This is a genomic window from Kitasatospora sp. NPDC088742 (genome assembly GCF_055584905.1).
In genome coordinates, this window is the sequence record NZ_JBVJLD010000023.1 from 1 (window position 1) to 54,618 (window position 54,618).

At 74.0% G+C, this 54,618-nt stretch carries 53 protein-coding genes; 24 read left to right on the forward strand and 29 right to left on the reverse strand.

Annotated features, from left to right (window positions below):
• Nucleotides 1-153 precede the first annotated feature (153 nt).
• The 3 genes from ACZ6ZR_RS19225 (at nt 154) to ACZ6ZR_RS19235 (ending at nt 3,368) form a co-directional block, all read left to right on the forward strand.
• Complete coding sequence (locus ACZ6ZR_RS19225) at nt 154-1,656, forward strand: SulP family inorganic anion transporter (RefSeq protein ID WP_465643813.1); 1,503 nt, start codon at nt 154-156, stop codon at nt 1,654-1,656.
• A gap of 200 nt (nt 1,657-1,856) precedes the next feature.
• On the forward strand, nt 1,857-2,495 hold the full coding sequence (locus tag ACZ6ZR_RS19230) for a hypothetical protein (protein WP_465643814.1): 639 nt from the start codon (nt 1,857-1,859) through the stop codon (nt 2,493-2,495).
• A gap of 195 nt (nt 2,496-2,690) precedes the next feature.
• The gene (locus tag ACZ6ZR_RS19235; protein ID WP_465643815.1) at nt 2,691-3,368 is read left to right on the forward strand and encodes a hypothetical protein; all 678 of its coding nucleotides are present in this window, start codon (nt 2,691-2,693) and stop codon (nt 3,366-3,368) included.
• A 37-nt stretch (nt 3,369-3,405) separates the two neighbouring features.
• Here the strand turns inward: ACZ6ZR_RS19235 and ACZ6ZR_RS19240 are convergent, their stop codons facing one another.
• Nucleotides 3,406-4,800 carry an erythromycin esterase family protein gene (locus ACZ6ZR_RS19240; RefSeq protein WP_465643817.1) on the reverse strand — a complete coding sequence of 465 codons (1,395 nt, stop codon included), beginning with the start codon at nt 4,798-4,800 and terminating at the stop codon, nt 3,406-3,408.
• Nucleotides 4,801-5,021: 221 nt separating this feature from the next.
• Between ACZ6ZR_RS19240 and ACZ6ZR_RS19245 the strand changes: the two genes are divergently transcribed.
• The 4 genes from ACZ6ZR_RS19245 (at nt 5,022) to ACZ6ZR_RS19260 (ending at nt 11,225) form a co-directional block, all read left to right on the forward strand.
• The gene (locus tag ACZ6ZR_RS19245) at nt 5,022-6,047 is read left to right on the forward strand and encodes an isoprenoid biosynthesis enzyme family protein (protein WP_465643818.1); all 1,026 of its coding nucleotides are present in this window, start codon (nt 5,022-5,024) and stop codon (nt 6,045-6,047) included.
• Nucleotides 6,048-6,269: 222 nt separating this feature from the next.
• Nucleotides 6,270-8,477 (forward strand): DUF7927 domain-containing protein, encoded by a 2,208-nt coding sequence (locus ACZ6ZR_RS19250; protein ID WP_465643820.1) that lies wholly within the window; start codon nt 6,270-6,272, stop codon nt 8,475-8,477.
• A 124-nt stretch (nt 8,478-8,601) separates the two neighbouring features.
• The gene (locus tag ACZ6ZR_RS19255; RefSeq protein ID WP_465643822.1) at nt 8,602-10,623 is read left to right on the forward strand and encodes a glycosyl hydrolase family 28-related protein; all 2,022 of its coding nucleotides are present in this window, start codon (nt 8,602-8,604) and stop codon (nt 10,621-10,623) included.
• An 86-nt stretch (nt 10,624-10,709) separates the two neighbouring features.
• A complete protein-coding gene (locus tag ACZ6ZR_RS19260) occupies nt 10,710-11,225 on the forward strand; it encodes a GNAT family N-acetyltransferase (protein ID WP_465643824.1) in 516 nt (171 codons plus the stop codon).
• Nucleotides 11,226-11,242: 17 nt separating this feature from the next.
• Here the strand turns inward: ACZ6ZR_RS19260 and ACZ6ZR_RS19265 are convergent, their stop codons facing one another.
• From ACZ6ZR_RS19265 to ACZ6ZR_RS19275, 3 genes are all read right to left on the reverse strand, one after another.
• Nucleotides 11,243-12,127 carry a Gfo/Idh/MocA family protein gene (locus ACZ6ZR_RS19265; RefSeq protein ID WP_465643984.1) on the reverse strand — a complete coding sequence of 295 codons (885 nt, stop codon included), beginning with the start codon at nt 12,125-12,127 and terminating at the stop codon, nt 11,243-11,245.
• A gap of 14 nt (nt 12,128-12,141) precedes the next feature.
• Nucleotides 12,142-12,810, reverse strand: coding sequence for an O-methyltransferase (locus ACZ6ZR_RS19270; RefSeq protein WP_465643826.1), 669 nt, complete (start codon nt 12,808-12,810; stop codon nt 12,142-12,144).
• A 122-nt stretch (nt 12,811-12,932) separates the two neighbouring features.
• On the reverse strand, nt 12,933-13,958 hold the full coding sequence (locus ACZ6ZR_RS19275; protein WP_465643827.1) for a saccharopine dehydrogenase family protein: 1,026 nt from the start codon (nt 13,956-13,958) through the stop codon (nt 12,933-12,935).
• 121 nt (nt 13,959-14,079) lie between these two features.
• On the opposite strand from ACZ6ZR_RS19275, the gene ACZ6ZR_RS19280 reads away from it, so the two are divergent.
• The gene (locus ACZ6ZR_RS19280; protein ID WP_465643829.1) at nt 14,080-15,036 is read left to right on the forward strand and encodes a helix-turn-helix domain-containing protein; all 957 of its coding nucleotides are present in this window, start codon (nt 14,080-14,082) and stop codon (nt 15,034-15,036) included.
• Here the strand turns inward: ACZ6ZR_RS19280 and ACZ6ZR_RS19285 are convergent.
• The 8 genes from ACZ6ZR_RS19285 to ACZ6ZR_RS19320 form a co-directional block, all read right to left on the reverse strand.
• Complete coding sequence (locus ACZ6ZR_RS19285; RefSeq protein WP_465643830.1) at nt 15,033-15,362, reverse strand: DHCW motif cupin fold protein; 330 nt, start codon at nt 15,360-15,362, stop codon at nt 15,033-15,035. The genes ACZ6ZR_RS19280 and ACZ6ZR_RS19285 overlap by 4 nt on opposite strands.
• Nucleotides 15,363-15,392: 30 nt before the next feature.
• Nucleotides 15,393-16,061 (reverse strand): DedA family protein, encoded by a 669-nt coding sequence (locus ACZ6ZR_RS19290; RefSeq protein ID WP_465643832.1) that lies wholly within the window; start codon nt 16,059-16,061, stop codon nt 15,393-15,395.
• A gap of 138 nt (nt 16,062-16,199) precedes the next feature.
• Nucleotides 16,200-16,985 carry a class I SAM-dependent methyltransferase gene (locus ACZ6ZR_RS19295; protein WP_465643833.1) on the reverse strand — a complete coding sequence of 262 codons (786 nt, stop codon included), beginning with the start codon at nt 16,983-16,985 and terminating at the stop codon, nt 16,200-16,202.
• Between the two features lie 63 nt (nt 16,986-17,048).
• Entirely contained in the window at nt 17,049-17,834 is a 786-nt protein-coding gene (locus ACZ6ZR_RS19300) for a spermidine synthase (protein WP_465643986.1), read from the reverse strand.
• A 68-nt stretch (nt 17,835-17,902) separates the two neighbouring features.
• A complete protein-coding gene (locus tag ACZ6ZR_RS19305) occupies nt 17,903-18,871 on the reverse strand; it encodes an alpha/beta hydrolase (RefSeq protein WP_465643835.1) in 969 nt (322 codons plus the stop codon).
• A gap of 30 nt (nt 18,872-18,901) precedes the next feature.
• Nucleotides 18,902-20,014: an AI-2E family transporter gene (locus ACZ6ZR_RS19310; RefSeq protein WP_465643837.1), complete on the reverse strand. Its 1,113-nt coding sequence runs from the start codon at nt 20,012-20,014 to the stop codon at nt 18,902-18,904.
• A gap of 79 nt (nt 20,015-20,093) precedes the next feature.
• A complete protein-coding gene (locus ACZ6ZR_RS19315; protein WP_465643839.1) occupies nt 20,094-20,789 on the reverse strand; it encodes a glycerophosphodiester phosphodiesterase in 696 nt (231 codons plus the stop codon).
• Nucleotides 20,789-21,199 carry a TOBE domain-containing protein gene (locus ACZ6ZR_RS19320; protein WP_465643841.1) on the reverse strand — a complete coding sequence of 137 codons (411 nt, stop codon included), beginning with the start codon at nt 21,197-21,199 and terminating at the stop codon, nt 20,789-20,791. Before ACZ6ZR_RS19320 ends, ACZ6ZR_RS19315 begins: the two co-directional genes overlap by 1 nt.
• A 155-nt stretch (nt 21,200-21,354) precedes the next feature.
• Between ACZ6ZR_RS19320 and ACZ6ZR_RS19325 the strand changes: the two genes are divergently transcribed.
• Nucleotides 21,355-21,549: a hypothetical protein gene (locus tag ACZ6ZR_RS19325; protein ID WP_345285418.1), complete on the forward strand. Its 195-nt coding sequence runs from the start codon at nt 21,355-21,357 to the stop codon at nt 21,547-21,549.
• 25 nt (nt 21,550-21,574) lie between these two features.
• Here ACZ6ZR_RS19325 and ACZ6ZR_RS19330 read toward each other — a convergent pair whose 3' ends face one another.
• Nucleotides 21,575-22,762, reverse strand: a complete 1,188-nt coding sequence (locus ACZ6ZR_RS19330; RefSeq protein WP_465643843.1) for an ROK family transcriptional regulator — start codon at nt 22,760-22,762, stop codon at nt 21,575-21,577.
• 106 nt (nt 22,763-22,868) lie between these two features.
• Between ACZ6ZR_RS19330 and ACZ6ZR_RS19335 the strand changes: the two genes are divergently transcribed.
• A complete protein-coding gene (locus tag ACZ6ZR_RS19335) occupies nt 22,869-24,071 on the forward strand; it encodes an MFS transporter (protein WP_465643845.1) in 1,203 nt (400 codons plus the stop codon).
• 152 nt (nt 24,072-24,223) lie between these two features.
• Here ACZ6ZR_RS19335 and ACZ6ZR_RS19340 read toward each other — a convergent pair whose 3' ends face one another.
• Nucleotides 24,224-24,418, reverse strand: coding sequence for a hypothetical protein (locus ACZ6ZR_RS19340; protein WP_465643847.1), 195 nt, complete (start codon nt 24,416-24,418; stop codon nt 24,224-24,226).
• Nucleotides 24,419-24,567: 149 nt separating this feature from the next.
• On the opposite strand from ACZ6ZR_RS19340, the gene ACZ6ZR_RS19345 reads away from it, so the two are divergent.
• The 4 genes from ACZ6ZR_RS19345 to ACZ6ZR_RS19360 all read left to right on the forward strand — a co-directional run bounded on the left by ACZ6ZR_RS19345 (nt 24,568) and on the right by ACZ6ZR_RS19360 (nt 27,309).
• Nucleotides 24,568-25,428 carry a helix-turn-helix domain-containing protein gene (locus ACZ6ZR_RS19345; RefSeq protein ID WP_465643848.1) on the forward strand — a complete coding sequence of 287 codons (861 nt, stop codon included), beginning with the start codon at nt 24,568-24,570 and terminating at the stop codon, nt 25,426-25,428.
• Entirely contained in the window at nt 25,397-25,612 is a 216-nt protein-coding gene (locus ACZ6ZR_RS19350) for a DUF397 domain-containing protein (protein ID WP_465643849.1), read from the forward strand. Before ACZ6ZR_RS19345 ends, ACZ6ZR_RS19350 begins: the two co-directional genes overlap by 32 nt.
• Nucleotides 25,613-25,696: 84 nt before the next feature.
• Complete coding sequence (locus tag ACZ6ZR_RS19355) at nt 25,697-26,683, forward strand: deoxyribonuclease IV (RefSeq protein WP_465643851.1); 987 nt, start codon at nt 25,697-25,699, stop codon at nt 26,681-26,683.
• A gap of 71 nt (nt 26,684-26,754) precedes the next feature.
• Nucleotides 26,755-27,309, forward strand: coding sequence for an EF-hand domain-containing protein (locus ACZ6ZR_RS19360; RefSeq protein WP_465643853.1), 555 nt, complete (start codon nt 26,755-26,757; stop codon nt 27,307-27,309).
• Between the two features lie 67 nt (nt 27,310-27,376).
• On the opposite strand, the gene ACZ6ZR_RS19365 is transcribed toward ACZ6ZR_RS19360, so the two are convergent.
• Nucleotides 27,377-28,288, reverse strand: a complete 912-nt coding sequence (locus ACZ6ZR_RS19365; protein ID WP_465643854.1) for a terpene synthase family protein — start codon at nt 28,286-28,288, stop codon at nt 27,377-27,379.
• Complete coding sequence (locus ACZ6ZR_RS19370; protein WP_465643855.1) at nt 28,285-29,700, reverse strand: cytochrome P450; 1,416 nt, start codon at nt 29,698-29,700, stop codon at nt 28,285-28,287. Before ACZ6ZR_RS19370 ends, ACZ6ZR_RS19365 begins: the two co-directional genes overlap by 4 nt.
• Nucleotides 29,701-30,059: 359 nt before the next feature.
• On the opposite strand from ACZ6ZR_RS19370, the gene ACZ6ZR_RS19375 reads away from it, so the two are divergent.
• The 3 genes from ACZ6ZR_RS19375 to ACZ6ZR_RS19385 are packed head-to-tail and all read left to right on the forward strand — an operon-like array spanning nt 30,060 to nt 32,343.
• A complete protein-coding gene (locus ACZ6ZR_RS19375; protein WP_465643857.1) occupies nt 30,060-31,244 on the forward strand; it encodes an aminotransferase class V-fold PLP-dependent enzyme in 1,185 nt (394 codons plus the stop codon).
• A 26-nt stretch (nt 31,245-31,270) separates the two neighbouring features.
• Entirely contained in the window at nt 31,271-31,939 is a 669-nt protein-coding gene (locus ACZ6ZR_RS19380) for a TVP38/TMEM64 family protein (protein WP_465643858.1), read from the forward strand.
• Nucleotides 31,936-32,343 carry a hypothetical protein gene (locus tag ACZ6ZR_RS19385; protein WP_465643859.1) on the forward strand — a complete coding sequence of 136 codons (408 nt, stop codon included), beginning with the start codon at nt 31,936-31,938 and terminating at the stop codon, nt 32,341-32,343. Before ACZ6ZR_RS19380 ends, ACZ6ZR_RS19385 begins: the two co-directional genes overlap by 4 nt.
• A 7-nt stretch (nt 32,344-32,350) precedes the next feature.
• Here the strand turns inward: ACZ6ZR_RS19385 and ACZ6ZR_RS19390 are convergent, their stop codons facing one another.
• Together ACZ6ZR_RS19390 and ACZ6ZR_RS19395 are read right to left on the reverse strand one after the other, a co-directional pair.
• On the reverse strand, nt 32,351-32,716 hold the full coding sequence (locus tag ACZ6ZR_RS19390) for a S24/S26 family peptidase (RefSeq protein WP_465643861.1): 366 nt from the start codon (nt 32,714-32,716) through the stop codon (nt 32,351-32,353).
• Nucleotides 32,717-32,831: 115 nt separating this feature from the next.
• Nucleotides 32,832-33,674, reverse strand: a complete 843-nt coding sequence (locus ACZ6ZR_RS19395) for a hypothetical protein (protein ID WP_465643862.1) — start codon at nt 33,672-33,674, stop codon at nt 32,832-32,834.
• A 54-nt stretch (nt 33,675-33,728) separates the two neighbouring features.
• On the opposite strand from ACZ6ZR_RS19395, the gene ACZ6ZR_RS19400 reads away from it, so the two are divergent.
• Nucleotides 33,729-34,562, forward strand: coding sequence for an endonuclease/exonuclease/phosphatase family protein (locus ACZ6ZR_RS19400; RefSeq protein ID WP_465643864.1), 834 nt, complete (start codon nt 33,729-33,731; stop codon nt 34,560-34,562).
• Nucleotides 34,563-34,571: 9 nt separating this feature from the next.
• Here ACZ6ZR_RS19400 and ACZ6ZR_RS19405 read toward each other — a convergent pair whose 3' ends face one another.
• The 5 genes from ACZ6ZR_RS19405 to ACZ6ZR_RS19425 all read right to left on the reverse strand — a co-directional run bounded on the left by ACZ6ZR_RS19405 (nt 34,572) and on the right by ACZ6ZR_RS19425 (nt 39,704).
• Nucleotides 34,572-35,600 (reverse strand): TolB-like translocation protein, encoded by a 1,029-nt coding sequence (locus ACZ6ZR_RS19405; protein ID WP_465643866.1) that lies wholly within the window; start codon nt 35,598-35,600, stop codon nt 34,572-34,574.
• Complete coding sequence (locus ACZ6ZR_RS19410) at nt 35,597-36,928, reverse strand: MFS transporter (protein WP_465643867.1); 1,332 nt, start codon at nt 36,926-36,928, stop codon at nt 35,597-35,599. Before ACZ6ZR_RS19410 ends, ACZ6ZR_RS19405 begins: the two co-directional genes overlap by 4 nt.
• A 1-nt stretch (nt 36,929) precedes the next feature.
• Nucleotides 36,930-37,808 (reverse strand): alkaline phosphatase family protein, encoded by an 879-nt coding sequence (locus ACZ6ZR_RS19415; RefSeq protein ID WP_465643869.1) that lies wholly within the window; start codon nt 37,806-37,808, stop codon nt 36,930-36,932.
• Between the two features lie 208 nt (nt 37,809-38,016).
• Nucleotides 38,017-38,991, reverse strand: a complete 975-nt coding sequence (locus ACZ6ZR_RS19420) for a helix-turn-helix domain-containing protein (RefSeq protein WP_465643870.1) — start codon at nt 38,989-38,991, stop codon at nt 38,017-38,019.
• A 185-nt stretch (nt 38,992-39,176) separates the two neighbouring features.
• Nucleotides 39,177-39,704: a DUF3291 domain-containing protein gene (locus ACZ6ZR_RS19425; RefSeq protein ID WP_465643872.1), complete on the reverse strand. Its 528-nt coding sequence runs from the start codon at nt 39,702-39,704 to the stop codon at nt 39,177-39,179.
• 225 nt (nt 39,705-39,929) lie between these two features.
• Here ACZ6ZR_RS19425 and ACZ6ZR_RS19430 point away from each other — a divergent pair, with 225 nt between their 5' ends.
• Together ACZ6ZR_RS19430 and ACZ6ZR_RS19435 are read left to right on the forward strand one after the other, a co-directional pair.
• Entirely contained in the window at nt 39,930-40,208 is a 279-nt protein-coding gene (locus ACZ6ZR_RS19430; protein ID WP_465643874.1) for a hypothetical protein, read from the forward strand.
• Nucleotides 40,209-40,238: 30 nt separating this feature from the next.
• Nucleotides 40,239-41,702, forward strand: coding sequence for an RNA 2'-phosphotransferase (locus ACZ6ZR_RS19435; RefSeq protein ID WP_465643876.1), 1,464 nt, complete (start codon nt 40,239-40,241; stop codon nt 41,700-41,702).
• Nucleotides 41,703-41,748: 46 nt separating this feature from the next.
• Here the strand turns inward: ACZ6ZR_RS19435 and ACZ6ZR_RS19440 are convergent, their stop codons facing one another.
• Nucleotides 41,749-42,468, reverse strand: a complete 720-nt coding sequence (locus ACZ6ZR_RS19440; RefSeq protein ID WP_465643878.1) for a flavodoxin family protein — start codon at nt 42,466-42,468, stop codon at nt 41,749-41,751.
• Between the two features lie 292 nt (nt 42,469-42,760).
• Here ACZ6ZR_RS19440 and ACZ6ZR_RS19445 point away from each other — a divergent pair, with 292 nt between their 5' ends.
• Together ACZ6ZR_RS19445 and ACZ6ZR_RS19450 are read left to right on the forward strand one after the other, a co-directional pair.
• Nucleotides 42,761-43,786 carry a Dyp-type peroxidase gene (locus ACZ6ZR_RS19445; protein ID WP_465643879.1) on the forward strand — a complete coding sequence of 342 codons (1,026 nt, stop codon included), beginning with the start codon at nt 42,761-42,763 and terminating at the stop codon, nt 43,784-43,786.
• A 29-nt stretch (nt 43,787-43,815) separates the two neighbouring features.
• Nucleotides 43,816-44,610, forward strand: coding sequence for a family 1 encapsulin nanocompartment shell protein (locus ACZ6ZR_RS19450; RefSeq protein WP_465643881.1), 795 nt, complete (start codon nt 43,816-43,818; stop codon nt 44,608-44,610).
• A gap of 25 nt (nt 44,611-44,635) precedes the next feature.
• Here ACZ6ZR_RS19450 and ACZ6ZR_RS19455 read toward each other — a convergent pair whose 3' ends face one another.
• From ACZ6ZR_RS19455 to ACZ6ZR_RS19465, 3 genes are all read right to left on the reverse strand, one after another.
• Nucleotides 44,636-46,096: an MFS transporter gene (locus tag ACZ6ZR_RS19455; RefSeq protein WP_465643883.1), complete on the reverse strand. Its 1,461-nt coding sequence runs from the start codon at nt 46,094-46,096 to the stop codon at nt 44,636-44,638.
• A gap of 32 nt (nt 46,097-46,128) precedes the next feature.
• Nucleotides 46,129-46,617: a DUF5709 domain-containing protein gene (locus ACZ6ZR_RS19460; protein ID WP_465643885.1), complete on the reverse strand. Its 489-nt coding sequence runs from the start codon at nt 46,615-46,617 to the stop codon at nt 46,129-46,131.
• A gap of 178 nt (nt 46,618-46,795) precedes the next feature.
• Nucleotides 46,796-47,842: a helix-turn-helix domain-containing protein gene (locus ACZ6ZR_RS19465; RefSeq protein ID WP_465643887.1), complete on the reverse strand. Its 1,047-nt coding sequence runs from the start codon at nt 47,840-47,842 to the stop codon at nt 46,796-46,798.
• Between the two features lie 508 nt (nt 47,843-48,350).
• On the opposite strand from ACZ6ZR_RS19465, the gene ACZ6ZR_RS19470 reads away from it, so the two are divergent.
• Both ACZ6ZR_RS19470 and ACZ6ZR_RS19475 read left to right on the forward strand, forming a co-directional pair.
• Nucleotides 48,351-50,036, forward strand: coding sequence for a glycosyltransferase family 2 protein (locus ACZ6ZR_RS19470; RefSeq protein WP_465643889.1), 1,686 nt, complete (start codon nt 48,351-48,353; stop codon nt 50,034-50,036).
• 15 nt (nt 50,037-50,051) lie between these two features.
• A complete protein-coding gene (locus ACZ6ZR_RS19475) occupies nt 50,052-53,042 on the forward strand; it encodes an acyltransferase family protein (RefSeq protein ID WP_465643891.1) in 2,991 nt (996 codons plus the stop codon).
• A gap of 55 nt (nt 53,043-53,097) precedes the next feature.
• Here ACZ6ZR_RS19475 and ACZ6ZR_RS19480 read toward each other — a convergent pair whose 3' ends face one another.
• Together ACZ6ZR_RS19480 and ACZ6ZR_RS19485 are read right to left on the reverse strand one after the other, a co-directional pair.
• Nucleotides 53,098-53,985, reverse strand: coding sequence for a hypothetical protein (locus tag ACZ6ZR_RS19480; RefSeq protein ID WP_465643892.1), 888 nt, complete (start codon nt 53,983-53,985; stop codon nt 53,098-53,100).
• A 52-nt stretch (nt 53,986-54,037) separates the two neighbouring features.
• The gene (locus tag ACZ6ZR_RS19485; protein WP_465643894.1) at nt 54,038-54,547 is read right to left on the reverse strand and encodes a SigE family RNA polymerase sigma factor; all 510 of its coding nucleotides are present in this window, start codon (nt 54,545-54,547) and stop codon (nt 54,038-54,040) included.
• Between the last annotated feature and the right edge of the window lie 71 nt (nt 54,548-54,618).

The following is a 54,618-nucleotide window of genomic DNA, read 5'->3' on the forward strand; positions in this document are numbered from 1 at the left end:
TTCCAGCACTGCCCACTGGGCGTCCGTCAGATCTCCCCGAGCCATGGATCAAGATCATCGCATGACCTTGATCCACTTCTGAAACAGGCCCTAGTGCCGTGCCCGGCACTAGCCCCCACCATTCCGTACGCACCACACCCTCACGAGGACCCGATGCCCCGTCATCCCGCCTCCGCGCCGACCGTGCGCACCTCCCGACTCTCCTCCCTCAAGGCCGACTTACCCGCCTCCCTGGTCGTCTTCCTGGTCGCGCTGCCGCTCTGCGTCGGCGTGGCCGTGGCCTCCGGTGTCCCCGCCGAACTCGGCCTGGTCACCGGCATCGTGGGCGGACTGCTCACCGGCCTGCTGCCCGGCAGCAGCCTCCAGGTCTCCGGCCCCGCCGCCGGCCTCACCGTGCTGGTCTACGGCGCGGTGCAGGAGCACGGCCTCGGCACCCTCGGGGTGATCACCGCCGCTGCCGGCCTGATCCAGCTCGCCATGGGCACCGCCCGGCTCGGCCGCCTCTTCCGCGCCATCTCGGTCTCGGTGGTCCAGGGCATGCTGGCCGGGATCGGCCTGGTCCTGATCGCCGGTCAGCTCTACGCGATGGCCGACCGCAAGGCCCCCTCCGACGGCCTGTCCAAACTGGCCGGCCTCCCGGGCCTGGTGACCGACACCCTCTCCTCCCACGCCTCGCTCACCGCCGCCGCGATCGGCGCCGGCACGGTGGCCGTCCTCGTCCTCTGGCCCAAGCTGCCCGGCCCCTTCCGCACCCTCCCGGCCCCGCTGGCCGCCGTCGCCGGAGCCACCGCCGTCACGGCGCTGCTCTCCCTCCCCGTCGCCAAGGTGGACGTCGCCGGGCTGGCCGGGGTGATCAGCCTCCCGGACTCCTCCGACTTCGCCGCCCTCGGCAGCGTCACCGTGCTCGGCACGGTGCTGGCCTTCGCGCTGATCGCCTCCGCCGAGAGCCTGTTCAGCGCCGCCGCCGTCGACCGCCTGCACGACGGCCCGCGCACCCAGTACGACAAGGAACTCCTCGCCCAGGGCGCCGGCAACACCGTCTGCGGCCTGCTCGGCGCCCTCCCGATGACCGCCGTCATCGTCCGCAGCGCCGCCAACGTCCAGGCCGGCGCCCGCACCAAGGCCTCCCGCGTCCTGCACGGCCTCTGGCTGCTGCTCTTCGCCGCCCTGCTCCCCGCCGCCCTCACCATCATCCCGCTGGCCGCCCTGGCCGGGGTCCTGGTGCACGCCGGAGCCAAGCTCATCCCCGTCAAGTCCCTTGTCCCGCTGTGGCGTTCACACCGTCACGAAGCCCTGATCCTGGTCGTCACCGCCGTCGCCATCGTGGCCACCAACCTCTTCGAGGGCGTCCTGCTCGGCCTGCTCCTCGCCGTCCTCAAGTCCGCCTGGGACACCTCCCACCTCCAGGTCGAGGTCACCGATCAGGGAGCCGACGGCCCGATACGCGTCACCCTCTCCGGCAACGCCACCTTCCTCCGCCTCCCCCGCCTGCTCGAAACCCTCGAACACCTCCCCACCGACCGCCCCGTCCACCTCGACCTCACCCCCCTCCGCCACCTCGACCACGCCTGCCGCACCGCCCTCGAAACCTGGGAGGACCGCCACAACCGCACCGACGGCGCAGCCACGGTCATCCGCATCCCGGCGGCCGTCTGACCCTCCCTCAGGGTGCCCGGGGCGCACCCCACCCCCGGGCACCTACCAGCGGCCTCGACGACGGCCGTCGTGTCACGGTCCGGTTCGGATGGGGTCCCGGATCGGCGAACGGCGCCCTGGGCGCGGTCCGTCGCCCGTAGCCTCTGCGCACCGGGTCAGCAGCCCGGACGCACCCACCACACCGGGGAGTTCACCGCACCGTGTACCGCCGAACCGCCCTCCTCGCCGCGACCGCCGTCCTCGGCCTGACCGCCTGCGTCCCCGCGGACGTCACCACCGGCGGCGCCACCACTCCCCCTCCGTCCGCCGCTCCTCCCGCCGCGTCGCAGAGCGCCTCCGCCCCGGCGGCCGCCAAGTCCTCACCCGGCGGGCGCCGTACGGTCGCCGAGGCCCGCACCGCCGGCGGACTGACCCTCGCGACCGGCGCGGGCACCCTGACCGACGTCCCGGTCGACCCCGGGGAGATGCAGGACGGCATGCAGTTCGTCCAGGCCGAGTACGACCGCCCGGGGAAGCCGTCCGCCCGCCGGGTGCTGGTCCTCGCGGTGGACAACGTCCCCGAGGACCCGAACAAGCGCCGCGAGTACCTGTGGCGCGGCCTGGTCGACTACGCGCTGCGGAAGGGTTCCAGCGGCGAGCCGGCCACCGCCGAGCCGTACGCCCCGGGCCCGCTCGGCGGTTCCCTCGAGTGCCTCGGCCTGCCCGCCCGGACCGGCCCCACCGACGTGCTCTGCGGCTGGGCCGACGCCTCCACCGCCGGGGTCGCCCTGCTGCCCGCCACCACCCCGCCCGAGGCGGCCCGCCTGTTCGCCGCGATCCGCGCCGACATCGAGCACTGACGCCCGTCCGGGCCCTGCGACCACCGGTCGTTGTGACGGGTGGTCAGCAGCCAGTAGGTTTCCGGGTCACGGGCGAATCGACGGGGAGGCGCGGTGTCCGGTTTCGTGTACGTCGATCAGGAGGCCCCTGACCATCTCCGGAGGGCGGCGGCCGGGTCGCGGGTGACGCTGCCGTCGTTGGAGCCTCCGTGGCTCGTGGTTGACCACTCGGTGGAACGGGTGCTGGTGGTCCGGTGGCCGGGGCGGCTGTTCCGGGCGGAGGTCGTTCCACCGGTGACGGACGAGCAACGGGCCGCCGTGGCGCGTGCGGCCGAGAACCTGCGGTCCGACGCCGGCTACACCCGCGCCATCGCCGTCGACCTGCTGGAGGAGCTCTCTCCGTCGGTGCTCTTCGGCCCGAACGGAGCTGCCGTGCGCCGCGTCCTCGACGCCGGATGCGCGCTGGACGAGGAGGGCGCTCGCCTGCTGGCGTCCGCCCGCCGTCCCGCAGCCGACGCCGCGTACGGCGCGGCATGGGACCGGTGGCTCGCCGAACAGCCCGGAGGCGCCTCGTACCGAGGCTCGGGGCACGCACGGGTGGTGGCGGTCCCCGGCTCGGGGCCGTCCCCGTCGCCGATCGGGCACGGGTTCTCCGTCCTGGCCGAAGCGGTCCGCAGGAGCGCCCGGCTCCGCGGCGGCGCGGCGGCGTACGCCACCGACGAGGACGGCGACGAGGTGCTGGCGGATCCGTGGCACACCGCCCTCGGCGCGCTCCTCGACGCGGCCATGGCCTTCGGGGCTCCGCAGCACGTCGACGGCCGGGCCCGTACGGTGCTCACCGCCGCCTGGAACGCGGCGTTCGAGTCCGTGGTGACCCCCCTCGACGGCCCCTAGGACTGCCGGCTGCCGGGGAGGGGCGCCTGACGGGGCCTCAGGCCGACCGCGCCGGGAGGCGGTCGGCCGCGCGGACGCGGTGGAGGTGGACCAGGAGGTCGTAGGCCCGGCCGAGGGCGAGGGTCGGGACCGGGTCGGGGCGGTACTCGGAGCCTGCCTCGTAGGTGGGGTGGGCGGTGTCCAGCCAGCGGCGGGCGGGGTCCTGAACGGTGCGCAGGTCGAGGTAGTAGTCGCGGTGGCGGACCCGGTCGAGGGGGTGCTCGGTGCTGCCCGGGGCGGCCGGCGGGACGGTGACGGTCTTCCAGTCCTGACTGCCGATGGACGAGTCCTTGGTGAGGAAGGAGCCGCCGGCGAAGGTGGTGCCGATCGCCAGGTAGTCCTGGCCCAGGGTGTCGCGGAGGAAGGCGCCCTGGGTCTTCGGGTAGATGCCGGGGTCGGTCGCCAGGTAGCCGGCGTGGCCGTTGTGCGCGGAGACCAGCACCTTGCCGCCGACCTGCCGCTGCCACCACGCGGTGTTGTCCGCCATCGTGCGGTCGCGCAGCAGCTCGGCGGCGGTGACGCTCGCCGGGTCGGCGAAGTCCAGGGTGAGGAACTCGAAGGTCCGCGCGATGACCCGGGCGTGCTGCCCGGCCCAGGCTGCGGCCTCACCGCCACCGCCCGTCCCACCCGCGAGGGCGGCCACCAGCTCGTACGCCTCCGCCGCCCGGGCCGCGTCCGCACGGCGCTCGGCGAGCGGCCGCCCGAGGTAGGCGAAGACGTCGTCCAGCGGGCGCAGCGGCGCGTACAGCGCCTCCACCCGCGCGGCCCGCGCCGGCGCGGACCCCCGGACGTGGTCGAGGACCCGTCGGAAGACGTCGTCACCGAGCCGCGGGGCGCCGATGTCGTCACCCGTGAACCGCAGCGGCCGGCCGGCCCGCCGGCGGTTGTACTCCCGCATCCAGCCGATCAGGCTCACGAACTCGGCCCGCTCCCACGGCGATCCGCCGAACTCCTCGCGGACCAGCCGCACCGCGTCGCCGCCCGTCTCGCCCCGCACGTAGGAGTCGATCCGCAGTCCGGAGGTCCAGCTCATCTCCAGGGCGAAGGTGGTGAAGCCCTTCTCCTCCACCAGGTGGCGGAAGAGCCGCTCCTTCAGGGCGAAGAACTCGTGCGAGCCGTGGGTCGCCTCCCCGAAGCCGACCACCTTCGCGCCGCCGATCATCGCCCCCAGCGCCCGCAGGTCGGCCGTCCGCCCACCCGGCTCGCTCGTGGCGAGCGGCTGCGCACCACGCTCCAGCGCCCGGACCAACCGCTCCTCGCTCCCGTCCACCGGGACGGCCGCCCACGCCCGGGGCGCCCCGACCGCCAGCGCGGCCGCCCCCGCCCCGGCCGCCAGCAGCAACTGCCGCCGCCCGAACCGCACCTCACGCCCCGTCATCCCACGCCCCGTCATCCCGTCCACCTGGCCACGTCCTCCGCCTACCGGCCCCGCCGCTCGGGGCCACTGGAACGATCTTGTCCCGGCCGCACGGCCCACCACCCTCCCGCTACCCGCCGTCTTGCTCCTGGGGTTACCCCCACCCCCAACTGCCCTCGCGGACATCCGGGCCGCTCCCCGTTTGTTCGATCACGTCTCACGGGTAGTCAGGGACCGACCCACAGGAGGCAGTCACCATGCACCCGACCACCCCCAGGCATCCGCACCCGCCCGGCCTGGACACTCTCCACCGCACCCCGCAGCGCGGCCTCGCCGCCGTCCCCGACCCGGGCCACCGCGCGATGATCGCGAGCGTGCTGGACTCGGGGCTGATCGAGCGGGAGATCGCCCGAACCGACGCCTTCGTCTTCGACCCGCCCCCGGACCTCGACCAAGCCGGCGCCGACGCCCGGACGCTGACCGCCGAACTCGAGGCCTTCGGGGTCGTGCTGCCCGCCGCCACCGTCGAGCAGATCACCCGGATGCGCGCCCTGATGGTGCCCCTGACCGACGACGCGCTCGCCCTCGCGGTGGACCGCGTCTGGGTCTTCACCACCAACGCCGACGACGTCTGCTGCCGCGACCGGGACCGCGCGGCGGCCCTGCTGCGGTCCGGGCTGCTGCCGGCCGAACCACCCGCCACCCCCGAGGCCCGCTACGTCCGCCACATGTTCGAGCAGCTCGCGCCGCACTGCGACCCGACCGTCCTCGCCGTCCTGAAGGGGTTCTTCCACAACGCGCTCACCGGCCTCCTGATGGAGGCGGAGTTCCGCCCGGACGCCACCGACGGGCTGGACAGCGACTTCGTCCGGGCCTACAACGGCTTCTCCCAGTTCTGGTTCACCATGCTGCAGTTCACCGACCCGTGCCTGGGCGCCGACCGCCACCGTGCCTTCTGGGCGGCCGCGCTGAGCTCCGGCGTGGCGTTCCTCAACGACGTCAACGACGTACTCTCCTGCTACAAGGAGGCGGTGGACGGAGCGGACTTCCTGGCCGGACGCCTCCACCGCCAGGCGCTGAGCGAGGGCGTCCCGTACCTCACCACCTACCGCCGCACCTTCGACAGCGGCTCGGCCGCCCACCACCGGATCCTGGACCTCGCCACCGAGGGCCAACGCCCGTACCTGGAGCGCTACTTGACCGGCTTCGCGTACTGGCACCTGCACTCACCCCGCTACCGCTGGCAGGACCTGTACCCCGGCCTGGCCCAGATGGGGCACTGACGGGGGCGGTCCACCCGGGCAGTGTTCACCAGAGCTGGATGCTCCCGGGTGCCGGCGGGCCCGGCCGGGACGGCCGAGGGTCCGTCAGACCACCGCGCCACGCCGGTGCGAGGTATGTCCGTTTAGCGAGAGATGCCTCACGTGTAATGGTTCTGCCCACCCGCGATCCCCCTGCCGGGAGCAGCGGCGGGCCTGACAGCCCCCCATACACGGAGGAACAACGTGCAGCGCCCACGTGCCCGCACCCGCATCCTGGCCGTCGCGGCCGCCGTGGCGGCCCTCGCCACCGTGGCCGCCGGCCCGTCCCCGCAACCGGGCCAGGCCCGGCCGCGCGGCGCCGGGACCGAGCGGCCGATCGGGCCGGACCCCGCGGTCACCCTGTTGGCGCACGGCAACCTGACAATGGCCTCGAACTCGGTGCTCGCCTGTGACGACAGCCAGGGCGACACCTGCAACGACGACAGTTACAACAACGGTCGGACCAAGTGGGTGAAGTCCGACCCCGCCGCACCCGGGAACACCGCCTCCGCCGCGACCCTGACGGTCCCTCCGGGCTCCAAGGTGCTCTCGGCCCGGCTGTACTGGCAGCTCAATCCGGACGGCACCAGCGTCACCTCGACCTCCGGCGACGCCACCAAGGCGAACCAGGTCGAGCTCAAGGTGCCGGGAGCGGCCGGCTACCAGCGGCTGACCGCCGACACCTACGACTGGTTCGACCAGCGGACCGGCGGCAACCCGCCCAAGCCGATCACCGCCCACGCCGGGGTCAAGGACGTCACCGACCTGGTGAGCGCGGCCGGTTCGGGCTCCTACACGGTGGCCGACGTCCAGGCCTGCCAGGGCCGGTCCTCCACCGCCGACTTCGGCGGCCAGAACGTCGGCTGCTGGGGCGGCTGGTCCCTGGTGGTGGCCTACGAGAACCCGGCCGAGCCGCTGCGCTACCTCCAGGTCTGGGACGGCTTCCAGCTGGTGCGCCCGCCCAACTCCGCCGCCACGCTGACCCTTTCGGGCATCCGCACCTCCCCCGGCAGGGCGCCCGCCGCCACCATGGGCGTGACGGTCGGCGACGGTGACACCCCGATCGCGGGCGACTCGCTGGAGGTCGGGCCGAGCACCGCCGCCCTCACCAAGCTGAAGATGCCGACCCCGAGCGGCCAGGTGGTGGAGGACAACGCCTTCACCGGCCGGATCGACCGGGTGGCCGCCGACGGCACCGGCACCAACCTCACCGACCGCACCCCGAACCCGGTGAACAACCTGGGCTACGACGCCCGGATCGTCGACATCACCGGCAAGCTCCCGGCCGGCAGCACGCAGGCGGTGCTGCGGATCAACGGCGACGGCGACGCGCTCCACCCACAGGCGGTCTGGCTGGCCCTGGAGGCGGTCGAGCCCGACCTCCAGCTCACCAAGGCCAACGACCCGGCCGGCACCACCGACGACAACCCGCCCGGCCTGGTCGAGGCCGGCGGCCAGGTGACGTACTCCTTCACCGTGGCCAACCAGCACCGCGACGGCACCAGCGCGGACCTGGACACCGCGACCGGCATCACGCTGACCGACGCGCTCCCGCCCGGCGCGAGCTTCGTCGCCGGGTCCAACCCGGCCTGCTCGGCCACCGGACGGACCGTCACCTGCCAGGTGGCCGACCTGGCGCCGGGCGCGAGCACCACGGTCTCCTTCAAGGCCGCCGTCGACCCGGGTACCGCCGCCGGGACGAAGCTGGACGACACCGGCTCGGTCTCCTTCACCGGCGCCCAGACCGGCCGCACCCAGCAGCGCGACAGCAACACGGTGCGCAACACCGTGACCGCCGCCCCGAAGTACGCCGTCACCAAGACCGCCGGCAAGGCCGACGCCGAGCCGGGCGACCAGGTCGCCTACACCGTGACGGTGGAGAACACCGGCACCGTGGCGATCGAGAAGCTCACCCTCACCGACGACCTGACCGAGGTGCTGGACGACGCCACGTACGACGGCGCCGCCACCGCCTCCACCGGCCAGGTCTCCTACCGGGCCCCGGTGCTGAGCTGGACCGGCGACCTCGCTCCCGCCGCCAAGGCCACCATCACCTACACCGTGACGGTGCGTCAGCCCGCCGCCGGCGACGACGCCCTGGTCAACACCGCCGTGACCGACCGCCCCGGTGGCAACTGCCTCGCCGGCTCCACCGACCCGGCCTGCACCGCCACCGTCCGGGTGACCCGCCCTTCACCCAGCCCTTCGCCGAGCCCCAGCCCCAGCCCCAGCCCGGACCCGAGCGCCGGCCCGACCACCGGCCCGACCCCGTCGCCCTCCGCGCCGGACCAGGGCGACGGCCCGCTCCCGCACACCGGCGCCGGCGTCACGCTCGCCGCACTGACGGCCGCCGCCACCCTGATCGCCGGGTTCGTGCTGTTCCGCCTCTCCCGCCGGGGCCGCCGCAGCTGACCCATCGCGCAAGATAGTGACATCAGCAACGCATAACTGAAACAATTCAGCGCAAGAATCTTGTGGGTACCCCTGCGGAGGCCCTACTGTCACGTGCCAATCCCCCTCCAGAGACAGGCACCTGATGGCACGGAACCTCCGCAGGGCGCTCATCCCGCTCCCCGCCTCCCTGCTCCTGCTCAGCCCGCAGCTCGGCGGCACCGCCGCCGCGGCCCAGAGCCCCGCCCCGGCCCCCGTGCTCACCCGCGCCGCCCTCGCCCCGGCCCTCACCGAGGGCCGCGGAGCGCGGGTCGCGTTCGCCGAGCAGGAGGCCGAGTCCGCCGTCACCACCGGCACCCGGATCGGCCCCGACCGCGCCGCCTACACGCTGCCCTCCGAGGCCAGCGGCCGGCAGGCGGTGCAGCTGACCCCGGGTCAGTACGTGGAGTTCACCCTCCCCGCCGCCGCCGACGCGATCACCGTCCGGTACAGCATCCCCGACGCCCCCCGGGGCGGCGGGATCACCAGCCCGCTGGACGTGACCGTCAACGGCCGCGACCGCCGCACCATGACGCTGACCTCCGAGTACTCCTGGCTCTACAACCAGTACCCGTTCTCCAACGACCCGCAGGCCGGGCTGCTCCACCCCGACTGGTGGATCACCGAGTGCGCCTGCGTACCGGCCGCCACCACCCCGGCCCCCGAGATCGGGAAGCCGTTCCGCCCCAGCCACTTCTACGACGAGCAGCGCCTCCTCCTCGGCAAGCGCTACAAGGCCGGCGACGTGGTCCGGCTCTCCGTGCCCCGGGGCGCCACTGCGGAGTGGACCGTCGTCGACCTGCTGGACTCCGAGCTGGTCGGCGCCCCGCACGTCGAGCCCTTCGCCGCCAACGTGCTGGCCTTCGGCGCCGACCCGACCGGCCGCCGCGACTCCGCCCCGGCGATCGAGCGCGCCATCGCCTTCGCCCAGCGCAGCCGCCTCAAGGTCTACCTGCCGCCGGGCACCTACCAGGTGAACCGGCACCTCACCGTGGACGACGTCATCATCGTCGGCGCGGGCAGCTGGTACACCGTGCTGAAGGGCCGTCAGACCACCCTGGCGCAGCCCGCCCCGGACGGTTCGGTGCACACCGGCGTCGGCCTGTACGGCAAGTCCGCCGCCGAGGGCGGCAGCCGCGACGTCCACCTCTCCGGCTTCGCGATCGAGGGCGACGTCCGCGAGCGGATCGACACCGACCAGGTCAACGCGATCGGCGGCGCGCTCAGCGACTCCACCGTCTCCGGCCTCTACCTGCACCACACCAAGGTCGGGCTCTGGCTGGACGGCCCCATGAGCCGGCTGAAGGTGACCGGGAACGTCATCGCCGACCAGATCGCCGACGGCCTCAACTTCCACACCGCCGTGACCGACTCCCTGGTCGCCGACAACTTCGTCCGCAACACCGGGGACGACGGGCTGGCGATGTGGTCCGAGAAGAGCGCCGACGCCCGGAACGTCTTCGACCACAACACCGTGCAGTCCCCCGTCCTCGCCAACGGCATCGCGGTCTACGGCGGCACCGACACCACCCTCTCCAACAACCTGGTGGCCGACCCGGTCCGCGAGGGCAGCGCCATCCACGCCGGCTCGCGCTTCGGGGCCGAGCCCTTCGCCGGGCAGCTGCAGATCACCGACAACACCACCGTGCGCGGCGGCACGTTCGAGCTGAACTGGAAGATCGGGCTGGGCGCGATCTGGTTCTACGCCCTGGACCGCTCGATCGACGCCGACGTCCGGGTGACCGGCGACCACCTGCTGGACTCCACCTACAACGCGCTGATGCTGGTCTCCGACTGGCCGGTCAAGGACCAAGTGGCGATCAACGGCCTGAAGTTCGAGGACCTGCGGATCGACGGCACCGGCACCTCCGTGCTCAGCGCCCGGGCGGCCGGCTCGGCCACCTTCGAGAACGTGGACGCCCGCAACGTCGGCGCCGTCGGCGTCAACAACTGCGGCACTTTCCACTTCACCCCGGCCGGCTCCGAGTTCGCCCTCACCGACCTCGGCGGCAACGACGGCGGCGGCACCACCGGCCCCTGGCTCGCCCCCTGGGAACTCCCCAACACGGTCACCTGCGACGACCGCCCGCCGGTGGTCGCCCCGCCCGCCCCCTCCCCCTGGGGCTAAGACCGACCCGCGCGCCGTGTCCGGGCCCTCACCCCGGGCGCGGCGCGCCGCCCCTTGCTGAGCACGGTCGGTTAGGTTCGGACACCATGAGCACCACCACCTGGACCACCCGCCCGGAGACCACCACCGACGCCTCCGCCGTCCGCGAGATCAACCTGGCCGCCTTCCCCACCCCGGGCGAGGCCGACCTCGTCGACGCCCTGCGGGCCGACCCCTCCGCCTGGATCGACGGCCTCTCCCTGGTCGCCGTCGACCCCGCGGACCGCCCGGTCGGGCTCGCCCTGCTGACCCGCTGTCACATCGACGAGACCCCGGCCCTCTGCCTGGCCCCCTGCGCGGTGCTCCCCTCCCACCAGCGCACCGGCGCGGGCGCCGCCGCGATCCGCGCCGCCCTCGACGCGGCGGCCGCCCTCGGCGAGCGCCACGTCGTGGTCCTCGGCCACCCCACCTACTACCCGCGCTTCGGCTTCGGCCGGGCCTCCGCCCACGGCATCAAGCTCTCCATCGAGGTCCCGGACGAGGCCCTGATGGCCCTCACCCTGGACCCGTCCCACCCCCTGCCCTCCGGCACCGTCCGCTACGCGGCGGCCTTCGGCATCTGAGACCTCCGGCCGCCGGGTCAGCGCATCAACCGCTCGGCCTCCGCCAGGAGTTCGACGACCCTGAGGCCGAAGGCGGCGTCGCAGGGGTCGGCCGTCCCGTCCGCCGCCGAGCGCAGCAGGGCCGAGACCGAGCGGGCGTAGGCCTGCTGCGGGCTCTCGTGCCGCTCGGGCATCAGGAAGCGGCCGGCCTCGCCGCGCAGTTCGAGGACCACGCCCTCGACGGCGCCCGCGACGGGCATGGTCAGGCTGAGCGTCAGGTTGCTCAGCGCGCCGGAGGCATGGCGGAGCACCAGGTGGACGGTGTCCATCGGTCCGGCGGTGGCCGAGACCACCTCGCCGTCGCCGAGGGCGGGCAGGAGCACCGAGAGGGCGTGCGGGCCGACGTCCCACAGGGCACCCTTCTCCCGGCGCCAGGGCGAGTCGGCGTACGGGCTGTCGCTGCCGGGGGCGAAGACCGAGCCGAACCACTCGGCGCGGGCGGTGAACCAGCCGCCGCGAGCGGCCTGTTCGGTGAGCCAGGCGGCGATGTCCGGGTGGTACCGCAGGGTGAAGAAGACCACCGAGGCGACCTTGGCGCGCTCGGCGGCCTCGGCCACCCCGCGCGCCTGGTCCACCGTCAGGGCGACCGGCTTGTCGAGGAGCAGGTGCTTGCCGGCCTCGGCGGCCCGGACCGCGTACTCGGCCTGGACGGCCGGCGGCAGCGCGATGGAGACCGCGTCCACCGAGGCGAGCAGTTCTTCGACGGACGAGAAGACCGGCACCCCGTACGGCTCCGCCAGCTCGGCCGCCGCGCCGGGGCGCCGCCCCCAAACCCCCGCGAACTCGACCTCGGGGTGCGAGGCCAGCGCCGGGGCGTGCACCCGCTGGGCCCACGGCCCGGTGCCGAGCAGTCCTATCCGCACGGCCGTCACGGCCGTCACCGCTCGACCCGGATCAGCGTGAAGCCGTCGTAGCCCTTGACGCCGACGGTCTGCACGGAGGTGGCGGTGACCCGGGGCTCGGCGGCCAGCTGCTCGTGCAGGCGGCGGGTGCCGAGGACGGCGGGGTCGGTGGAGCAGGAGTCGGCGACCGCGCCGCCGCGTACCACGTTGTCGACCACGATCAGGGTGCCGGGGTGGGAGTGGTCGACGGCCCAGGCGACGTAGTCGGGGTTGCTGACCTTGTCGGCGTCGATGAAGAAGAAGTCGAAGGGCTCGACGCCCTCCTTCGCCAACTCGGCCAGGGTGTCGGCGGCCCGGCCGAGCCGGACCTCCACCCGCCCGGCCAGCCCGGCCCGTTCGAGGTTGCCGCGGGCCACGTCGGCGTGCGCGGGGTCGATCTCCAGGGTGAGCATCCGCCCGTCCTCGGGCAGCGCCCGGCCGAGCCAGATCGCGCTGTACCCGCCGAGGGTGCCGACCTCCAGGATCCGCTTGGCCCCGATCGAGCGGGCGAACAGCTGGAGCATCCGCCCCTGGTTCGGCGCCACCGCGATCTGCGGCAGCCCGGCCGCGTCGGCGGCCGCCTGAGCCGCCGTCAGCTCCGGGTCGTCACCGATCAGCGTCTCGCTGAAGTACTCGTCCACCTTGGTCCACTGGTCCTGTCCCACCGTGGTCCTCCACACTCCGTCGACTGACCGTCAGCCTAGTGCCGTGCCCGGCAAGGTTTGCCCCGTCGCGTCGTTCGGTGCGTGCTGTCGGCGTGCCGGGGCAAACCTTGCCGGGCACGGCACTAGATCAGGTCGACGGTGACGTGCGGGGCCAGGGCGCGGAGGAAGTCGGCCGCGTCGAAGAGCGCCCCGGCGGGCGCGACGCCGACCGCTCGGGTGCGGCCGTCGAGGACGCGGGCGAGGGCCTCCACGACGAGGGGCGCGGTGACGGCGTAGATGTCCCGGCCGTGGGCGGTGAGCCGGCGTTCGGCGCCGCCCGCGCGGACCAGGACGTCCACCACGAAGGTCTGGTCGGAGCGCCCGGCCTCGTCGGTGGCGGTCGGGGCGGGGGTGTCGGGGGCCGCGATGTCGGCGGCCGCGTTGGCGGTCATGTAGGTGGTCACCGAGGGGATGTCCAGGTGCTGGGGGACGGTGACGACGTCCGCCATGGTGAACTCCCCGATCACGGGACGGAGTCCGAGCGGGGCGGGGAAGTCCCACTCCAGGGTGGGTGCCGCGTCGGTGCGGCGCTCCCACTGGCCGCCGGTGTAGCGCAGGCGGTGGGCGCCGCGCCGCTCGCGGGAGACCGCGCCCGCCCGGCGGGTGCCCGCGGTGGGGTGCCAGTGGTTGAGCCCGTAGGCGATGTGGGCCTCGTCGGCCGAGGTCCAGTCGCCCATGGCGGCGGTGACCAGCAGGTCGCCGAGGCCGCCGAAGAAGGCCATCGCGGGGACGACCACCGCCTTCGCGTCCCGGGCGCGGTCGGCGAAGTGCGCGAAGGTGTCGAGGTTGGCCTCCAGCTCGGCGGCCACGTCCAGGTACGGGATCCCGGCGCGGAGCGCCGCCTCGATCACCGGGCCGGTGGTCGAGGCGAACGGGCCCGCGCAGTTGAGGACGGCCACGGCTCCGGCCAGGGCCCGGTCCAGCGAGGCCGGGTCATCGGCCGAGGCGGTCCGGGCCTGGAGGCCGTGCTCCTCGGCGAGCTCCGCCAGCACCGCGGCGTCGCGGCCGGACGGCACCGGGACGTAGCCGCGCGCCAGCAGTTCCGCGACCACGAACCGCCCGGTGTGCCCGTACGCGCCGAACACCGCCACCATCTGACCCGACGTCATGAGGACCGCTCCTTGCGTCTGTTGCGAAGACCGGGCCGCTGCGGCCCGACAACGACCATCCTGTCGGGAGCGCCACCTCCGCACGAGTGTCGGAAACGACACGTGGCGTACAGTTCCGGACATGCCCACCGTCGCACTGGCCGTCACCGACGGCATGCTCCACTACGAACTGTCCGTCGCCCTCGAGGTGTTCGGGTCGGACCTCACCCATCTCGTGGACCCCTGGTACGACTTCGCCCTCTGCGGCTCCGGCCCCGTGCGCCTCGGCCACTTCCGGCTGGAGCCCGAGCACGGGCTCGACCGCCTCGCCGAGGCCGACACCGTGATCGTGCCCGGCTGGGCCGACGCCGACCAGGCGCCGCCCGCCGAGCTGGTCGGGGCGGTACGGGCGGCGCACGAGGCCGGCGCGCGGGTGGTCTCGCTCTGCACCGGCGCCTTCGTCCTCGGCGCGGCCGGACTGCTCGACGGGCGGCGCGCCACCACGCACTGGGCCCACACCCGGGAACTGGCGCGGCGTCACCCGGCGGCCACGGTGGACCCGGACGTCCTCTACGTCGACAACGGTGACGTCCTCACCTCGGCGGGGAAGGCCGCCGCGATGGACCTCTGCCTGCACCTGGTCCGGCTCGACCACGGCTCTGCGGTCGCCAACACGGTCGCCCGCCGCCTGGTCGTCCCGCCGCACCGGGACGGCGGCCAGGCCCAGTTCATCGCCACCCCGGTCCCGCCCCGGGGCAACCACCCGCTCGACGACCTGTTCCCCTGGGTGCTCCAACGCCTCGACCAACCGGTCAGCGTCGAGGACCTGGCCCGCCGGGCCCGGATGAGCTCCCGCCACCTGGCGCGCCACTTCAAGCACCTGACCGGCACCACGCCGCTGCAGTGGCTCCACACCCAGCGCATCCGCCGCGCCCAGGAGCTGCTCGAAACCACCGACGCCACCGTCGAAACCATCGCCGACGCCACCGGCATGGGCACCGCCACCACCCTCCGCCGCCACTTCCACCGCACCGTAGGCGTCCCCCCGGACACCTACCGCCGCACCTTCCGCGCCACTGACCTCACGAGTCGGCACTAGTCCACGATCAGCAGCCGGGCACCGGCCGGGGCGCTGGAGCGGTGCGCCTCGCGGTCGTCGGCGACCTGGTAGCTGGAGCCGGCGCCGGTGGTGACCACCCGTCCGTCGTCCAGGGTGGTCACCAGTTCGCCGTCCAGGACGAAGAGGACGTGGCCCTTGCGGCACCAGTGGTCGGCCACGTAGCCGGGGGTGTAGTCCACCCGGCGCACCCGGATCGGCCCGAAGGTCCGGGTGCGCCAGAGCGCCTCCCCGGTCTCCCCGGGGTGGCGCTCCACGGGCACCTCGTCCCAGTCCGTCGCGGTGAAGTCGAATCCGGTGATCTCCATCGCGCCATGCTAGGACAGCCGTGCTGACGGTCAGTCAGCCGCCCCCGCGGGCTCCGGGGCGGGAGCGGGCGTGCCGCCGCTGGTCTCGGGGTGGGCGGCGCGGTGCTTGGCCGCGCGGCGCTTGAGGACCAGGGCCGAGCCGGCGCCGAACAGGGCGGCGACGATCAGGCCGACCCAGGAGAAGGACTTGAGCCAGTGCTCGGCGGCCTTGCCGACGGTGTAGATCAGCCAGGTGGTGCCGCCGGCCCAGACGACGCCGCCGAGCACGTTGGCGATCAGGAACTTCCAGTACGGCATCCGCAGGGCACCGGCCAGCGGCCCGGCGAAGATCCGCAGCAGGGCGATGAAGCGGCCGAAGAAGACCGCCCACATGCCCCACTTCTGGAACGAGCGCTCGGCGGTGGCCAGGTGGTCGGGCCCGAAGTGCTTGGGGAACTTCCTCCCCACCTTCTCGAAGAGCGGTTTGCCGCCCTTGCGCCCGATCGAGTAGCCGATCGAGTCACCGATGATCGCGCCGGCGATCGCGCACAGCGCCACGACCCAGGGGTTGACCACGCCGCTGGCGGCCAGCACCGAGGCGGTCACCAGGGCGATCTCGCCGGGCAGCGGGATGCCCAGGCTCTCCAGCAGGATGATCACTCCGACCAGGGCGTAGACCGCATTGGGCGGCACGCTCTCCAGCCATACGTCGAGGTGCAAGATCGGTATCCCTCCGTGGGCGGGCAGCACCCGGTGGGCGGTGCCGAAGAAAGTCGTGGGCAGCCTAACCCGGCCCGTCCCCCGGGTACTCCCACGTACGGCAGCCCGCCGCGGTTCCCGCTCGGCCCTGACGGCTGCTCAGCCCCGCCGCAGCAGCTCCGGCAGACCGACCGAGCCGACGATCCGGGCCCGCCGGTCCGGCAGGTCCAGGGCCAGCACCCGGAACAGCCAGGCGTGCCGGGCGGCCAGCGGCACGGTGCGCGGATCGCGCAGCAGCTCCCGGCCGCCGACCGCCCAGGGCATCGGCGGCACCCGGTACCCGGCCCGCCGGGACATGCCCCGGAGGCTGGCCCGGCTGAACCAGTGCGGGATCGAGTCGAAGACCAGCGTCCCGCCCGGGAAGCGCTCGGCGCAGCGCTCGAAGAGCTCGCCCACCTCGCCGGGCCGCAGGTACATCAGCAGGCCCTGGGCGACGATCATCACACCGTGCCCCGGGTCCACCTCGTCCAGCCAGGCCGGGTCGGTGGCCGAGCAGGCCAGCAGCCGTTGCCTCGGCTCGGGCGGGAGCAGCCGGGCGCGCAGCTCGACCGCCTCCGGCAGGTCGACCGAGAGCCACTGGGCCCGGCCGTTGTCGACCCGCCAGTACTGGGTCTCCAGTCCGTCGCCGAGGCAGACCACGGTGCCGCGCGGGCAGCGGCGCAGGAAGTCGGCCACCTCGCCGTCGACCAGTCCGACCCGGTGGCGCTGCATCCGGCTGCCGAGGCCCTGGCCGTTGCCGAAGCGCTCGACGAAGGGGAAGTCCAGCCGCTCGGTGAGTTCCACGGCCTTGGGGTCGTGGAAGGTGGTGCCGGGCTGACGGGCCGCCACCGCGCGGTGGTGGAGGGTCCACAGCGCGGTCTCCGGGATCGCGGAGAGCTGTTCCATCTCCTCAGGGTGCCCCATGATCGGCGCGCGGGGGCCCCGACACCACCGGTGGCTGACGGCCGGTCAGCCGATGCTGAAGGCTCCCTCCGGCGGGGGCGGGGAGTCGGTGGCGTCGGCGTCCGTGACCGGGGCGGTGCGGCCGACCAGCCCGGTCAGCTCGTCCTCGGCGCAGAGCCGGGCCGGGAAGACGTCGGCGGCGAGGCGCCGGGTCAGTTCGGCCTCGGGCAGCGGCCGGTCGGAGCCGATCAGCAGGACGTTCCCGTACCGGCGGCCGCGCAGCACCGAGGGCTCGGCCGCCAGGCAGACGTGCGGGAAGACCGCGCGCAGGGTGGCGGCCTGGGCCTTGGCGAAGGCCAGCGGCGGGCCGTCGGCGAGGTTGGCGGCGTAGCAGCCGCCGGGGGCGAGCGCGGCGGCGGCCAGCCGGACGAACTCGACGGAGGTGAGCCGGGCGGGGGTGCGGGAGCCGTGGAAGACGTCGGCCACCACCACGTCGGCGGCGCCGGGCGCGGCCGCGGCGAGCGCCTCGCGGGCGTCGCCGACGCTCACCTCGATCGAGGCGGGCCAGGGCAGCTGACTGCCGATCAGCTCCACCAGCGGCCCGTCCACCTCCACCACCCGCTGGGCCGAGCCGGGCCGGGTGGCGGCCAGGTAGCGCGGCAGGGTGAGCGCGCCGCCGCCCAGGTGCAGGGCGGTGACGGGCCGTCCGGCGGGGGCGAAGGTGTCCAGCAGGTGGGCGATCCGCTGGGTGTACTCGAACTCGAGGTGGCCCGGGTCGGCCAGGTCCACGTACGACTGCGGGGTGCCGTCCAGGGTGAGCAGCCAGCCCTGCTCGTGGTCCAGGTCCGGCATCAGCTTGGCCCGGCCGAGGTCGGTGACCCGCTCGACCGGCAGCCGGTCCTCCTCCTCCCGCACCACCGTCACGCCTGCACCGCGTCGGCCGGCAGGTACGCGGCCAGCCAGCGGTCCAGCTCGGCGAAGACCCGCTCCCGGGCGGCCTCGCCGGAGAGCACCAGGTCGTGCATGCCGTCCGGGATCCGCACGGTGGTGACGTGCCGTCCGAGGCGGGGGGCGAGTGCGGAGATGTCGTCCGCGCGCAGCACCGCGTCGCTGCGGTGCAGCGCCGGGTCCCAGCGGGTGGTGCTGATCGAGGCGGTGGAGGCCATCAGCAGCACCGGGCAGTCCACCCGCAGCCCGGCCCGGACGGCGCGGTGGCCGCGCTGGATGGCGGCCAGCCAGCCGGCGTAGAGCGGGAAGCCCTCGGCGGGCTTGAGGGTGAGGTCGAAGTCCCAGCTGCCGCGGTGGTCGCGGTGCAGGCTGTGCACGTAGTGCGGGTTGAGCGCGCTGGGCAGCTTGCGGGTGGCGGCGGCCCGGCCGACGGCGTCGATCAGCGGGGCGCCGAGGGTGCGCACGGCGGGGGCAGCCGGCATGGAGAGGAAGGGACTGTTGAGGAAGAGCCCGTCCACCACGCCGCGCCCGGCCCGCCGGGAGGCCCAGAGGGCGGTGATCAGGCCGCCGGTGGAGTGCCCGTTGACCAGCAGCTGGGTGTGGCCGTCCTGCTCGCGGATGATCCGGGCCGCCTCGTCCAGCTCCTCGTCGTAGGCGGCCAGGTCGGTGATGAAGTTCGGCGACTGATGGGGCCTCAGGGAGCGGCCGTACTTGCGCAGGTCGAGCGCGTAGAAGGAGTACCCGAGCTCGGCGAAGTGGTCGGCCAGATGGGTCTGGAAGAAGTAGTCCACGTAGCCGTGCACGTACAGCACCGCCCGGCGCGAGCCGGGCAGCAGCCGGCGCACCAGCGTGGCGCTGACGGCGCCCTCCTCGTCGGCGGCCAGCGGCAGCTCGGCCGCCTCGTACGGGGCACCCAGCAAGGTGTCGGTCCGGAACTCCACGTCGTACCCGCTCCTGATCGGCCGTCGGATCTACGACTCGACCTTAGCGCCCCGGTGCCGCTGACCGACGGTGCCCCGGAGCACCGACACGATGCCGAGGCCCGCGGCGCAGACCGGGACGGCGAGCAGGGCGCCGAGGATGCCGGCGATCCCGGAGCCGGCCACCACGGCGATCATGATGGTGGCGGGGTGGAGTTCGACGGTGCGGCTCTGGATGATCGGCTGGAGCACGTTGCCCTCGATCATCTGGACCGCCAGCACCACGCCGAGGGTCCAGATCGCGGTGCCCAGGCCACCGTCGGCCAGCGCCACCAGGACGGCCACGGTGCCGGAGAGGAAAGCGCCGACGAAGGGGATGTAGGCGCCCATGAAGACCAGGGCACCGAGGCCGGGGGCGCCCGGGACGCCGAGGATCACCAGGCCGATGGTGATGAAGGTGGCGTCGATCAGGGCGATCAGGGTGGTGCCGCGCATGAAGCCGGCCATCGCGCTGAAGGCCTGCCGGCCGCAGGCGATCGCCAGCTCGGCCTGACGCTCCGGCAGCACCCCCCGCACCGCGTCCCCGGTGCGGTGCCCGTCCCGGAGGAAGAAGAAGACCAGGGCCAGCGCCAGCACCCCGCCGGTGACCAGCTGGGTGAGCACGCCGATGCCGGAGAGCACGCCGTTGGCCAGCTGGCCCACCACCGTGCTGCCGGTGCCGGCGGCCGAGGAGAGGCCGGACTGGATCTTCTCACCGGTCGGCCCGAGCCAGTCGGCGATCCGCTGGCCGGTCTCACGCAGCGAGGCGGCGATCTGCGGGGCGCTGTGCACCAGGGAGTTGGTGAGCAGGATGAGCACCGCGGCGACCGCGAGCACCAGGACCGCGCAGGTGAGGGCGGCGGCCAGGCCGCGCTTGACGCCGTGCCGCACCAGCCAGGGCATCACGGGGTGGAGCAGCGCGGTGGCCAGCAGCGAGAGGATCACCGGGATGGTGGCGGCCCGCAGCGCGACCAAGGCGTAGACCAGCAGGGCGGCGACGGTGATGAACAGGACCACCGCCACCGACCAGGCGGCGGCCGCCCTGACGGTCGGCGGGAGCATCAGATAGGGCGGCCGGACGTCCTCGGGCGGCCGCTCCACCTCCGTACCGGGCTCCACTGCCATGCCGTCGCCTCCCGCCACCCGCGCCTGATCCGTCCATCTGATCACAGGATCTGACGGAATGTCCGGATCGGTGGCCCGGCTAGAGCGTGCCGTCCACCACCCTGCGCAACAGCGCGATGCGGTTGCTGGTCACGGAGGCCACGCCGAGGGCGAGCAAGCGGGTCATGGTGCGGCGGCGGTCGGCGGTCCAGGTGCTGACGGCCAGTCCGCTGTCGGCGGCGGCCCGGACGTAGTCGGCGTCCAGCAGTCCGAACGGCGGGTTGAGGTAGCGCGGGCGCAGGTCGGCCAGCAGGGCGGCGGCGGGCTGCTGCGGGAGCTTCCAGGTCAGGGCCAGCTCGGCCTCCCGGTCCAGGGCGCGGACGGCCAGCATCGCGGCGGCGGGCCCGCACCAGCCGGTGGACCGCTCGGCGCCGAGCTCGCGTACCACCGCGTGCGCGGCGGCGGCCGGGCCCGGGTCGTCCAGGTCGAGCAGCAGCCGGGCGTTCGGGTACGCGGCGGCGGCCTTCAGGGCCTCGGCCAGGGTCGGGATCCGCAGGCCGGGGCGGCCGGTCTCCTCCAGCTGGGCGAGGGTGACGGAGCCGACCGGGCGAGGGTCCTCCCAGAGCCGGCGCAGCGTCAGGTCGTGCAGCAGCACCGGGACGCGGTCGCGGGTCAGCTGGACGTCCACCTCCACCGCGTCGGCACCGGCGGCGAAGGCCGACTCGACCGAGGCCAGGGTGTTCTCGCGGAAGCGGTACGGGTCGCCCCGGTGGGCGACGGCGAGCGCACGCGCCATCAGCCGCGCTCCACCACGACGTTGGTGGACTTGATCACGGCGGTGGCCCGGGCGCCGGGCACCAGCCGGAGCTCCTCGGCGGACTCCCGGCTGATCAGCGAGACCACCCGGAACGGCCCGGCCTGGATCTCCACCTGCGCGGCCACGTCGCCGAGCAGGACGTCGGTCACGATGCCGGGGAAGCGGTTGCGCGCGGAGGACGGGCGGCCCTCCGCCTCGGCGTTCTCCGGCTTGGCCAACTCCCGGGCGAAGGCGGCCAGTTCGGCGCCGCCGATGATCCGGTGACCGTGTTCGTCCCGCTCCGCCGCCACCCGCCCGGCATCCACCCAGCGGCGCACCGTGTCGGTACTGACGCCGAGCAGCGCGGCGGCCTCGCCGATGCGGTAGGGGTGGACCGGCCGGTCGGCCATACGGGGCTCCTGACGCGAGGGTGGGCTCTGCCGGGATCATCCTGCCGCATCCGGGGCGGCGTCAGGTAACGGCCAGTCAGGGTTTTACCAGGCTTAAACTGGACAGAACGGGCAGGAGAGCCCCTGACCCGGAAGTCCCCGAGGAGCAGCAGAGCATGGCACCCGAGCCCGTCCCGTTCGCCTTCATAGCCGAGGCGGAGCGCTACCAGAGCAACGTCACCCCGCCGGAGCCCGAGCCGCGCTCGGTCCGCCGGGTGCTGGGCGGGCTGCTCGTGACGGTCGTGGTGGTCGCCGGCCTGCTCGCCGCCGTCGCCCTCGGAATGCCGGCCCTGCGCTCCCCCGCCGCCTGACCCACCACCGAGCGAGAGCGACGGGTCAGGGCTCGCCGAAGAAGTCCCGGCGGACGGCGTCGCCCGCCGTGAGCACCGCGCCCGCGAGCACCGCGCCGCCCCCCGCCGCACCCGGCCGCACCTCGGTGGTGAACGGGCAGAGCCCGGCCAGCCGCCGTTCCACCAGCGCGGCCAGCACCGCCCCGCCGGCCCGGCCGAGCTCGCCGCCGAGCACCACGCAGCCCGGGTCGAGCACCACGCAGACCGCCGCCACCCCGATCGCGATCCGCTCGGCCAGCTCCGCCAGGAAGGCCGTCTCGGCGGGACCGTCCGCCTCGACGGCGGCCCGCAGCACCGTCTCGGCCCGCTCCACCGGGCCGCCCTGCGGGACCGTCAGCCCGTGGGCCAGCGCCAGCTCGCCGACCGCCCGGCTGCTCACCGTGGCGTCGAAGCCGTTGTCACAGCCGTCGGCGGTCGGCAGCCCCCCGGTGCCGGGCACCGGCAGGAAGCCGATCTCCCCGGTGCCGCCGGAGGCGCCGCGGCGCAGCCGGCCGCCGAGCACCACCGAGGCGCCGGTGCCGTGGCCGAGCCAGAACAGCACGAAGTCCTCCCGCCCCTGGGCGGCGCCGATCCGGTGCTCGGCGATCCCGGCCAGGTTGACCTCGTTCTCCAGCAGCACCTCAATCTCCGGCTCGGCCCGCAGACCGGCCAGCAGTTCGGCGTGCCAGCGCGGCAGTTGACCGGAGTTGTGCAGCTCCCCGGTGGCCGGGTCCACCACCCCGGGGGCCCCGACCGCGACGGTGTGCAGCCGCCGCACCCCGGCCCCGGCGCAGGCCTCGGCCAGCGCCTTGAGCGTGCGGCCGGTCAGGTCCGCGCCGTGCTCAGGACCGGCCGGCACCTCGGCGGTGGCCACCGTACGGCCCGTCAGATCGGCGACCACCAGGGTGACCCCGGTGGCCCGGACGTCGATCCCGGCCAGGTGCGCGCGGTCGGCGACCAGGGCGTAGAGCCGGGCGTTCGGCCCGCGCCGCTGCTCGCCGCTCTCGCCGACCACGGTGACCAGGCCGCCGCGCTGGAGCCGCTCCAGCAGGTCGGCGACGGTCGGCCGGGAGAGGCCGGTGAGGCCGCGCAGCTCGGTGGCGGTGAGCGGCCCCTGGGCGAGCAGCAGGTCGAGCGCCAGGCGGTCGTTGATGGCGCGGGCGGTGCTCGGCGTGGCCGTGCGCGCGATGGTCATGGGACGGCATCCTCTCAGAGCTATCTATCAGGGTCCCTTCCTGATAGCTTATCGCCCTGCCACCACCACCCACCCAACCCGTCAGCCCGAAGGGGGAGGTCTCAGGATGGAGACCATGGAGTCCGGTCAGCAGGTCCGCCGCGCCAGGGTGCGGATCGCCCTGGTCTTCGCCGTACACGGTGCCGTCACCGGCAGTTTCGTCAGCCGCATCCCGTGGATCCAGGACCACCTCGACCTGAGCCCGGGTCAGCTCGGCCTGGCGCTGGTCGCCCCGGCCGTCGGCGCCTCGCTGGCGATGCCGCTCGCCGGGCGGATCGTGCACCGGTACGGGGCCCTGGCGGCCGTCCGCTGGCTGCTGGTGCTCTGGTGCCTGTCGCTGGCGCTGCCCGCGACGGCCCCGAACCTGCCGCTGCTCTTCCTGGCCCTGCTGGTCTACGGCGCCACCTCCGGGATGTCGGACGTGGCGATGAACGCCCAGGGCGTCGAGGTGGAGCAGCGCCACGGGCGCTCCATCATGTCCGGCCTGCACGGGATGTGGAGCGCCGGCGGTCTGCTGGCCTCCGGCTTCGGCGTGCTGGCTGCGCATCAGCAGTTCGACGCCCGGCTCCAGTTGGCGCTCACCGCACTGGTCCTGGCGGGCGCCGGGTACGCGGTCAGCGGCGGGCTGCTGGACGTCCGGCCGGCCGCGGGGGCGGAGGAGCCGCCGCGCTTCGCGCTGCCGCCGCGTTCGGCGCTGGCGATCGGGCTGGTGGGCTTCTGCGCGGTCTTCGCCGAGGGTGCCTCGATGGACTGGAGCGGCGTCTACCTGCGGGACGTCACCGGCGCCTCGCCCAGCGTGGCGGCCGCCTGCTACACCGCGTTCGCCGCCACCATGACGGTGGCCCGGCTGCTCGGCGACCTGGCGGTGCAGCGGCTCGGCGCGGTCCGCTCGGTCCGCCTCGGCGGCGCCCTGGCCACCGCCGGCGGGCTGCTGGTGATCGCCACCGACTCGGCGTGGGCCGCCATCCCGGGCTTCGCGCTGATCGGCGTCGGCATCGCGGTGGTGGTCCCGCTCGCCTTCGCGGCGGCGGGCCGCACCGGCGGCGACCCGAGCCGGTCGATCGCGGGCGTCGCCACCATCACCTACACCTCCGGGCTGGTCGCCCCGGCGATCGTCGGCGGCATCGCCCAGACCAGCTCGCTGACCGTCTCCTTCACCGTGGTCACCGCGCTGACCGCCGCGCTGGTGTTCGGCGCGGGCGCCCTGCGCCAGGACCGCCGCGAGGCAGGGGTGCCCGAGGACGTCGGGGTCGAGCGCGTCACCCACTGAGCCCGCAGGCGGAGAAGTCGGCCCCTCCCGGATGCAGCCAGGAGGGGCCGACGGCTCTCTGGGGGTGCCGGTCGCGGGCCGCCGTGCGGCGGGCGGTGGAGCCGCCCCTTCCCCGGCCGCGCTCGCCCTGCGGGGTCACCCCGTCCGGAGGGTCACGGCATCCGGCGGTCCAGGCGCAGGCGCTCGCCGTCGCCCGCCCGGATCGGGCAGTCCGGCATCGGACACCCGCACTCGCCGAAGGACAGTGCGGCACCGGAGACGTACTCGGCCCGGTCGAAGTCCCGGCGGCTGCCGTACTCGCCCCTGACCCGCACCCGCTCGGCCACCCGCTCCGTCAACTCACCCATCGCCGACCTCCGTTGTCGCGCACTGCCTCGTTGTCCTGCCGACCGGGAAGTCGATCGACTAGCTTGGTAACAGGATCGACACGGAGAGCTACCAAGGCCAGAGGTGACGGTCCAACAACCGATCCGACAGACCGGGGGACCGTCCACAGATGCCCAGTCCGCGTGAGCTCGACCCGTCCGAATCCATGCTGGCGCTCTTCGGTTCGGAGCTCCGCGACCACCGCACCAAGGCCAGACTCAGCCAGGAGGGCCTGGGCGACCTGCTCGGCTACACCGGCTCGTTGATCGGCCAGATCGAGACCGGGCGCCGTACCCCGACCCGGGAGTTCGCCGAGCGGCTGGACGCCACCCTCGACGCCGCGGGGATCTTCTCGAAGCTCTGGCCGCACGTCACCCGCGGCCAGTTCCCGAGCTTCTTCAAGTCGTACGCCGAACTGGAGCCCCGGGCCTGCCAGATGCTGGAGTACGGCGGGGACCTGATTCCCGGACTCGGTCAGACCGAGGGGTACATGCGGGCAGTCTTCGAAGCCGGATTGCCCCTGGCCAGACCGGAACTGATCGAAGAGAAGGTCGCAGCGCGCCTAGGACGACAACAACTGCTCGCAGGTCCAACACGTCCGCTGTTGTGGTGGCTTCTTTCGGAAAATGCCATTCGTCGACCGGTGGGCGGTTTTGACACGATGGCCGATCAGTTGACGAAGCTGCTTGGCCTGGTCCGGTCAAGAATGGTGGTGATCCAGGTACTGGAGACGTCCCGTGGGGCGCATGCGCTGCTTGAGGGTTCGATGACGCTAATGTCCTTCACCGACGGCACCCCCGACACGGGGTACGTCGAGGCGCCGCATACCGGTGTGCTGGTCGAAAACCCCGACAGAGTAAGAGAGTTGAGGCTCTCCTACGACCTGGCGCGGGCTGACGCACTGTCACCGGAAGCGTCGCTGAACCTCGTTGAAAAGGTAGCTAAGGAGCACCAACACCATGCTGACGAACAGCGAGCTGAACCGAGCTGACTGGCAGTCGTCGAGCTACAGCGGGGCGTCCGGCGGCAACTGCGTGCAGCCGGCCCTGAACCTCTCCGCCGCGCACGACGTCGTCCCGGTCCGCGACTCCAAGGACCCGGAGGGTCCGCACCTGGAGTTCGGCACCACAGCTTGGGCCGCGTTCGCCACCTGGGCCGCCGGCTTCGAGGTCTGATCCAGGCCTCCGCCCCGTCCCACCCCGACCCGCCCCCGGGTGCCGGCCGTCGATCCGGACGACGGCCCGGTTACCCTCGGGGCCATGAACCACGCAGCTCCGCCCGCCCCGCCCGCCCTCCGCAACCCCGTCGGCGCCCACGTACCGGTGGCCGGCCGCGGACTGGTCGGGACCGGGCTGGCGTACGCGGAGCGGGTCGGCGCCGAGGCCGTGCAGGTCTTCGTCGCCAACCCGCGCGGCTGGGCCACGCCGGCCGGCGACCCGGCCCGCGACGAGGAGTTCAAGGCGGCGTGCGCGGAGTCCGGCATCCCGGCCTACGTGCACGCGCCCTATCTGATCAACTTCGGCTCGGACAGCACCGCGACCCGGGAGCGCTCGGCCGATTCCCTGCGCCACTCGCTGAGCCGGGGTCACCGGATCGGTGCCCTCGGCGTGGTGGTGCACACCGGCTCCGCCGTCGGGCGGGAGCCGGACGGCGGCTCCCGGTACGCGGCCGCGATGCGCCAGGTGCGCGAGGACGTCCGGCCCCTGCTGGACGAGCTCGACGCGCTCGGCGAGGACGCGCCCTGGCTGCTGCTGGAGCCCACCGCCGGGCAGGGCAGCTCGCTCTGCTCCCGGATGGAGGACCTGGCCGCGTACGTCGAGGCGCTGGACCACCACCCCAAGGTGGGGGTGTGCCTCGACACCTGCCACGCCTTCGCCGCCGGGCACGACCTGGCCGATCCCGAGGGCGTGACGAAGACACTGGACGCGCTCACCGCCGCAGCCGGTCCCGGCCGCCTGCGGCTGGTGCACGCCAACGACTCGATGGACGTGGCCGGAGCCCGCAAGGACCGCCACCAGAACATCGGCGCCGGGCACATCGGCGCGGCCGCCTTCGCGGCCCTGCTCGCCCACCCCGCCACCGAGGGCGTCCCGTTCGTGATCGAGACCCCGGACGGACGCCACGACCCGGCCCGGGTGGAGGGCGCTCGGCACGCCGCCGACATCGCCCTGCTCAAATCCCTGCGGAACCCAACTCCCCTCGGAACGAATCAGTCTGACGATCAGTCAAACCACTCCAACGAGTGAGACTCGGCCCCCGACGCCAGGGTAGGTCCCGGGCGACCGACGGCCCGGAGGGGCCGGGGAGGGGAACCCGAATGACCACGCACACCGTGCTCGACCAGAAGCTCGACCGTTCTTTCGACATGCTGGACACCGACCAGGACGGGCACATCCGCGAAGAGGACCTGATCTCGCTGGCCTCGCGCCTCAGCTCCGCCTTCGACAGCCACTCGCTCAGCGTGGTGTCCCGACTGGAGGGTGCCTTCGCCGCCCTCTGGGACATCGACCTCATCCCGATGGACACCGGCCACAAGGGCTCCATCGACCGGGAGGAGTGGCGGGCCGGCGTCCGCAAGGCGGTCGCCACCGACCGGGACGGCTTCCTCGGCCGGATGAACACCATGCTCCGCGCCTGGCTGGAGCTGTGCGACACCGACGACGACGGCTGGCTCAGCCGCGAGCAGTTCATCACCATGTACGGCCGCACGCTGGGCCTGCGACAGGAGAAGCTGGAGGTCGCCTTCACCATGCTGGACACCGACGGGGACGGCGCGATCAGCCTCAATCAGGTCTGCCACGCGGTCGAGGAGTACTACACCAGCGAGGAGCCGGACACCCCGGGGAACTGGCTGTTCGGCCCGCTGCGCTGACACGGGCCGCGCGGCGGTGACGCCGTGGTGGAGCGGGGGGCACCACCACGACGTCACCGCCCGGCCCTCAGGAGGAGCGGTAGCGCCGGCTCGCGCTGGTCCACGCGTACACCCCGTCCACCAGCTGTCTCGTCCCCTCCAGGTACCAGCGGGCGCCCGGGTGACGCAGCACCAGCCCGCTGCGCAGCAGCTCGCTCTCGGCCCGCAGGCCCGCCGTCCGGTCCGCCACCACCCGCCGGGCCGTCTCCCGGCTCAGGCCGAACTCCCGGCGCAGCAGCGTGACGGTGTTGAACCCGTTGCCCTGGCGCTCCTCGCGCTCCAGCGAGAACAGGTCGTTGATCAGCGTCGCCGCGTCGGCGGTGTGCGCGCGCAGCCGCCGCCAGTCCGAGCGCAGACAGAGCCCGCGCGGCAGTTCCCGGTCGGCCACCCGCTCCAGCAGGTTCATGAACGGGTAGAGGCAGCTGGCGTGACGGCGCATCAGCACCGCCGGCAGCCCGCCGGGCAGGGTGCCCCGGCTGCGGTGCTCGGTCTCGGTGACGAAGCTGCGCAGACAGTCCGCCCAGTCCCGGGCCGCGCGGCGGCGCCAGCGGCCGCTGCGCCCCTGGCACTGCCGGTGCCAGAGCTCGGTCCAGGCCCCGAGCAGCGCGTCGCCCCGGTCCTCCGGCGGCACCACCGGCATCCGTGGGCGGCCGCCGCCCCTGGTCACGGCGGTCAGCCGGCCGGTGAACTCGGCGGCGCTGGGCGGATGGTGGCCGAGCGGGCCGTCGAAGTGGTCGTCCAGCAGGGTGAACCAGCCGAGCACGTCCAGCAGCAGCCGCCGCTCCTGGGCGGGCGCGCCGGGGTAGCTGAGGTCGATCAGCTCCGGCAGGCCGTAGGCCCGGTAGCGCTCCAGGCCGTGGCGGCGCAGCAGGCCGTGCCGGAGCAGCCAGTCCTGGTGCCGGAGGTCCTCGTGGTTGCGGGTGTCGAGCGTGGAGTTCACCGGCGTCCCGCCGGGGCCGTGCGCCGGGAAGGTCTCTCGAAGGCGGGCTTCTCGGCGGCCGGCGCGGCGGCCGGCGCGGGGAGCAGCCGGGTGGTGGCCGGCCGTTCGGGCTTGAGCCGCACCCCCTGGGCCTGCACGGTCGTCCACACCACCTCGCGGGCCTTCGCCCCGGCCACCGGCCGCAGCCGCCAGGTGCGCAGCAGGGTGACGGCGACCACGGCCAGCTCCATCCAGGCGAAGGCCTCGCCGATGCAGCGGTGCTTGCCCGCGCCGAACGGGAGGAAGGCGTGCCGCTCGGTGGAGAGCGGGCGGTCGGGGTCGAAGAGCAGCGGGTCGGAGTGGCGGGACGGGTCGCGGTGCAGGGCGGTGAGGCTGTAGAGGAGTTCGGCCCCGGCGGGGACGGTGTACGGGCCGAGCCGGACCTGTTCGGCGGCGGTGCGCATCAGGAAGGCGTTGGGGGCGTGCAGCCGCAGCACCTCGCGCAGCACCCGGCGCAGGTAGGGCAGCCGTTCGATCGCCCGGACGGACAACTCCTCTCCGGGGGCCAGCTGTTGGCCGATCTCCGCGAGCAGCTCGCGGTGCACCTCGGGGTGGTCGAGCAGCTCCTGGCAGAGCCAGGTCAGGGTGGTGGAGACGGTCTCGGTGCCGGCGCCGAACATGGCGATGGCCTCGGAGCGGACGGCGTGCTCGTCGAGCGGGCGCCCGGTGGCCGGGTCGGTGGCGGTGCGCAGCAGGGCGAGCAGCGGCCCGGCCTCGTCCTGGGAGGGGGTGCGGACGGCCTGGTCGACCACCCGGTTGAGCACCCGGACGGCGGCGGCGAAGCGGCGGTTGACGGGCAGCGGGAGGCGGGCCAGCGCCGGGTGCGGCCAGAGCGACTGGAGGATCTGACCCTTCACCAGTTCGGGCAGGGCGCGGTGGAAGGCGTCGGTGTGCCCGGGCCGCAGCCGGGCGCCGAACAGGGTGGCGGTGACGATCTCCAGTGCCAGGTGGTTCATCTCGCGCGCCACGTCCACGGTGCGGCCGGGGTGCCAGCCGCCGATCCGCTCCCGGGCCAGGCGCTCCACCATCGGGACGTACCCGGCCACCCGCTCGGCGGTGAAGGCGGGTTGGAGCGAGCGGCGGCGGTCGCGGTGGGCGGTGCCCTCGCTCATCAGCAGGCCGTCGCCGAAGGCGTCCCGCAGGGTCTGCTGCACGGCGCCGCGCGGACAGGAGCGGGCCAGCGGGGTGAGCAGGGTGTGCACCAGGGCGGGGCCGGTGACCACGTGGACGGTGCGCGGCCCGAGACCGATCCGGACCACCTCGCCGACCCGGGCGAGCGAGCCGAGGAAGCCCAGCGGGTCACGGAGCAGGGCCGGGGCGTGGCCGAGTCCGGGGAGTCTCCCCGGTGCGAAGGGGACGGGTGGCACGGACATGCGGATCGCCTCGCTCTCGGGAAGGGCTGCTCTAAGGGGACGGCCGCTCACTCTCCGCCCAGGGAGAATTCGCCACAAATCGCCCACCACCCGAAGAGATGACCGGCCCGCCCGTGACCTCCCCGCCCCTCCCCCCTTCGCCACCCCCGCGCTCCGGCCACCCAGGGCACCACCCCCCGCCCCAACGGAGCAGCCCGCCCGTGGAAGAGCTGACCATAGGTCACCGACTCGGCCCACCGGCGCCTTTCACCCGTCCGCCCGCCGTCCTGCCACCGTTCGGCCTCCCCTCCCGGTGCCGCTCCCGGTCTGGGATCGTGGTGCGCGGCAGCCGCCCCCTACCGGAATGAGGCCGCACCGACATGGACGTCGAGAAGCTCCGCCGCGACACCCCGGGCTGCGCCCACAAGGCGCACCTCAACAACGCCGGGGCCGGCCTGATGTCCCGCCGGACCCTCGACGCCGTCACCTCCCACCTGGAGCTGGAGGCCACCATCGGCGGCTACGAGGCCGCGATGGCCGACCAGGACCGGATCGAGCACACCTACGACTCGCTGGCCCGCCTGATCGGCGCCGACCGCGACGAGATCGCCTTCACCGAGAACGCCACCCGCGCCTGGGACATGGCCTTCTACTCCCTCCGCTTCGCCCCGGGCGACCGCATCCTCACCGCCCGGGCCGAGTACGCCTCCAACGCCATCGCCTTCCTGCAGACCGCCCGCCGGTACGGGGTGAGCATCGAGACCGTCCCGGACGACGAGTACGGGCAGCTCTCGGTCGAGGCGCTGCGCTCGATGATGGACGAGCGGGTGCGCCTGATCGCCGTCACCCACGTGCCCACCCAGGGCGGCCTGGTCAACCCGGCCGCCGAGATCGGCAAGGTGGCGAAGGAGCACGGCGTCACCTACCTGCTGGACGCCTGCCAATCGGTCGGCCAGCTCCCGGTGGACGTCGCCGAGATCGGCTGCGACCTGCTCACCGCGACCGGCCGCAAGTTCCTCCGCGGCCCGCGCGGGACCGGCTTCCTCTACTCCTCCCGCCACCTGACGGAGCGTCTGGAGCCGCCCTTCCTCGACCTGCACGCGGCCACCTGGACCGGGCCGGAGTCGTACGAGATCCGTCCGGACGCCCGCCGCTTCGAAACCTGGGAGACCTTCTACGCCGGCAAGATCGGCCTCGGCGTGGCGGTGGACGCCGCCCTCGACCTCGGCCTGGACGCCATCGAGCGCCGGGTCACCGCGCTGGCCGCCCGGCTCCGCGAAGGCCTGGCCGCGCTGCCCGGCGTGCACGTCCACGACCAGGGGCTGCGCCGCTCGGCCATCGTCAGCTTCACCGTGGACGGGCACGACCCCGTCGACCTGGCCGCACTGCTCCGCTCCCGGGACGTCAACGTCTCCGTCTCCCACGCCACCAGCGCCCAGTGGGACCTCGGCGCCCGTGGCCTGCCCACGGTGGTCCGGGCCTCCGTCCACTACTACAACACCGAGGCCGAGCTGTCCCGCCTGCTCGACGCCCTGCCCCTGCCGCTGCCCCTGCCCGCCGTCTGACCGCCCGCCCGCGTTAGGCTCCCCAGGTGACAGCCCTCGCCCGCCTCGCACGCTCGCCCTGGCTCCGCCTCGGGGCGCTGCTCGCCGTGCTCGCGGCCGCGGCCGGCTCGCTCCTGCTCTGGAGCCCGACCGAACTGCTGGAGGGCGGGGTCCCGGCCCCGCTCTTCCTGCTCGTCTACGCGGTGGCGACCGTCGCCTTCGTCCCCAAGCCCGCCCTCAACGCCGCCGCCGGCCTCTTCCTCGGCGCCGCCCAGGGCATCCCCGTCGCGGTCGCCGCCACCACCCTCGGCGCCCTGCTGGCCTTCGCCCTCGGCCGCACCCTCGGCCGCGACGCCGTCCGCCCGCTGCTGCGCGGCCGCGTCCTCACCGCCCTGGACCGCCGCCTCACCCACCAGGGCTTCCGCTCGGTCCTGCTGCTCCGCCTGATCCCGGGCATCCCGTTCCAGGCCGCCAACTACGGCGCCGCCTTCTCCGGCGTCCGCGCCCTCCCCTTCACCACCGCCACCGTCCTCGGCGTCGTCCCCGGCACCGCCGCCTACGTCACCGCCGGCGCCAGCGCCTCCGACCCCACCTCCCCCGCCTTCCTCATCTCCGCCTCCGCTGTCGCCCTCCTCAGCGCGGGCAGCCTCTACTCCTTCTGGCACACCGCCCGTGCCGGCCGGGCCGCCGAGCCGCGTGAGAGCATCACCGGATGATCATCACCCCCGAGGACCTCGCCGGCCGCACCCTGCTGCGCGTGACGGTCTCCTGGCGGCACCCCCAGGAGCCCGAGCCCGCCCTCCACGACATGTGGTGGCACCTGGACGGCCTCGGCCCCGTCCACTTCCACGCGTCGGCCGATGGGCTGGGCCTGGAACTCGACCAGCCCCGGGCCGGGCACCCGACGGCACAGGACGACCCGCCCGGCTTCGCCATGACCCCGTTCGTCGGCGAGTCGATCCGCTCCGCCCGCAAGGTCCGCCACCAGTTCGGCGCCCAGGACTTCGCCGACGGCCTCACCGTCCGCTTCCGCACCGGCTCCGTCCGCGTCCTCAACCTCGCGGGCGCCCTCACCCTTCAGGTCTCCCCGCTCAACGCGTGGATGCGGCGCGACGGCTGAGTCCGTTTCAGGCCCGTCCCTCGGGGCCGACCGCCCTGAGCTTCGCCGTGGTACCGGCGCGGGCGGCGCCGTCGACCGCCGTGCAGATGCCGAAGACCCGGTCGTAGCCGGTCCAACCGTTGACCCGGCCGCGGTTGTTGCTGATCTGCACGCGCCCGCGTGTCCGGTCCAGGGCGGAGACCAGGTGCACGTACACCGTCCCGGCGACCCGGGCCAGCACGATGTCACCCACCTCGACCTTCGACGGGTCGACCGGGGCGACGGTCACCAGCTGCCTGCTACGGATCAGCGGCACCATCGAACCGCCGCTCGGCCGGAACTCCACCACGGCACCGGCGGCCACCCGGGCCGCCACCCCATCCAATGCACCCATCCGGCGATCCTCCCAGCAGCGCCAGCCCGCTCCCACTCCATTTTCCGGCCCCGACCCGTCGTCAGGTTCCGCTCCGCCGACGGACGTCCATGCGGCCTCGTTGCCCGATGCGGCGCTACAGGGCGAGGAAGAGCAGGCAGGCGACGCCGATCCCGACGGCGAACAGGGCCAGGACGGGGAACCGCGACGGCGACTGACCACCCGCGGGAGCGGGCGCGGGAGCGGGAGCACCGGGTACCACTGGGGCCGATCGGATCCGGTTGGGCTTCCGGCGGGGGTGGGTACCCGGACCGCCCTGCGCCGCCGGCCACCCGTACACCGGCGGGAACCCGGCCGGCACGGGCCGCTCCCACCCGGGGTTCACCTGGACCGGGGCGTCGTCCAGCCAGAGGGTGGGCTCGTCGTCCCACCGCCCGTCGGCCGTCCGCAGGAGGAGGGCGCCGTCACCCCGGCGGCGCCAGCGGCGGCCGTGGACGTCGGTGAACTCCGCCCGAATGTCGGCGAGTTGCACCCGAGTGCCCTCGGGCAGCCCCGGAACGGGAACGGCCACGTCCTGCGCCGACGGGGACAGGTCGAGACCCCGCCCGTCCGGGGTCAGCTCCGTGTCCCGCCAGTACAGCCGCACCTGGGTCACGGGATGAGGGCCCCGGTGGCCGGCCCGCACCACGTCGCCGGCCGCCTCCAGGGTGAAGCCCCGGGCGTGCACCAGGAGTTGCTGCCGCTCACGCCCCTGCTCCACCCGCCGTTCCGCCTCCCGGGCCCGCCGCTCGGCCTCCTCCGCCCGTCGCTCGGCGGCCTCCGCCAGCCGCTGGGCCCGCCCCGAATCCTCGATCTGGCGCCGGAGTTGCTCGCTCTGAAGCCGCACCAGGGCGGCCTGGCTCCGGTAGCCGGCCACGCCGATGCCCACGCCCGCCAAGGTGCTGAGCGCCCCCACCACGGCGACGATCGTCTCGATCACCCTCGTCTCCCCCGTTCCGTCGGCGATCAGCTTGCCCTGAGGTAGCGTCAGGGGATGATCGACCCCGCAACAGTACGGCTTGCGACCTTCAACGTCCTGCACGGGCGGGTCCCGGGCTCCGACGCGGAACCGGTACCGGTCGAACCGCTGGTGGAGTCCGTCGCGGCGCTGGACGCCGAGGTGACGGTGCTTCAGGAGCTGGACCGCTTCCAGGAGCGCTCCGGCCAGGTCGATCAGGCGCTCGCCGTCGCGCAGGGGCTCGGGCCGGTGGAGTGGCGGTACGCCTCCGCGTTCCACGCCCGCGCTCGGGAGGGGCGCAGCTGGGTCCGCGAACGGTCCGAGCCCGACATGCGGGTGTACGGGCCGCCGGGAGCCGGCCACGACGGCGAACTGCCCTCGCACGGCATCGCGCTCTTCTCCCGCCTGCCGGTACGGCACTGGCGGGCCCGGCGCTTCTCGGAGCCACCGGTCGCGGCACTCCTCCCCGCCCCCGGACGGTCCGGCCTCCGGGTGGTCCGGGACCACCCCCGGGTGGCGCTCGCCGCGGTGCTGGAAGGACACCGGGGTCCGTTCACGGCGGTGGCCCTGCACCTCTCCTTCGTCCCGGGCTGGAACGTCCGCCAACTCCTCGCCGTCCGCCGCTGGATCGCCGGCCTCCCCCGACCCCACGTTCTCCTCGGCGACCTGAACCTCCCCGGCCCCGTCCCGGCCACCGTCCTCGGCGGGACCTGGCACGACACCACCCGGGCCCGGACCTTCCCCGCCCACCGCCCCCGCCTCCAACTCGACCACGTCCTCACCTCCGTCCCCGTCCCGCACCGACCCGTACCGACCCCGAGGCCCCCGGTCTCCGACCACCTCCCCCTGGTGGTCGAACTCCCGCTCTAGCAGGCCGGTTCAGGAGATCACCGCCGGGGCGAGGGCGGCGGGGGCGAGCAGGGCGGGGGCGCCGGTGCCGTCGGCTGGGACGGTCCACAGGTCGGTGCCGTCGTCGCCGGGGAGGGCGTAGGCGAGGGTGTGGTCGTCCAGCCAGAGGGCCTGGTCGTCGAGGGTGCGCCGTTCGGCGGTCGGGGTCTCGGCCATGGTGGCGAGGTCGAGGACGTAGAGCTGCCAGGGGGCGTCCTCGGGGAGGCCGGCAACGCGCTTCTTGTAGGCGATGCGGGTGCCGTCGGGTGAGAGGGAGGGGCATTCGACGTTGCCGTGCAGGGTGGTGAGGGTGTGTGAGACGGCGTCCCCCGCGGCCAGCCAGGTGCGGCCGCCGGTGGCGAGGGTGACGTGGAAGTGGCGGTCGTCGGTGAAGGTGACGCCCCAGATGTTGGTGTCGGGGGCGTGGTGGGAGTGGCCGTCGACGGTGACGGCGTAGGTCTCCAGGTTCTCCTGGAGGGTCCAGGTCCGGGTGTCGAGGATGGATGTGCGGGTGGAGAAGTCGGTGCCCGCGTAGGAGTCGCCGCCGACGAAGACCGTCCAGGCGACCAGGTGGCCGGAGGGGGAGACCCTGGCCCGGGTGGGGATGCCGGCCAGGTCGTAGCCGCGGAGTTCGCGGAGCTCCGGGTCGAGGACGACGGCCCGGAAGGAGTCGCCGAGCAGGCCGCGCTCGGCCCGCAGGCAGATGCCGGTGCCGGCGGCGGCGTGGAAGCGCAGGCAGGCGGGGGCCGCGACCGTCCGGACGGCGCCGGGGTCGCCGAGCGGGACGGTGGCGAGGTGGTCGCGTCGGTCGCCCCAGACCATGGAGCGGAAGACCAGCTGCGGCCCCCCGCGCCGCGGCCCGAGGGTGACGGCACCCGCCTGTTGCTGCGGGCCGCCCTGGCCCACCCGGTGCGTGGCGTCCCGAGCCGGGTCACCGGCGTGCAGCACCGTCCAGGCCCCGGCCGCGAGGAGGACGGCGGTGGCGGTGAGCAGGACGAGCAGCCGCTGACGGAGAGTCATGAGTGCTCCTGCTCACAGGGGTCGGCGGGCGCGGCTGCCGTGCGGCGGGTGGTCGGTCGCAGCAGGGCGGCGGCCGCCGCCACGGCAGCGGTGAGCGCGGTGGTCATGACGGCCAGCGTGGCGGTGTCGCCCCAGTGACTCCAGAGCGCGCCGACGGCGAGGGAGCAGGCGAAGCGCCCGGCGGCCTGGCCGGTGCCGACCAGGGCGAGCCCGGCACCCTGGCGGTGCTCGGGGACGGCGCCCGTCGCGACGGCGGCCAGCACGCCGTCGGTCGCGGCGTAGAAGACCCCGTGCAGCAGCAGGACCGAGGCGGCGGTCACCGCCGCGCCGCCACCTCCGGGCCGGGTGAGCAGGAGTCCGTAGGCCGCCAGCAGGGCGGCGTGCCCGAGCAGGAACGTCTGCCGGCGCCCGAGCCGGTCGGCGAGCGTGCCGAGCGGAACGGCCAGCGTCAGGTAGACGGCGGCGGTGCCCAGCGGGAGCAACGGGAACCAGGCGAGCGGGAGTTCGAGGCGCCGCTGGAGCAGCAGGTAGAGGAACGAGTCGCTGACGGTGGCGAGGCCGAGCAGGGCGGCGCAGGCGGTGGTCCGGCGCAGCGCGGGCAGGCGCAGCAGTCCGCGGACCCGGATCCGGGCCGCGCCGGCCACCGCGGCCATGTCGCCCGGAGCGGAGCGCAGCCGCCGGCCGGGGACGAGCAGGACCAGGACCAGCACCCCGAGCGCCGCGACGTAGGAGCTGACGGTGAAGACGGCGTGGTACCCGCCAGGGGCGCCGCGCAGGATCAGGAAGGCGAGCAGCGGCCCGGCGAGGGCTCCGGCGGTGTCCATCGCGCGGTGCACGCCGAAGGCCCGGCCGCGCCGTTCGGGCGGGGTGGCGAGGGAGATCATGGCGTCGCGGGGTGCGGTGCGCAGGCCCTTGCCGACCCGGTCGACGGCGAGCACCAGGCCGATCAGCGGGGTGGTGCGCACCAGCAGCAGGGCGGGGCGGCAGAGCGCCGAGAGGCCGTAGCCGAGGGTGGCGACGGTCTTGTGACGGCCGCCGCCCTGGTCGCCCAGGAGTCCGCCGAGCAGGCGCAGGGTGGCGGAGGCTCCGTTGAACACCCCGTCCAGCACGCCGAATCCGAGCGGCGAGACGCCGAGCGCGGTGACCAGGTAGAGCGGGAGGACGGCGGTGACCATCTCGGAGGAGAGGTCGGTGATCAGGCTGACCGCACCCAGTGCCAGGACGGTGGGGGCGAGTCTGCCGGGGAGGGTCCGCGCGGGCCGCCCCGGCGCGTGGGCCGGGGCGGCGTCGGCGGACGGCGCGTTGCGTCGGCTGTCCGCGAGGTACACGTCAGCTCCAGATGCCGCTGACGGCGCCGACCTCGGCGGCCTTGCCCGCGTGGGTGGTGAGCCCGGCGAGGTCCTCCAGGGTGCGGAGCAGGTGGTAGTGGTTGTACTTGGTGGTCGGCGCGCTCCCGGACTTGACGGGCTGTCCGTAGAGCACGGTGGGGATCTGGTTGCCGCTGTTGCGGTCGTCCTCGTCGTAGGTGACGACCAGGACGCTGTTGTGGGTCTTGGCCCAGTCGGCGTACGCGGCCAGGTTGTTCTTGATCCAGCTGTCCCCGGTGCCCACACCGCAGTCGTGCATGTCGCTGCAGAGGTTGGGCACGACAAAGGAGACGGTGGGCAGTTGGGTGAAGTCGGTGGGGAACTGGGCGAAGGTGTGGCCCGACCTGACCGGCACGTTCCTGAAGGCGAACCAGGGGTTGTGCTTCTGGGCGTACTTGCCGCTCTTGCAGGTGGTGGAACCCTCGCTGGGCAGGGACTCGTTGTAGCTGCCCCAGGTCCGGCCGGCCGCGATCAGTTCGGAGCCCAGGTTGGCGGCGGACATCGAGCCGACCGTGTAGCAGCCGTCGCCGGTGATGCCCTGGGTCCCGCCGGAGAAGAGGGCGAAGTAGTTCGGCTGGCTCGGGTGGGTGATGCCGTAGGAGGCCTTCAGGACGGCGCCGCCCTTGGCGAGGGTGTTGATGTACGGCGCGCTGCTGCTGCCGATGATCTGCGAGTAGGCGTGGTTCTCCATCACGACCACCACCACGTGGTCCGGGCGCGGGAAGGTGGCCGCGGCGGAGGTGGTGGAGCCGGTGACGGTGAGGGTGCCGGCGATGGTGGCCGTCAGGGCAGCGGCGAGCACGAGGGTCTTCCGCGCGCTGTGGGGGTTTCCGCTGGACATGCTGATCTCCTGTGTCGGGGTGGGGAGTCGGGGCGACGGTCGGGAGCAGCTCGGGGCAGGGGGGTGCGCGGCACCGGGGCACGTGGGGGCTCCTGGCGGGGAGAGGGTGCGTCGGGGCCACCAGGAGTACCGCCCGGCGACCGGCCGTGGGCGCCAACGGCCGCCAGTGGCGCAGCCTTGCCACGACTCGCGAACGGTCGCCCGTCCGTCAGATCCAGCCGTTGCGGGCCGCGTGCAGCGCCATCTGGAAGCGGGTGACCGACCCCGCACGGGAGTTGAGCTGCTCCAGGTGCCGCGAGAGGGTCCGGCGGCTGATGCCGAGCAGGTCGGCGATGGTCTCGTCGGTGACCCCGGTGGCGAGCAGTTCGACGATCCTCCGCTGGACCGGGCTGAGCGCGGGCGGCACCCGCTCCCCCAGGTGCATCGGCAGCGCGGCCCGCCAGGAGGTCTCGAACAGGCCGGTCAGCGCGGAGAGCAGGCTGGAGGGGTGCACCAGCAGCAGCGAGTCGTTCACCTCGGCCTCGACGAAGGACATCGAGACGATGGCCAGCCGCCGGTCGAAGACGGTCAGCTTGACCGGCACGGAGGGCAGGATCCTGGCCGACTCCCCCGCCGCGATGGAGGGTTGGATGTTCACGGCGTAGTAGGCGGCGTGCTGGACGGCGGAGCGGGAGTAGACGACCCGGTACTCCACGCCCCGCCGGAGGTTCTCGATCTCGATCGGGTTGGCGGCCCCGTGGGTGTGGTACGGCGGGGAGTCGAAGCGCAGCACCTCGCGCTCGGCCGCCGCCTCGATGGTCTCGATCGTCTCGACGATGGAGTCCCCGGTGACCACCTCCACCAGGTCGTCCGTCCGCTGCGTCCCGGCCGAACGGCGGTACCCCCGGTAGGCGTTGACCGCCGCCTGCTGCGCCGCGCGCAGCTCGGCGGCCCGGCTGTGCGCCAGGTACTCCAGTGCCACGGTGGGCTCCACCGGCACGTGACGCCGCCCGTCGGCCACCGAGACGGTGACCAAACCCAACCGCCGCAGCCGCGCCAGCTCCTCCTCGGTCCCGTACGCCTCCCCGCCCCCGCCCTCGGGGCCGGCCTCGGGGCCGGTCCCCAACAGCGCGCCGTACAGCTCCGCCTCACGGTGCGTCAGGCCGAGCCGGCGCAGGTGGGCCGGCAGGTCCTCGTCGTCCATGCGTGTTCCTCCCGCGACGTGCGGCCCTGGCACCCACCGCCACCGGCCGCGTTCCGGGGATGGTGGCATGGACCGGACACCCTGCTCCAGCCGGACCGTATGGCGGATGCCCGTCCACGCCGCTGGCCGGCGATCGCCACCACCCGGGGGGCCGCCCGACGGTGGACCCCCCTGCTGACCGGGCCTCAACTCCGCCCGGCCGGGCCGCCGTCCGGGGTGAACGCGTGCCGGAAGGTGAAGGCCTGCGGCGCCGGCCCGTGGTCCCGCAGGTGCTCCAGCCTGGACACCCCGTCCCGCCAGGTGGGGGTGGTGCCGTCGGCCGCCCACCAGACCACGTGGTTGGGCTGCCCCGTCCGCTCGAACCAGTCCTGACGCCTCCGCAGCGCCCCGCCGTGCGCTCCGGCGTAGACGGCCTCGAAGGCGGCCCGCGAGTCGGTCCAGAGCGAGAGCGTCGCGGCCAGCGCGGTGGTCTCCGCCGTCCGCCCCTTCCCGTACCACTCCGGCACGGCGAACTCCCCCCAGACTCCCCAGTCCGCCTCGAAGAGCACGCCCGGCTCACCCGCCACCGGTTCGGCGTGCCCGAGGTACCCGGGATGCCCGGCGATCGTCCGGTAGACATCCTCACCGCTCTCGTAGAGCTCGCGCGTGAGCGGCCCGGGATCGGCGAGCGGTGACTTCAGGACTCCGAAGGTGTACAGCGCGAGTCGGGGCATGGCGGCTTCCCTCCCTGGACGGGGTCCCCCGTACGGAACTCCCCTGCGACCGTGGGCGATCACCCACGAGCCGGTGACAGTAGCCGCCTTTGCCGATCATGTCGACGTTGCGTTTTCGCTGCTCGGATGCCCTCTCGACCCAGGTTCACCGGGCCCGTAGCACACCCGTCGCACACCCGACGGAGCGTCAGGGGCGCCTCGCCCCACTTCTGGACCGAAGGAGTGGTGCGGCTCGTGCGGGAGGCCGCCGCCGACCCGTCGACGTGCGTACCCCTGGTCGTCCTGGGCCGCGAGGCCGAGCGCCGGCCGGGCGTCAGTGCCGCCGACCGAGCCGCGCTGGAGGCCCAACTGGCGGGCCTCGTCCCGGATCCGGCCTCCTGGGTCCGGGCGCTCTGCGACGGTGACGCGGGCTTCTACTACGCCCGGGCGGCCACCCGGGCGATGACCAGCCCGGACGTGACCCGTCGCAACCTCGGCGGCCGCAGCAACGTGGTCACCGTCTAGGACCACCTGGGCTTCGCCTCGTCGACCCTGGTGTTCAAGCCGACGCACACGAGGAACGTCGAACGCAACACCGCGACCGCGCAGGCCGTACGGGCCGCGCTCACCCGCGTGGACGCCGGCGCCCGCTTCCGCACCAGCGACCTGATCACCACCCTGGACGTGGACGGGCCGAGCGGTCTCGCGGACCCTGCGTCCGACGGGAACGTGATCACCGTCCGGCGGTTCGAACACGGCACGGTCCTGGCTGACTTGCTCTTCCCCGAGACGGAGGAGGTCTCTGCGGACCTGCTCAGGCGGGCGGCCGTCTTCCTTGCCTACATCCACGCCGCTCCCCGCCCGGGTGACCCGCCGCCCTCCAAGATCCGCGCCGGGGTACGCGGTCGGGTCCGGAAGCCGCTCGGCAGCGTCTTCCCCAAGGGCTCCGACGGACTGGTCGACCGGACCTTCGACCGCTGGTGGGCCCTGCTGGCCGACGCGCCGACGCTCCCCCGCCGGGACGCGCACGCGTACAACTGGCTCGCCACCGACGACGGAAGGCCCGTCGCCATCGACCTGGAGGCGACGGGCCACGAGCCGGTCGGCTACGAACTGGCCCAGCTGACGGACGACTTCCCCGCTCTGCCTCCCACCTCTTGGGACCTCCGCCGCGAGGTGCTCGAAAGCTACGTGCAGGCGTTGCGCGAGTGCACCGGTACGCCCTACGACGAAGCGGAGGTCGAACGGATCTGGACCGTCTACCGAGCCTCACTGATCGTCAGGGCAGTGCGGTGCGTGACGAATCAGGCCGGCGACCCCGTGCTCCGCGGGCACGGCGAGGCACTGCTGGACGAGATCAGCGCCCACCCCGAGTGGGGCCCCGTCCACGAGGTGGCCGTCACCCTGCGCGACGCCTGGGCCGAGCGGCGCGGCGCCCCCGGAGGCGCGCCGCTGCGGGAGCTCAACCTCGGACGCAAGCGGCGCATCAGCAAGACCCTCGCCTACCAACTGCGCCACAATCCCCAGCTGCCCAAGAACCCGCAGGGCTGGGCGCGGCTCGACGACCTGCTGGCCGCGCTCTCGGCGGGCGGACAGTCCGTGTCCCCCGCAGAGGTGCTGGCCGTGGCCCGAGCGGTGGACGAGCCGCGCTTCGAAGTCTGGGACAACCTCATCCGCGCCGGCTACGGCCACACCACCTCGGCACCCGACGACCACGCGGTCGAAGTCCCGGGCGGACCGCTGTACCACGCCACCTCGTCGGCCAACCTGCGCGAAGTCTTCCAACGCCGTCAGGGCCTGCGGCCGATGACCCGCAAGGCCGTCCACCTCACCACCGATCCCCGCACGGCCATGCTCGCCGGACGGCGGCACGGCCCGACCGTCCTGCTCTCGGTCGACGCCTCCACCGCCCACGGCCTCGGATCCCGCCTGGCCGGCGGCACCACCTGGCTGATCGACGCCGTCCCGGCCGAAGCCCTTGCGGTGGTGCCCCTCCACCGGCTCTTCTCCGCGCACTGAGCCGCGACGTCATCCGACACACCATCAGGAGCGCGGCGCTCCTGCCTCAGCGGTGCTCGGGGTTCTCGAAGTCGTAGCGGCAACCTGCGTCCCAGCCGGAGCGCTGGTTGCCGTGGGCCGGGATGCCGCCGGCGTCCTTGAGGAGGCGGGCGAGGTGGAGGAGGTTCCACGTCATGAAGGTCGTGTTGCGGTTGGTGAAGTCGTTCTCCGGCCCGCCGGAGCCCTCGTCCAGGTAGGACGGGCCAGGACCGGCCGGGCCGACCCAGCCGGCGTCGGCCTGGGGCGGGATGGTGTAGCCGAGGTGCTGGAGGCTGTAGAGGACGTTCATCGCGCAGTGCTTGGCGCCGTCCTCGTTGCCGGTGATCAGACAGCCGCCGACCCGGCCGTAGTAGGCGTACTGGCCCTGGGAGTTGAGGACGGAGGAGCAGGAGTAGAGCCGCTCGATGGTCTGCTTCATCACCGAGGAGTTGTCACCCAGCCAGATCGGCCCGGCCAGGATCAGGATGTCGGCGGACATCACCTGGCTGTAGACCACCGGCCACTCGTCGGTCTCCCACCCGTGCTCGGTCATGTCCGGCCAGACCCCGGTGGCGATGTCCAGGTCCACCGGCCGCAGCACCTCGACGGCCACGCCCTGGCGCTCCATGATGCCGGTGCTGAGGTCGATCAGCCCCTGGGTGTGGCTGCGCTCCGGGGACCGCTTGAGCGTGCAGTTGAGCACGACCGCACGCAGGTCGGCGTAGGAGGTCCCGGCATCGGTCGTCATCACGTGCTCCTGGTGGACGGTCGGGCCCTGACGGACGGTCGGTGGCCCCACCCCACCACGCCGGGCGCCGATCCCCGCACTGGACACGCCGCCCAGGTCACGGAGTGCGGGCGGGGCAGTTGACGGAGCGCCCTCGGAGGCGGGAAGGGCAGGGAGGAGCGGTCGAGAATCGCTGCAGGCGGGGGCTGGGCCGTTCGGGGTATCCGTCCGCCTGTTGGCGCGGGATCGGGCGTGGGCGCGGTCAAGCTGGGTGGGCTGCCCCGTCGGGGGTGGTCGAGGAGGGGAGACGGACGTGGGTGGGAAGTCGCCGAACGTGCAGCCGGTGCTGGCGGCGCCGAGTCGGGCCGCGCTGTTCCTGGTGATGACCGTGGAGGCCGGCGGTGAGCCGGTGGTGCGGGAGTTGCTCGGGGATCTGGCGGGGCTGGTGCGGTCGGTGGGGTTCCGCCGGCCGGAGGACCGGTTGAGTTGTGTGGCGGGGATCGGGTCGCAGGCCTGGGACCGGCTGTTCGACGGGCCGCGGCCGGCCGGGCTGCATCCCTTCGTGCCGCTGCGCGGCGCGCGGCACACCGCCCCCTCCACCCCGGGCGACCTGGTCTTCCACGTCCGGGCGCAGCAGGCCGACCTCTGCTTCGAGCTGGGCACCCTGATCACCCGTCGGATGGCGGGTGCGGTGCGGGTGGTGGACGAGGTGCAGGGCTTCACCTACTTCGACCAGCGCGACCTGCTGGGCTTCGTGGACGGCACCGAGAACCCCGAGGGGAACCCGGCGGTGGAGGCGGTGTACGTCGGCGAGGAGGACCCGGGGTTCGCCGGGGGGAGCTACCTGATCGTGCAGAAGTACCTGCACGACCTGGACGGTTGGGACCGGATCGGCTCGGACGCGCAGGAGCGGGTGATCGGCCGCACCAAGCTCTCCGACGTCGAACTGCCGGACGGCGTGCAGGCCCCGGACTCCCACGTGGCGGTCAACCAGGTGCTGGACGAGGACGGCGAGGAGCGGCAGATCTACCGGGCGAACATGCCGTTCGGCTCGCCCGGGCGGGGTGAGTACGGGACGTACTTCGCCGGGTACTGCCACACGCCGGAGGTCACCGAGCAGATGCTGCGCAACATGTTCCTCGGCACCGAGGACGCCTCGCACGACCGGATCCTGGACTTCTCCACCGCCGTCACCGGCAGCCTCTTCCACATCCCGACCGCCGACTTCCTGGAGGACGGGCCGAGCGCCACCGCCGCCCCCTCGGAGCGCCAACAGCCGGAGAAGGACGGCTCGTTGGGGATCGGCAGCCTCAAGACCGCTTCCGTACAGGCCGATTGACCGTCCCCCAGTGAAAGCACCGTGAGCACGTGGACAACCTGCACCGCGAACTGGCCCCGATCAGCGAGGCCGCCTGGTCCGAGATCGAGGAGGAGGCCCGCCGCACCTTCGTCCTGCACCTGGCCGGACGCCGGGTGGTGGACCTCTCCGGACCGGCCGGCCCGGCGCTCGCCGCGGTCGGCACCGGGCACCTGGCCCCGCTGCCGCCGCCCGCCGAGGGACTGCGGGCCCGGGCCCACCAGGTGCGGCCGGTGGTGGAGTTGAGGACGCGTTTCACGCTGAGCCGGGACGCGGTGGACGACGTGGAGCGCGGGTCGAAGGACAGCGACTGGCAGCCGGTCAAGGACGCGGCCCGGACCATGGCCATGGCGGAGGACCGGGCGGTCTTCGACGGCTGGCCGGAGGCCGGGATCTCCGGGCTGCGGGCCGCCGCGGACAACCCGCCGGTGGCGCTGCCGGAGGACGTCACCGCCTACCCCGACACCGTCAGCCACGCCCTCACCACGCTGCGGCTGGCGGGCGTCGGCGGGCCCTACGCGCTGCTGCTGGGCGCGGACGCGTACACCGCGGTCAACGAGACCTCCGACCACGGCTACCCGATCCGCCAGCACATCGCCCGCGCGCTGGACTGCCCGCTGATCTGGGCCCCGGCGCTCACCGGCGGCGTGCTGCTCTCCACCCGGGGCGGCGACTTCGAGCTGCACCTGGGCCAGGACCTCTCGATCGGCTACCTGCGGCACGACGCCGACACGGTGGAGCTCTACCTCCAGCAGGCGCTGACCTTCAGCCTCTACTCCCCCGAGGCGGCCGTACCGCTGGTCTGAGCACGCGCCTGCGGCTGAGTGGTCGTCAGCCCGGGGCGACGCCGGCAGCGCGGCGGCGGCGAAGGTCGGCCAAGGCGCTGGCCATCGCCGCCACCTCGAAGCCGAGGGCCACCAGGATGCCCACCTGGAAGGCCGAGGCCCAGGAGTGGCCGGCGGCCAGGTGGGCGAAGAAGGCGGCACCGACGCAGGCCACGCCGATCGCGGTGCCGAGCCGCTGCGCGGTCTGCAGGACGCCGCCCGCCGTGCCGGCCCGCGCCAGGGGTACGTCGGCGAGGGCCAGCGCCAGGTTGGGGGCGATCACCAGGCCGGAGCCGATCCCGGCCAGCAGGAGCGGAGCGGCCGTCGCCCAACCGGCGTTCTCTCCGGGCGCCAGGTGGACGGCCAGCGCGGCCAGGCCCGTGCCGGCGATCACCAGGACCAGGCCGGCCACGATCAGGGCCCGGCCGTACCGCGTCACCAGCCGTCCGCCCACCGCCGCCGAGACCGCCGAACCGGCCGCGAACGGGGTGACGGCGAGTCCGGCCGCGAGGGCACTGTAGCCGAGCCCGTTCTGGAGGTAGAGGGTGAAGATGAAGAAGATCGTGGTGAAGCCCGCGAAGTAGAGCATCCCGAGCACCGCACCCCAGACGTACGAGCCGGCGCGGAACAGCTCCAGGTCCACCAGCGGTACGCCGCCGGCCCGGGCGGTGCGCAGCTCCCAGGCGGTGAAGGCGGTCAGCAGGGCCAGGCCGAGCGGGATCAGCCACCACTTCGCCGCCCCCTTCCACTGCTGCTCCTGGATCAGCGGCAGCAACACCGCGACCAGGCCGGTGCCGAGCAGCAGCACCCCGACGCCGTCGATCCGGCGCCCCAGGCGGCCCCGCGAGGAGCCGCAGCCGGCCCGGCCGGGGATCAGCCGCAGGGCGAGGGCGAAGGCCACGATGCCGATCGGCACGTTGACGAAGAACACCCAGCGCCAGCCGTCGGCCGGGCCCGCCGCCTCGATCAGCAGGCCGCCGGCCAGCGGGCCGACGGCCGTGGCCAGGCCGACGGTGGTGCCGAAGTACCCGAAGGCGCGGCTGCGTTCGGGGCCGGTGAACATCTCCTGGATCAGTCCCGAGATCTGCGGGCCGACCAGTCCGGACGCCACCCCCTGGAGCAGCCGGAACAGCACCAGGGTCAGGGCGGTCGGGGCCAGGCCGCAGGCCGCCGAGGCGGCGGTGAACGCGGCCAGGCCGGTCAGGAAGGCGGTCCGGCGGCCCCACATGTCGCCGAGCACCCCGGCGGGGATCAGGGTCAGTCCGAAGGTGAGCGCGTAGCCGGAGAGCACCCAGGAGAGTTCGGCCGGGCCGGCGTCCAGGCCCCGGTCGATCGAGGGCAGGGCGACGTTGACGATCGAGACGTCCAGCAGGCTCATGAAGCCGACCAGCAGACAGACCCCGAGCGCCTTCCAGCGGCGGCTCCCGTCGGCGCCCTCGTTCACGGCTCTCCCCGGAGGCACGGCCATCGACGGGTGGTCACCTTTCGGGTGGTGTGGGCTCAGCGGTACTCGTCCCGGGCCACGGCCAGGTCGTCGGCGATGGTGAAGGCGACGGCCTCGTCCAGGGACTCGTCCCGGCTGGCCTCGCCGTGCTCGGCGCCGCGGTCCTGGTCGGCCTCGACCAGGTGGACCGCGGCCTCCTCCGCCGCGGCGGCTCCGGCGTCCGGGCCGACGTCGAAGCCGGTGACGTCGTCCTCACCGCCGAGCAGGCGCCCGGCCCGGGGTGACGGTCCGTCGGCCCAGCGGTCGTCGACCACGTCGGGGACGGTGTCCGGCTCCTCCTCGGCGAGGTGCTGGTCGAGCGACTCGCCGGTCCTGGCCTCGGCGGCCGTGGTGCCGTAGGCGGTGGCGCCGCGGTAGCCGTCGGCGGGAATGACGCCGGTGTCCAGCGGGTCGTCGTCGAGACGGTCGGTGAGCAGGCTGTCCGCCGGTTCGAGCACGCCGTCGTCCTCGGCCGGGAGGTCCTCCCCCTCGTCCCAGTCCGCCATCAGACACCTCCCTGTACGACCCGGGCACCGCGTGACCGGTCATGCCCATGCTTCTTACCGGCGGGGCCGGGTGCAACTCCGCATGCCCGCTGAAGAGGCCGACCGGGTGGGACCGCCCGCCTCCCGGCCCCGCGATCGGGCGTCCGGCAACCGGCGCGGCGCCTCTCCTGACGACCGGTCAGGGCCGCTCGGGGCCGGTGCCCGCCCGCAGGGCGGCGGGTGTGGTGCCGTACCAGCGGCGGACCGCCCGCCGCAGGGCGCGGGCGTCGGAGTATCCGCTCCGCGCGGCCACCGCCTCGATGCCGAGGTCCGTACGCCGGAGCAGCCGGAGGACGTCGGCCCGGCGGAGGTCCTCCGCCTCGGCGGTCCAGGTGGTGCCGTGGTCCTCCAGGCGGCGCTGCAGGGTCCGGGGGCTGAGGTTGAGCCGGCGTGCCACGAGCGCCAGCGTGGGAATGGTCTCCCCCTCGGCGGCGGCGCCGAGGGCGGCGTGGAAGAGGTCCAGCCAGCCGCGGACGGCCACCGCGCCCGCGAGGCTCTGTTCGGCGTGCCGTCGCAGCACCGCCGAGAGGCCGGGCTGGGCGTGCGGGGTCGGGGACTTCAGGTCGGCGGCGCGGAAGGTCATCGATCCGACCGGTGCCTCGAACTCGATCGAGCGAGTGCCGTAGAGCTCTGCCAGGGCGCCGTGCCGGCCGGGGGCCGTCGTGCTCAGGGTGACGCGCACCGGCACCACAGAGCGCCGGGCGGCCGCGCTCAGCCGCTCCTGGACGAGGGCGAGCGCGCAGGCCCGGACCGCGGCCGCTCCCTCGTGGGACATGTCGGCGCGGTTCACGTGGGTGAGGGTGACCTGGCCGCCGTCCTCGGTGACCTCCAGGCTGTCCGTGCCGGTGTCCAGGACGGCGCCCAGGTAGCGGACCGCGTCCCGCAGGCCCTCCAAGGGGGTCGGGGCCGAGGTGATCAGGTAGTCCCAGACGCCGAGGCCGCCGACCTCGGAGTGCCGGGCCAGCACCTGGGCGACCTCGGTCCAGGGGGCCCGGACCGTCATCAGCTCGGCGATCCGGATGCTGGTGGTGGTCGGCGGCCGGCACCGGTCGTCGTGCAGGTGCTCGGGGTCCAGGCCCACCAGCCGCGCGTACCCGTCGGCCGGGACACCGAGGCGGCGCGCGCCGTCGACGTTCAGCCGGGCCAGGGCCGAGGAGGTCGTCCCCGGGTGCGCGTTCTCGATCACGAGGACGCAGCATAGGCGAGCGGGCATGACAAGCAGCGGGCGGGCCTCCGGAGCGCTGGCACGAACGGTCCCCTGACTGACGCGCCGGGCCCCCGCCGAACCGTCGCCCGGCCCGTAGCGTGGTGAACGCCGCGAGGCCGGGCGAACCGCCCCACGGGGGTGGGCGGTTCCCCGAGCCGCCGCCACCCGCCGTGAACAGCGGATGAATGCTCCGTCACGCCTGAAGGCCCGTCAAGTTCCCTTTCAGGCAGGGCCGCCTTCCCGAACAGGCACCTCTCGCCGCCCGACGGCCGCGCCCGAGCACCCCAAGACGCCGGAATTGCGCCACTGTTGGCGCGTTCGCAGCCCTCCGGTCCCCCTTGCGCACCGTGCGGGGCCCGGAACGGCCACCGAGGGCAAGGGTTCACACAACCGTCGTCTCACCTCACAGTCCCGTGTCCATTGGTCTATACCAATTGCGGTACGGTCCTCCCAGGATGCTGTCGAAACACGCGGCTGTGGGGGCCTCATGACTGTCCATCATCTTCCTCAACCACCCTCTGACCAGGAGCTCTACTGGTATTTCGGTCCACAGCGCCGCTGGGTGCTGATCGTCACCTCGCTGGCGTTCAGCTTCACCGCGGTGACGATGCTGACCTTCTCGCTGCGGACCCCGGCCCTGTGGGCCTTCCTCGTGGTGCTGGCGGTCAACCTGGTCGCCCTGGCGTTCTCCTCGCTCAACAGCCTGCGGGCCCGCCGCCTCACCCGGCAGTCGCACGAGGTGCTGGTCAACGCCTGGCACCCGGCCGAACTGCCCACCGTGGACCTCTACCTGCCGACCTGCGGCGAGCCGCTGGACGTGCTGGCCAACGCCTACCGGGCGGTGGCCGAGGTGGAGTGGGCCGACGCGCTCACCGTCTGGGTGCTCGACGACGCCGACCGGCCCGAGGTGGCCGAGCTGGCCGCCGCGCACGGGTACGAGTACGTGGTCCGCCCGGACCGCGGCGCCTTCAAGAAGGCCGGCAACCTCAACCACGCGCTGACCCTCAGCAAGGCCGAGTTCGTGGCCATCCTGGACGCCGACTTCGCGCCCAGGCCGGACTTCCTGCGCCACCTGGTGCCGTACTTCGCCGAGCCGGGCATCGGCATCGTGCAGAGCCCGCAGTGCTTCGACACCGACGAGGCCATGGGCTGGATCCAGCGCGCCGCCGGCTCCGCCCAAGAGTGGTTCTTCCGGTGGATCCAGCCCTCCCGGGACGCCAGCGACGCGGCCATCTGCTGCGGCAGCAACGCGGTCTACCGCCGCACCGCGATCGACGCCGCCGGCGGCTTCGCCAAGCTGGACCACAGCGAGGACCTGTTCACCGGACTCGCCCTGTACGCCCAGGGGTTCAAGACCCTGTACGTGCCGGTGCTGGTCGCCAAGGGCACCTCGCCGGACAACCTGGCCGCCTTCGTCAACCAGCAGTACCGCTGGGCGATGGGGAACCTGCACCTGCTCAGCACGCCCGAGCTCAAGCGGATCGGCGCGCCCTGGCGGATGCGCCTGTGCTTCTACGAGGGCGTGGTCGGCTACCTGACCACCGTGGTGAACACCTTCGCCGCGCCGCTGCCGCCGCTGGTGATGCTCTTCTGGTACTCCGACGAGATCCGGCCCTGGCACGTGCTGCCGCTGCTCGCGCCGCTCTGGCTCTGGCACGTGCTGCTGCCCCGGATCAGCCGCACCCGCTGGCGGGTCGAGGTGATCCGCGCCAACGTGCTGATGAGCGTCGCCGCCGGCGCCGCGTTCTGGCACACCCTGCGCGGCCGCAGCGCCGCCTGGGTGCCCACCGGCTCGGCCGGGCCGGGCAAGAGCAAGTCGGGCCGGCTGGCCCAGCAGGTCACCGTGGTCTCGCTGGTCTGGCTGGTCGGCTCGGTCGGCGCCGCCACCGTCGGCCTGGCGCTCGCGATGGCCGAGCACGGCGTCGCGTCCACCTGGGGCCTCGGGCTCTACCTGCTGGTGCAGCTCCAGATCAGCCTGCCGCTGATCCGCGACCTGCTGATCGAACTCGTTCCGGGCGCCTCGGAGACCGTCGAGGCCCGCAACGCCAACCGGGCCCGCCGGGTGATGCTGCCCCGCCGCTGGCCGGAGGCGCTCGCCGCCACCGCCGCCCTCGTCCTCGTCGCTCTGCTCGCCTCCGGCTGGGTCCGCCCCATGCTGCCCTGGCTGGGCTGAAAGGTCGTCACACCGATGTCCTCGTCCGTGGATTCGGACCTCCGTCCCGCCTCCTACGTCATACCCGCCCAGCGGCCGGCGCCTCCGCGCCCGGCCGCCCGGCTCCGCCCCTCCGGCTTCCGGGGCGACATCGAGGGCCTGCGCGCCCTCGCCGTGCTGGCCGTGCTGGCCTTCCACGCCTCGGTGCCCGGCCTGGCCGGCGGCTTCGTCGGGGTGGACGTCTTCTTCGTCCTCTCCGGCTACCTGATCACCCATCTGCTGGTGCGCGAGGCCGTCACCACCGGCCGGATCCGGCTCGGCGAGTTCTTCGCCCGCCGGGCCCGCCGCCTGCTGCCCTCGGCCGCGCTGGTGCTCGGCGTGGTGGCCCTGGCCGGGGCCTGGCTCACCGTGCCGCTGCGCCGCACCGACCTGGAGTACGACGTCCTGGCGGCGGCCCTGTCGATCGGCAACTGGCGCTTCATCGCCCAGCAGACCGACTACCTGGCGGCCGGGCGGGACGAGAGCCCGCTGCTGCACTTCTGGTCGCTGGCGGTGGAGGAGCAGTTCTACCTGTTCTGGGGCCCGCTGCTGGCCGCCGTCGTGTTCTTCGCCGGGCGTGCCGCCCGCCGGGGCCGCTCGGTGCGCTCGGTGACCACCGTCATCGCCGCCGGGCTGACGGCCGGCTCCTTCGCCCTCGCGCTGGTCTGGACCCACGGCTCCGCCTCGCTGGCGTACCTGGCCACCCCGTCCCGGGCCTGGCAGTTCGGCGCGGGCGCGCTGCTCGCGCTGCTGCCCTGGCACCTGCTGCCCTCCACCCGGACGCTGCGTCAACTCTGCGGCTGGAGCGGCCTGCTGGCGATCGTCGCGGCGGTGCTGCTGTTCGACGCCAAGACCCCCTACCCCGGCTACGCCGCCCTGCTGCCGACCCTCGGCACCGCCGCCGTCATCCTGGCCGGCACCCCCGACCGGACCGGCGCGGGCACCGACCAGGGGGTGAACCGCCTGCTGGGCCTGCGGGCGCCCCGGGCGCTCGGCCGGCTCTCCTACAACCTCTACCTCTGGCACTGGCCGGTGCTGATCCTGGCCGAGGCCCGGTTCGGCGCGCTCTCCTGGCCGGTCAAGGTGGCGCTCACCGCCGCCGCCGCGCTGCCCGCGGCGGCCGCCATGCGCTGGATCGAGACGCCGCTGCGGCACAACCGGACGCTGTCCGAACTCCCGCGCCGCGGCCTGTCGTTGGGCCTGGCCGCGGTCATCGTGCCGGTGGTGCTGGCGCTGGTGGTCGGCACCGGGACGCTGCGCGTGCTCGGCCCGGCCAAGCCGGTGGACCTGCTCGGCCTGCCGCCCGGCTCCCCCGACGGCACCTCGCTGCTGGTGCAGGCCGCCGGCGCGCCGAAGGGCGGCCCGGTGGTGCCCGATCCGGTGCAGGCCCGGCAGGACTTCCCGCCGGACGGCGAGTGCGAGGTGGCACCGACCGCGGTGAGCAGCCCCGCCTGCCTGTTCGGCAACACCACCAGCACCGACCGGATCGTGCTGCTCGGGGACTCGCACGCCGGCCAGTGGTTCTCCTCGATGCTGGCCATCGCCGCCGAACGCGGCTGGGCGCTGGAGGAGTTGGTCAAGCAGGGCTGCCCGCTGCCCGAACTCACGGTGGTGAATCCCCAGTTGGGCCGCACCTACCGGGAGTGCGACACCTGGCGGGCGGCTGCGCTGGACCGCATCGCGCGCGGCCCCAAGCCCCGGCTGATCGCCGTCTCCACCCTCAACCGCTACACCGACGACCGCGAACTGCTGCTCCAGGGCTGGGAGAAGACCCTCGCCCCGCTGCGCGCCCTCGGCGTGCCGGTGGTCTACCTCCAGGACACCCCCGTCCCCGGCACCGACGTGCCTGCCTGCGTCTCCGGCCACACGGCCGACCCGGCGGCCTGCGTCTTCGACCGCGCCAAGGCCGAGTGGCCCGACCCGCTGGCCGAGGCGGTCGCGGCGGGCCGGATGCCGGGCGTGCGGAGCGTCTCGGTGAACCAGGTGCTCTGCCCGGGCAGCGGGAAGACCTGCCCGGCGGTGCTGGAGCGCATCCTGCTCTACCGCGACGACGCGCACATCACCAACGTGGCGGCGGTGGTCCTCACCCCGCGCCTGGAGCGGCTGCTCACCGAGGCCGGGCTGGTGCCCGCCCGGGGCGGGTCCGTGCCGGTGGCGGGCGGCTGGACGCAGCTGCTGCGGGACGACTTCGACGGGCCGTCCGGCAGCCGTCCCTCGGCCGCCAACTGGCAGTACGACCTGGGGACTTGCTACCCCGGCTGCCCGGCCCAGCAGTGGGGCACCGGCGAGGTCGAGACCATGACCGACTCCACCGACAACGTCCGGCTCGACGGCCGGGGCGCGCTGGAGATCGTCCCCACCCGGGCGGCCGACGGCGCCTGGTCCTCCGGCCGGATCGAGTCCCGCCGGGCCGACCTCAAGCCGCAGCCCGGCGGGGTGATGCGGATCGAGGCCTCGATCGCGCTGCCGGACGTCACCGGCCCGGCGGCGGCCGGGTACTGGCCGGCGTTCTGGACGCTCGGCGGCGAGCTGCGCAACGGCTACACCGGCTGGCCCGCGATCGGCGAGCTGGACGTGATGGAGAACGTCAACGGCCGGGACGCGGTCTTCGGCACCATGCACTGCGGCGTGCTGGACGGCGGCCCCTGCCGGGAGCCCAAGGGCCTCGGCTCGGGTGAGGTCCGGTGCGACGGCTGCCGGTCCGGCTTCCACACCTACGCGGTGGAGGTCGACCTGACCGCCGGGGCCGAGCAGGTCCGCTGGTACCTGGACGGCCGGGAGTTCCACCGCGTGGAGGCCGCGACGATGGACCGGGCCAGCTGGGACCGGGCCGTCGGCAAGGGCCTGTTCCTGATCCTCAACGTCGCCGTGGGCGGCAACCTCCCCGCCGCCTACGGCGGGACGCCCGGCCCGGCCACCGAGCCCGGCCACCCGATGCGGGTCGACTACGTCTCCGTCGCCACCAAGGCGGCCGGCAGCCGGAGCTGACGCCGCGTCACGTACCCGGGCCCCGTCGGACACCGTCCGGCGGGGCCCGTCCGCGTCACCGCCCGGAAGCCGAGGAGGAGGCCGAAGCCCCGGCGGACGGGGTGGTGGTGCGGAAGCCCGAGGGCTGGGGCGACGGGCCGCCGGGGGAGGTCTCCTGGGTGCCGCGCAGCGCCGTGTACACGGGCTCCCGGCCGACCAGGTCCACCAGTTCGGGCAGGGTCATCGCGGCCCGGCCCGAGGTCGGGTTGGTCACCGAAAGTCCGAAGACGGTGCCGGTCGGCGAGGCGAAGGTGGCCTCCAGGCGCGGGTCCTGTCCTCCGAAGAAGGAGATCCAGCCGGTCGAACCGTCGCCGAGGGTCCGCCGCACGCACTCGGTGGCCTTCTGAGCCCCCGTCAGGGTGCAGGGCGAGGCCTGGGGCTGCCCCGGTGCGACCCGCAGGCCGCCCCTGACGCCCAGTCGGACACCGTCCGCGAGGGACCCGGGCGGCGGGGAGGGGCTGCCGGGCTCCGTCAGCACGAGCGAGGTCACCGACCCGCCGAGGTGCATCACGGAGAGCCGCGGCGGCGCGGCCTCCCGCACCGCCGCCCACAGCGTCGTGAAGCTCGACTCGACGCTGGGCGGCCGGACCGGGCCGGTCGGGGAGGTGCCGGGGTGCGGCGAGCCCGTGACCGTCTCCGGTGTGACGGTGCCGGGCCCGAGGGCGGCCGGCCCTCCTCCCGCCGTCACGTTCACCACCAGCAGCACGGCGGCTCCCGTGAACGCGGCGCCGAGCAGGCAGGCGCGGGCCCGCCGGGCCCGGCGCAGCCGCCGCCCGCGTTCGCGCACGGGTGCCAGCACCACCGGCACCGCCGGCAGCGGCGGCTCCGAGTGGTCCAGCACACCGTCGAACAGGGCGGTGGCCAGCCGGCCCTCCTGCTCCGGCCCGGGGTCAGCTGCGGTCATCGTCCCTCTCCTCACTGGTCGTCATGGTCGTTGGTGGTGCGGCGCCGCCGGGTCAGTCCGCGGCCAGGTCGAGGACCGAGTCGCCCAGCACCTGGCGCAGCGCGGCCAGCGCCCGGTGCGCGTCCGACCGCACCGTGCCCTCCGCGAGGCCGAGCACCCGGGCGGTCTCCGCCACCGTCTGGTCCTCCCAGTAGCGGAGCACCAGCACCGCGCGGTACTGCGGGCGCAGCTGGGCCAGCGCCGCGCGCAGCGCCAACTGCCGGTCGCTGTCCGGCCCGGCGGCGGCCGCGGTCTCGGGCGGTTCGGGCAGGCTCAGCTCGGTGCTGGAGCGCCGCCGCAGCCGGTCGATGTGGTCGCGCACCATCACGGTGCGGACGTACGCCCCGGCCTTGTCCGGTTCCCGCAGGCGGCGCCAGCGCGCGTACAGCTTCACCAGTGCCCCCTGCACCAGGTCCTCGGCCGCGTGCCAGTCCCCGCACAGCAGGTAGGCCGTCCGCCGTAGCGCCGGATACCGCGCCGCCACGAACTCCTCGAACCCGGCCTCACCGCTGCCCGCACCCATCCCCGCGCCCCCTCGATCCGTCCGGGGGTTCCGTCCCCCGCCTCTCTGACGCGGTGGGAGGCCCGTTCCGC

Excerpts from the sequence above, each read along its gene's own strand:
- ACZ6ZR_RS19225 (WP_465643813.1), top strand. The coding sequence starts at position 154 with ATGCCCCGTCATCCCGCCTCCGCGCCGACCGTGCGCACCTCCCGACTC.
- ACZ6ZR_RS19240 (WP_465643817.1), bottom strand. The coding sequence starts at position 4,800 with ATGACGGGGCGTGGGATGACGGGGCGTGAGGTGCGGTTCGGGCGGCGG.
- ACZ6ZR_RS19245 (WP_465643818.1), top strand. The coding sequence starts at position 5,022 with ATGCACCCGACCACCCCCAGGCATCCGCACCCGCCCGGCCTGGACACT.
- ACZ6ZR_RS19255 (WP_465643822.1), top strand. The coding sequence starts at position 8,602 with ATGGCACGGAACCTCCGCAGGGCGCTCATCCCGCTCCCCGCCTCCCTG.
- ACZ6ZR_RS19260 (WP_465643824.1), top strand. The coding sequence starts at position 10,710 with ATGAGCACCACCACCTGGACCACCCGCCCGGAGACCACCACCGACGCC.
- ACZ6ZR_RS19275 (WP_465643827.1), bottom strand. The coding sequence starts at position 13,958 with ATGACGTCGGGTCAGATGGTGGCGGTGTTCGGCGCGTACGGGCACACC.
- ACZ6ZR_RS19280 (WP_465643829.1), top strand. The coding sequence starts at position 14,080 with ATGCCCACCGTCGCACTGGCCGTCACCGACGGCATGCTCCACTACGAA.
- ACZ6ZR_RS19285 (WP_465643830.1), bottom strand. The coding sequence starts at position 15,362 with ATGGAGATCACCGGATTCGACTTCACCGCGACGGACTGGGACGAGGTG.
- ACZ6ZR_RS19295 (WP_465643833.1), bottom strand. The coding sequence starts at position 16,985 with ATGGAACAGCTCTCCGCGATCCCGGAGACCGCGCTGTGGACCCTCCAC.
- ACZ6ZR_RS19300 (WP_465643986.1), bottom strand. The coding sequence starts at position 17,834 with ATGCCGGACCTGGACCACGAGCAGGGCTGGCTGCTCACCCTGGACGGC.
- ACZ6ZR_RS19310 (WP_465643837.1), bottom strand. The coding sequence starts at position 20,014 with ATGGCAGTGGAGCCCGGTACGGAGGTGGAGCGGCCGCCCGAGGACGTC.
- ACZ6ZR_RS19315 (WP_465643839.1), bottom strand. The coding sequence starts at position 20,789 with ATGGCGCGTGCGCTCGCCGTCGCCCACCGGGGCGACCCGTACCGCTTC.
- ACZ6ZR_RS19320 (WP_465643841.1), bottom strand. The coding sequence starts at position 21,199 with ATGGCCGACCGGCCGGTCCACCCCTACCGCATCGGCGAGGCCGCCGCG.
- ACZ6ZR_RS19325 (WP_345285418.1), top strand. The coding sequence starts at position 21,355 with ATGGCACCCGAGCCCGTCCCGTTCGCCTTCATAGCCGAGGCGGAGCGC.
- ACZ6ZR_RS19330 (WP_465643843.1), bottom strand. The coding sequence starts at position 22,762 with ATGACCATCGCGCGCACGGCCACGCCGAGCACCGCCCGCGCCATCAAC.
- ACZ6ZR_RS19335 (WP_465643845.1), top strand. The coding sequence starts at position 22,869 with ATGGAGACCATGGAGTCCGGTCAGCAGGTCCGCCGCGCCAGGGTGCGG.
- ACZ6ZR_RS19340 (WP_465643847.1), bottom strand. The coding sequence starts at position 24,418 with ATGGGTGAGTTGACGGAGCGGGTGGCCGAGCGGGTGCGGGTCAGGGGC.
- ACZ6ZR_RS19345 (WP_465643848.1), top strand. The coding sequence starts at position 24,568 with ATGCCCAGTCCGCGTGAGCTCGACCCGTCCGAATCCATGCTGGCGCTC.
- ACZ6ZR_RS19350 (WP_465643849.1), top strand. The coding sequence starts at position 25,397 with ATGCTGACGAACAGCGAGCTGAACCGAGCTGACTGGCAGTCGTCGAGC.
- ACZ6ZR_RS19355 (WP_465643851.1), top strand. The coding sequence starts at position 25,697 with ATGAACCACGCAGCTCCGCCCGCCCCGCCCGCCCTCCGCAACCCCGTC.
- ACZ6ZR_RS19360 (WP_465643853.1), top strand. The coding sequence starts at position 26,755 with ATGACCACGCACACCGTGCTCGACCAGAAGCTCGACCGTTCTTTCGAC.
- ACZ6ZR_RS19370 (WP_465643855.1), bottom strand. The coding sequence starts at position 29,700 with ATGTCCGTGCCACCCGTCCCCTTCGCACCGGGGAGACTCCCCGGACTC.
- ACZ6ZR_RS19375 (WP_465643857.1), top strand. The coding sequence starts at position 30,060 with ATGGACGTCGAGAAGCTCCGCCGCGACACCCCGGGCTGCGCCCACAAG.
- ACZ6ZR_RS19385 (WP_465643859.1), top strand. The coding sequence starts at position 31,936 with ATGATCATCACCCCCGAGGACCTCGCCGGCCGCACCCTGCTGCGCGTG.
- ACZ6ZR_RS19390 (WP_465643861.1), bottom strand. The coding sequence starts at position 32,716 with ATGGGTGCATTGGATGGGGTGGCGGCCCGGGTGGCCGCCGGTGCCGTG.
- ACZ6ZR_RS19400 (WP_465643864.1), top strand. The coding sequence starts at position 33,729 with ATGATCGACCCCGCAACAGTACGGCTTGCGACCTTCAACGTCCTGCAC.
- ACZ6ZR_RS19405 (WP_465643866.1), bottom strand. The coding sequence starts at position 35,600 with ATGACTCTCCGTCAGCGGCTGCTCGTCCTGCTCACCGCCACCGCCGTC.
- ACZ6ZR_RS19415 (WP_465643869.1), bottom strand. The coding sequence starts at position 37,808 with ATGTCCAGCGGAAACCCCCACAGCGCGCGGAAGACCCTCGTGCTCGCC.
- ACZ6ZR_RS19420 (WP_465643870.1), bottom strand. The coding sequence starts at position 38,991 with ATGGACGACGAGGACCTGCCGGCCCACCTGCGCCGGCTCGGCCTGACG.
- ACZ6ZR_RS19425 (WP_465643872.1), bottom strand. The coding sequence starts at position 39,704 with ATGCCCCGACTCGCGCTGTACACCTTCGGAGTCCTGAAGTCACCGCTC.
- ACZ6ZR_RS19440 (WP_465643878.1), bottom strand. The coding sequence starts at position 42,468 with ATGACGACCGATGCCGGGACCTCCTACGCCGACCTGCGTGCGGTCGTG.
- ACZ6ZR_RS19455 (WP_465643883.1), bottom strand. The coding sequence starts at position 46,096 with ATGGCCGTGCCTCCGGGGAGAGCCGTGAACGAGGGCGCCGACGGGAGC.
- ACZ6ZR_RS19460 (WP_465643885.1), bottom strand. The coding sequence starts at position 46,617 with ATGGCGGACTGGGACGAGGGGGAGGACCTCCCGGCCGAGGACGACGGC.
- ACZ6ZR_RS19470 (WP_465643889.1), top strand. The coding sequence starts at position 48,351 with ATGACTGTCCATCATCTTCCTCAACCACCCTCTGACCAGGAGCTCTAC.
- ACZ6ZR_RS19475 (WP_465643891.1), top strand. The coding sequence starts at position 50,052 with ATGTCCTCGTCCGTGGATTCGGACCTCCGTCCCGCCTCCTACGTCATA.
- ACZ6ZR_RS19480 (WP_465643892.1), bottom strand. The coding sequence starts at position 53,985 with ATGACCGCAGCTGACCCCGGGCCGGAGCAGGAGGGCCGGCTGGCCACC.
- ACZ6ZR_RS19485 (WP_465643894.1), bottom strand. The coding sequence starts at position 54,547 with ATGGGTGCGGGCAGCGGTGAGGCCGGGTTCGAGGAGTTCGTGGCGGCG.